This is a genomic window from Delftia tsuruhatensis, from assembly GCF_903815225.1.
GTDB classification, from domain to species: domain Bacteria; phylum Pseudomonadota; class Gammaproteobacteria; order Burkholderiales; family Burkholderiaceae_C; genus Comamonas; species Comamonas tsuruhatensis_A.
Genome location: NZ_LR813084.1, coordinates 4,964,785 through 5,019,304, shown reverse-complemented (window position 1 = coordinate 5,019,304; position 54,520 = coordinate 4,964,785). Strand labels below are relative to the sequence as shown.

The window sequence follows — 54,520 nt, the reverse complement described above, 5'->3', positions numbered from 1 at the left end:
GCGGCCAGGACTACCGTGACTTCTGGGCGCGACTGGCGCGTGGCGAGGCCTTCGTGGGCCGTTGCCGGCGGCTGACCCGCGAGGGCCGGGAAGTCTGGCTTCAGGCCAACTACAGTCCCGTGCTCGACAGCCGGGGGCAGGTGGTGCGGGTCGTCAAGTACGCCATGGACATCTCGGCCGAGGTGCTGCGTGACGCGGAGGCCAGCAGCCAGCTTGCCGCCGTCGGGCGGGCGCAGGCGGTGATCGAGTTCGGCCTCGATGGCAGCATCCTGCGTTGCAACCGCAACTTCCTCGATGCCATGGGCTACGCGTCCGAAGGTGAACTGGTGGGGCGCCACCACAGCATGTTCGTGGCACCCGAAGAGCGCAACGCGCCGGAATATGCGGCCTTCTGGGCGCATCTGGCCCAGGGCAAGCATTACCGGGGCCAGTTCAGGCGCCTGGGGCGCCGGGGCAACGATGTCTGGATCGAAGCGAACTACAGCCCGGTGCTCGACCAGTCGGGACGGCCCTTCAAGGTGGTCAAGTACGCCACCGACATCACCGAGCGCTTCGAGGCCACGCGCCTCGTGCAGGCGGCTTTCGAGCAACTGCAGCAAGTGGTGCGCGACAGCGCCGCCCAGGCCCTGGATGCGCACGCCCAGACCCGGGATGTGACCAGCATCGCCCAGCGTGGCGATGCGGCGCTGGACAGCGCGGTCGACGCCATGTCCAGCATCTCCAGCAACTCGCGGCGCATCGGCGAGATGGTGGGCCTCATCGACGGCATCGCCTTCCAGACCAATCTGCTGGCACTCAACGCCGCCGTCGAGGCTGCCCGCGCGGGCGAGCAGGGGCGCGGATTCGCAGTCGTCGCCGGCGAGGTGCGCACCCTGGCGCACCGCTGCGCCGACGCGGCCAAGGAAGTCAAGTCCGTCATCGGTGCCTCTTCGCAAAGCGTGCAGCAGGGCTTCGAGCGCGTCAACGAATCGGGCGACATGATGAAGCAGATGCGCGCGGCGGCCGCCAACGCCAGCGGCATCATGGACCGCATCATCCAGGCATCCCATGCACAGGACACCCGCCTGGGCGAAGTGCGCGAGGCCGTGCTGCGTCTGGAGAACGTGGTCGTGCAGGGCTGAGCCGCGCCCCGATCACCCCAGGCGGCCCATGCCGCCTTCAAACACATCGCGCAGCTCGCGCAGGGCTGGCGAATCCCAGCCATCACGGTGCTCGCCATGCAGGGCGGCGGCCACGAAAACGATCTCCGTCAGCTGCGCAATGCGCGCCGCCATGCCGTGCGCCACGATATGGCTTTCCGTCTCCTGGTGCTCGCCCATGTGCATCAGTGCCTGCGCCAGCTGCTGGGCCTCGTAGTTGGCCTGGCGGGCCAGCTCGCGCCACTGCGAGGGCGCGGGATCGGCAGCGCTCTCTGCCTGCAGCCGCGCCAGCGTGGCGCGCGGAAAGACGATGTGGTCCACCGGCGTATCGGAGATCCGGGACAGCGTCTGTGCCGCCTGGGCCAGCAGGGCGGAACGCGGACCGGATTCCGCATCGCCAGGCACGCACCGGGCCGCGTTGATGCAGGCCGCCACGTCAAAGGCCATGTTCGACAGCTCTCGCGATGCGCCGGCCTGGGCCGCGCGGCGTGCCACACTGCTGGCGATGCGCAGCAGGCGATCGGATTCGCCGCTGTGCCGGTGGTTTTCGTCGGTCATCGCGGCCTGCTGCAATGCTTGCGCCGCCTGCAGGAACAGCGCGCGGTCTGCCGCAGCGACTTTCTTGTGCGATGGGTTGGGGGCGGCGTGCTTCATGGACCTCCTTTGGGCACCGAACAGGCGCGGCAAGGGAGCCGCCTGAGGGGTCAGGTAGTATTTGGCGCTTGTAGTGACAACGCATTCATAGGCTATCAAACAAAAATTTGATCTTCAACAATTTGTATAAAAAATGTTTGACTTCTCTGCGCGCCTGACGGAGGAAAGAAATAGGCTCAGCCTTAGCCAGGAGGCGTTTGGCGCCATCGCGGGGGTGTCAAAGATGTCTCAGCTCAACTACGAGAAGGGTGTCAGAAAACCGGATGTGAGCTACCTCATGGCTGTTGCCGAGCATGGGGTTGACGTTGCCTACCTGCTAACAGGTCAACGTTTGTTTGACCCCAACGCCGTCCAGCACGAACGCGCCGAACCGACCCTCGCCGCCCGTCTGCAGCAGGAACGTCGGCGCCTGAACCTCAGCGAAGCCGAACTCGCCCACAAAGCTGGCCAGGACCTGCGGACCCTGAAGCAATTCGAGTCCGGCACCCTCGTCCCCGACGCCACGGCGCTGCAGCAACTGCACCTTGCCGGCGTCGATACCGGCTACGTGCTGCTCTCCCTGCGCGCTACCCCGCCCGATGCCGATGTGCAGGCGCTGCTGGCGCATTACGGCAAGGCCAGCGAGGCGGGACGCGCGCTGGTGCGCGGGGTGGCGGAGCTGGCTGGGCGGGGGTGAGGTTGTTGAGATGGCCGCGCGCTGGTCACGAAGCCATGGCTGCTGGTGCCTGACGCGGTCCCGGTACCGGGACCGGATTACGCACAACCCGCCATCGAGGCGGTTTTTTCATTCCGAGTTATGTCCGTGGCGCGATCCGATGCAGCGCAAGGCAGCGTCTGTCAACAAGGACCGCTTCTCACAAGCCGCAGCAGTAGCCGCTGATTGATCGCAAACTGGCAAATGCGAAGCCCCTGATTCTGGCCGCCTTCGGGCGGTTTTGCTTTGTGCGTCGTGGGCTCGCAGCATGCCCGCTGAGACCCTGGCCAGGATCAGTCGGCATTCATTTGCGCGCTGCGTGCGATCTTGCCCAGGCGTTCGTACTCACGCTTGGTCTGGGCGTCGAAGTCGGCCACGCTGGCGCTGCGCGGGGTGAAGCCGGCGGCCAGCAGGCCGACGGAGGTGAAATCCTTGCGGGGGTCGAAAGGCATCTTCTTGTAGATATGCGGGTTCAGTGCATTCGTGGAGATGGCGCCCATGCCCACGGTGTAGCCGTCGGGCGCTGCCTTGGCCACCGCATCCATGCCGATGTTGCCGCCTGCGCCCGCGCGATTGTCGATGATGACCGGCTGGCCCAGACTCTGCGCCATGTGAGCGCCCACCGTGCGCGCCACCAGATCAGTGGTGCCTCCGGGCGCATAGGGAACGATGAAGCGGATGGGCTTGGCCGGATAGGCTGCGTCCTGCGCGGCCACCGGGCCAACAGCCAAGGCGAGCACAGCATACGCGGTGGCGCTGAGCAGGGCGCGGCGGGTTGACAGGGGCGGGGTGAAGCAGCCATGGGCAGTGTCTCCAGAGATCGTTGCAGGAATGAACGACCGGCATTCTTGGCCGGCCTGCGGTTTCCTGCAATCGTTCTTTCCACTGCATGGACAGTCAGACCCTGGCCACCCAGGTGCTTGATCGTGTTCTGCGCATCCTCGACCAGCTCTCGCACTACGACGCGCGTGGGCTGTCGTTGTCGGACATCGCGTGCCAATCCGGCATACCTCACCCTGGCGTTCACTGGCTGTTGCAGGACATGGCGGCTGCGCGCCTGGCGGCCTTGCTGAGTGCCGGGATCGCGGGCATTCAGCCGCGCGTGCAATTGCACTGGAGTGATCACGCCCCCTTGCGTTGAGCGGTGGGCTCGGCGTTGCTCGCGGGGCGCCAGGGTCCAGTTCAGTATCTGCGTTCATGGCCTAGCAGATTGCGCGGCTTGCGGTGCAGCAGCCGTCGCAGCACATAGGGCGGCCGCCAGGCGGGCCGCAGCGGCGGGCCGGTGCGCTCCACGAAGAGCAGCAGGGCGGCAGCCGCCATGACCGGCAGATGCCATGCTGCGGGGAAGGCGAAGGGCGCCAGCATCCATGGCCAGCAGGCCGCGGCGCAGGCCGTGCCGGTGCGCAGCCCGTGGACCAGGCTGTCCCGGTTCGCCGTGGGGCCGCTGGCGGCCACGGGATACAGCCTGTGGCAGGCGTTGTGGGCACGGCCGCCGGCAGGCGATGAGCTCCACAGCAACGCCACCGCGATGCAGGGCAGGATCAGCGCGGGATGGGCGGCGGCGTGCAGGAAGGCGGCCAGCGGCACCATGGCCAGCCCGACCACCATCCAGACCAGCGCGTAGCCCGTCAGCAGCAGCAGCGCTGCCAGACGCCGCCGGCGGGCCACGCTGGAGCGCATGGCGTGGCGCACCTGCTGCAGCGCCAGCAGCGGCATCATGGCCAGCACCATGGCCAGCCAGGCCACGGCCAGGATGCCCAGCGTGCGTCCATCCATCACCAGGGGCGACAGGTCGGCCAGCGTGACCGAGGACAGCGAGCCGCACAGCGACAGGCCGGGCGTGGCGGGCGGGCTGGCGGCCAGGCTGATGAAGCCTGCGCCCGACACGGCCATCAAGGCCGGTGCGGGAGCCGTCCGCAGGTCTCTCAGCAGGGCATCCATGCCTGGCCCTTACCCGGCGTTCTGCGCCACCACGCTCACGCGGTCCACCGTGATCTCGTTGCCGACATCGGCTTCGGGCTGCTCGATGGCCACGTGCAACTGCTCCAGGCTGGCGCCTGCATCCAGGAGGCCCTGCGCCACCTCGGTGATGTCGATGGTCGCGCCCAGGCCGTTGCCTCCATGCGGCCCGTCGCCGGCCGAGGCGTTGGCCAGTCCGAACAGGGCCACGGTGTCGGCGTGCCGCGCCGCTGCGCCTGTCGCGCCGATGGACACCTTGAGCACCCCGCTGGGGGCATTGCCACGAATGCCTTCCAGGTGCAGGAAGTAGCGCTGCGGCCCGGCTTGGGCCACGCCCGCCTGCAGCAGCGCGGGCCCGGTGGCGCCGGGGTCGGCGATGGATACCGTGGTCAGCCGGGCCGTCCGGCCCACGGTGAGCTTTTCCGCGTTGGAGCCCAGCACGCGCGGCGTGGGAGGCTGGGCGGTCGAGAATTTGGCGGGCATGGCGATCTCCGTGGCGAGGTTGGCGGCGCTGGCCACGGGCAGGGCGGCGCCCGTGCCGCTGGTCAGGTTGTCATATTCCGGCGCCAGCGCGCCGCCCGGCAAGGTCTGCCCCGGATCGAAGGCGGCCAGGTTCCCCTGGATGTCCGGCATGACGAAGCCGCGTCCGGAGGGACCGTTGCGCCAGGCTTCGCTGTTGTCCTGGATATTGTCCGACTGCGTCAGCCAGGCCGCCCAAAGCCGGTCCACATTGCAATGGTGGATCCAGAAGATGGGGTCCAGGGCCGCATAGTCGGGGTCGGACATGAATCCATAGGGCTGCTTGAGCCCGCCGACCATGACGTGCACCAGATTGTGCGGATTGGATTCGACGGCTCCGGCGACTCTTCCCCCATGGGAGAAGGCGGTAACGCCGCCGCCATATTCAACCGTGCCCGGAGCGCTGGTGAAGCGGTGGTAGTCCTGGCATTTCAGCGTGATGTCGGGAATGCTGCCGGTCGGCCCCAGGCGCTTTTCGCCATTGCGCCAGGCCCTGGCCAGGAAATTGGGGGAGCCGTCGGGCAGGGCCTCCTCCAGGAAGGCCTGGGGAATGTTGCGCGCGGACTTGTCGTCGGCATTCAGATAGTTCCAGTAGGGCAGTGCCCAGTCCGGGGGGCCGCCCAGATCCTTCACGGTCTTGGCCACGATGGCCTCGAATGCCGCCAGATAGCCGCGATGCCAGGGAAGAAAGTACCAGGTGCCATGCTGGCACTGGTCCCACATCTGCTCTGTTTCGGAAGTGGGGGGTAGGGGATCCTTGGGCGAGAGGACATGGGCCGCTATCCAGCCCTTCTGGTTGATGCCATGGATGGCGGCGAGATATTTCCAGCTGGTCCTGTCCTTGATGGGAAGGGCGTGGAGATGCTGGACTGCCTTGGCATACCAGATCAGTGTTTCATTCCAGGTAGCGCCACCTTGATTGACGTCGCGACGAATTGCGGCCATTGCAGTCTCCTCCGTGAGAATTGGAAATTGGAGTCTAGGAACGCAATCCAATGTTGGCAAGTATTTATGGGTTTTTTGAAATGCGGTGTAATTTCTGGTGTTGATATTTCAATCGCATTCTCAATTGCTTTTGCTGGAGTTGAATGAAATAACAAGTTTCAGGGATTGCCCCCTGGATGGCGATGAATTAGATGGATATTTGAAAGGAAATGGTGGAAATCCGCCAAATTCCATCGAGAAAGATCAGTGGCAATCGAAGGGAGTGCGATAGCCGCGATACCGGGGTGCGTGCGGACATCCCGCTCGGTCCGGGATGCGCGCAGGGCGGGGGAGCGCCGTTCCGGCCGCCGTCATCCCCTGGGCCGGGCCTTGCCGCGCGGCACCCGGCCGGCACGCATGGCCTGCGTGATGCTGTCCACCGTGCCGCGCACGTGCGATCGGATGTCCCGCTCCAGCCGCTCGGCATCGCCTGCCTGCAGGCAGGCCAGCAATTGTTCGTGGTGCTTTTGCAGCAGCGGCGACGGCGCATTGTTCTCCAGCCATATCCGCATCAGCGGCTCGACCACCGAATGCAGGGCCGAAATCTGCTCCATCAGGCGAGGTGCTGCGCTGATCCGGCAAAGCCGCTCATGAAAGCGCCGGTGCACCGTGATCCATTCGGACCGATCGCCTTCGCAACGCTTCATGGTCGACAGCAGGTCCGTCAGATCGTCCACATCGGCGCGTGTACAGCGGCTGGCCGCCATGGATGCGGCCAGCCCTTCGAGGACGGCGCGCATCTCGAAGACCTCGATGACCTCGCTCTCCGAAAGCTCCCGCACCACGGCGCCACGGTTCGGCGGCATGACCAGCAGTCCTTCCGCCGTCAGTCGGCGCAAGGCTTCGCGGACGGGCATCCGGCTCATGCCTATCGATTGGGCGATGTCGTCGGCCACCAGCCTGTCGCCCGGTTTCAGGAGCCCCATGCGGATGCCGTGGGAGAGATGGCGGTAGGCCTCTTCGTGGGCACTGGTCTGTGCCGCGTCGGGCAGTGGTGAGGCAAATGGCAGCATGTTCCGATTCTAGGTTTGGCCGGCCGCAGCCGGTGGTGGCTGGAAAGCCGGCGACCCGGCCCGGGGGAGCTGCGACGGCGTGTCGTACATGGCGGACAAAGGCATTCCTTGCCACGATAGTCAAAAAATTGGATACAAAGATACAGAGATACGATAATCTTGCATGTGCCAGCGAGCCATGTGCCCGGTGGTGATCCGCTGCGCGAGGTATCGGGCAGCCCCAGCATTCAAGGAAAAAGACCCGTCATGCGCGATTTTCAGAACCCCGGCCGCTCCGTCGTCATGTCCACCCACGGCATGGCCGCTACCTCCCATCCCGCGGCCACCCAGGCCGCCGTCCGCATCCTGGAGGCCGGTGGAACGGCCATGGATGCCGCTGTGGCGGCCTGCGCAGTCCAGTGCGTCGTGGAGCCGGGCTCCACCGGCGTCGGCGGAGACTGCTTTGCGCTGTACAGCGAAAAGGGCTCCGACCAGATCAGTGCCTACAACGGCGCCGGCTGGGCACCCCAGGCCACGTCCCTGCAAGCGGTGCTGGCTGCGGGCGAGACAAAGCAGTTGCGCCGACAGTCGCCCTATGTGGTCACGGTGCCGGGCGCCGTGGATGCCTGGGTGGCCTTGACGGAAAGATTCGGCCGTCTGCCCATGGGCCGCATCCTGGAGGATGCCATCCGCTTTGCCGAGCAGGGGTATGCCGTGGCACCGCGCGCAGGCACGGACTGGGCCATGCATGTCCCGCTGCTCGCCGCCACCGCCGCCCGCGACATCATGCTGGTCGATGGCCGGGCTCCGGCCATCGGCTCGGTTCACCGCCAGCCGCAACTGGGCGCCACCTTGCGGAAAATCGCCGAGCGGGGCCGTGCGGGCTTCTATGAGGGAGAGGTCGCCCAGGACATCGTGTCCTACCTGCGCAGCCTCGGCGGCGTGCACACCCTGGAAGATTTCGCAGCCTACCGGGGCGAGTTCGTGCAGCCGGTCAAGAGCCCGTTCCGGGACCATGTGATCCACGAATGCCCGCCCCCGGGGCAGGGCATCATCGCCTTGCTGCTGCTGAACATCCTGCAGGGCCTGGAGCCCGGCTCGGATCCGCTGTCGCCCGAGCGCCTGAAGGCCGAGATCGATGCCACGCGCATGGCCTACAGGGTGCGCGACGCGCTGCTGGCCGATCCGCGCTTCGCCGAGGTCGACATCGAGTATCTGCTGTCGCAGGATCTGGCCAGCCAGTTGCGTCGCGGCGAGTTCCCGGCGCGGCTGCCGACCCCGGCCACCAGCGCGGCGGCCGAGCACAAGGACACGGTCTACATCTCGGTGGTGGACAGGGATCGCAACTGCGCCAGCTTCATCAACTCTATCTTCCATCCCTTCGGCTCCGGGCTGATGGCACCGAAGTCGGGCGTGCTGTTGCACAACCGTGGCCAGAGCTTCGAGCTGGCCGAGGGCCACCCCAACTGCATAGGCCCCGGCAAGCGGCCCTTGCACACCATCATTCCGGGCATGGCCACGAAAAATGGCAGGGTGGAACTGGTGTTCGGCGTGATGGGAGGGCACTACCAGGCCATGGGCCATGCCCACTTCCTGTCCAAGGTGATCGACTACGGCTGCGATATCCAGGCCGCGAGCGACCTGCCGCGCCTGTTCCCCATTCCCGGAACCGACAAGGTGGAGGTCGAGAGCACCCTGCCGCAGCACGTCAGGATGGCGCTGGAGCAGCAGGGCTATGCATTCGTGGCACCCGGCTACCCTGCCATCGGTGGAGCCCAGGCCATACGCGTGGATTGGGACAATGGGGTGCTGCACGGCGCATCGGACCATCGCAAGGATGGCTGCGCCATGGGGGCCAACCTCTCCTGAGGGCTCTGCGTGCTGGCGCCTGCCCATGCCGCAGGCGCCGGCGCGGCATTCAGGCGGCCTGGTTCGCCTGGATGATTCCGGGCAGGGTGCGCAGGATGTGCGCGCGCATCAGGGCTTCCACCTTTTCCCCATCCCGCGCCTTCAGTGCGGCGATGAGTTCGTCGTGTCTGTCGTGCACGTAGTCCGGGGAGGGGCTGCCCTGCAGCCATACCCGCATCAACGGTTCGGAGACCGAGTGCAGTGACGCAATCTGCCGCATGAGTTGTGGGGCATCCGCAATGATGCACAGGCGCTCATGGAACTGGCGGTGTGCCGTGATCCACTCCGATGCGTTCAGGCCGCTGCGCTGCATGCGCTGCAGCAACTGTTCCAGGTCATGGATGTCATTGGCTGTCACGTTCTCGGCCGCCAGGGTGGCGGCCAGGCCTTCCAGCACCGAGCGCATCGCGAACACCTCGCGCACTTCCTTTTCGGTCAAAACGCGCACCACCGAGCCACGGTTGGGGCGATTGACGACCAGGCCCTCCATGGCAAGCCGGTTCAGGGCCTCGCGTACCGGCATGCGGCTGGTTCCGATTTCGGCCGCGATGTCATCGGGGGTCAGCCGCATGCCCGGGCGCAGCTCGCCCATGCGGATGCCACGCTTGATGTGCTGGTACGCCTCCTCCTGCGCAGTGGCGTGGACAGTGTCAAACGAAGCGCGTCGGTCGGTCAGCATGGAGTTCTCTGGTGTCTTTCGCCCCGGGAGGGGGCTCGCCGATTTTACGGGGGCAGGCCTCATGGCCCCAGGCCCTGTCCGGTCCGGGCCACGCGCGCACATTCCTGTCCGGTGATCGCAAGCTGCGGTTTTCCCTAGACCTGGTTCGATTATTGCTTGGTAGTCTCGCGCTGGATTGGATACAAATATCTAGATATCCATGCATTTCATCGTCGCGGCGGAACACCTGCTCCCCCGCGATGCCTGCACTCCAACTTGATGACGACCATGAACCTCCGAACCCTCCGCGCTCCCCTGACCACGGCCCTGCTGTCCACCCTGGCCCTGGTGGCGTCCACCGCAGCCTGTGCCCAGGCAGCTTCTCCCTGGCCGAGCAAGCCCATACGGATCGTCGTGCCCTTCCAGGCCGGGTCGGCCACGGATCTTTTGAGCCGCCAGGTAGGGGCTGGGCTGAGCAAGTCGCTGGGACAGCCCGTCCTGGTGGAGAACAAGCCGGGCGCCGCGGCCATGATCGGCAGCGACACGGCCGCCCGCGCGCCGGGTGATGGCTACACCTTGCTGATGAGCGGGCCGGCGTCCATGGTGACGAACCGCTTCCTGTACAAGAGCCTGAGCTACGATCCGGACGCCTTCGAGAAGGTGGCCATGGTGGCCATCACGCCCAATGTGCTGCTGGCCCATCCGGCGCTGCCGTTCAGGACGCTGCCGGAGATGGTGGCCTATGCCAAGGCCAATCCCGGCAAGCTGACCTACGCTTCCTTCGGCGCAGGCACGACATCGCACATGGCGGGCGAGTTCCTGCGCCAGGCGGCGGGCATCGACATCGTGCATGTGCCCTACAAGGGGGCGGCAGAAGCCATCCCTGCACTGTTGTCGGGCCAGGTGTCCCTGTACTTCGACACCATCATGACGGCCCTGCCCCAGGTAAAGGCCGGCAAACTGCGCGCCCTGGGCGTGTCGACGGCGGGCCGGGCCGCCATGGCCCCGGAGATCCCGACGATCGCCGAACAGGGCTACCCGGGGTTTGACATCGCGCCGTGGTATGGCGTCGTTGCCAGCCATGGCACACCGGCCGCCGTGGTGACCAGGCTGAACACCGAGATCAACAGGCTGCTGAACACGCCTGAGTTCCGCGAGCGCCTGCTGGCCACGGGCGCCGAGGCGCGTGGAGGCAGCGTGGCCGACTTCGAGGCCTTCGTCCGCACGGAGATTCCCCGCACGGAAAAGCTGGTGCGGCAATCGGGTATCGCTCTGCAGTGACCCGATCGGTGCGGCCGGCCGGGGGGATGGCGCGTCGGTGGACGGTCAAGGGCGCATGCGCCTGCATGGGGCACGTTGTTCCATGCTCGGCCACAGCGGTGCCATCCGCGCCTGGCGGGCCCCATTCTGGCCAGAGGGACGTGACGGACTGGCAAATCGAGGGTTGTGCACCATCCCGACCTACTTCATGGGGCAAGGTCGTGACCAGAAGACTGGCGATAGCGATTTGGTGGTTTGGCGTCGTGGTGGGTGTGGGCGGTGCCGTGACCGGCCTTGGCCTGTGGGCCGTCGAGGTGCTGGTGCATCACGAGGAACCCTGGGTTTTTTTGGGATACCTGGTCGGAGCCCTCTGGTCGCTCGTGACGGCTGTGGTCTTCATGGGCATCAGCTTTGTGCTGGGGGGCTCGTTCTGGAAGCCTCCCCGGATGGAGTGAGGCCTCTCTATGCCGTTGCCTGGTCCGTGGGCAGCACTGGCTGCAGGACGGCGACGTCCCTGTGATGGGACTCGAAGCAAGTCCAGACCATGTCTGCCACGCAGTGGGCCATTTCATGGCCCGTGCTCAGATTGTCGGCATGGATGGCCAGGATGTTCTCGTTGTTCCACCCGCTCAGATGCCTCGTGGGACCCTCGGCGGGGATTCTGCGTGCGCTGAGCCACCACGCGTCAAGCCAGCGATGCGGTCCACGCATCCTGTCTTCCAGTGCTGCAGAGGGCCGCGCGCCGGGGGCCTTCATATCCTCACATGCGGGGCGTCGCCACCCGACATGGCCTGGCTTCGTGAAAAAGATCTCGGCCACGCAGCGGTAGCCCCAGCCGGCGACCGGGCGCCTGGGAAGCAGGCCCAGCAGGTCGAAGTTGCCGGGCACCTCCGGGCTGGCACCGACGCTCCAGTGCGCGGCCATCTCGGGGCGTTGCTCCAGTCGGGCCTGCAGTGCCTTCAGCACATTCTTCCTGAACTGTTGCCTGATGCGTTCCTGCACCGGGCCCAAGTGGTCCAGCAGGTCCAGCGCAACGACCAGCCGGGCGGGCTCCAGCAGCAGTTCGGTGATGACGGGGTTCAATGCCTGCATTTCCTGCTCTCCTTGCTCCATGGCCTTGCACAGCGCGATGTACTGCCGGGTCGTGGCGATCAAAGACACCGCCGTGTCTGGTACCTGCGCCAAGCCTTCGCTGAAGATGGTGGCCAGCGCTCCATAGCTCATGCGCACCACGCAATCCCCCTGTGCGGCCGACAGACTTTCCCGGCCATCGGGGGTCAGAAAGACCAGCATCAGCTTGTCCTGCGGTTTGCCCAGGCTCCTCAGCCAGTGCCAGTAGCGCTCCAGTTGCCGGTCCTGCTCGCCGGCCTGCACCTTGTTTTCGATGGCGATGGTGGTGCCATCGCCCAACGCGATGACGAGGTCGATGCGGCCGTGGCCTGCCGTGTCCAGCTCGACGGAGATGCGCGCGGCCGACAGGTCGTCCGCGACACCGCTGTTCAGGCCGAGACAGGCCAGGAAAGGGCGCAGAAAGCGTTCGCCCTGGTCGTGGTGTCCCTGGGGATCGAGCAGGTAGCCGATGAAGCGGGAGTGGTAGATCTCCTTGCGGGCAAGGCCCAGTGCCTCGAAGACGTTGTGGCGTTCGGCGGTCAGTGCCCGGTGGTGCTGCCGCCTGTGCCGGTCGCCCCGGATGTCCGGGTGGTCCAGCAGTTGGAGGATTTGCGTCCATCGGGCATCCGACGCGGGGTCGGTGGCTTCCTGTGTCATGGATGGCTCGTCGGTCCTTGTCATGCCCGCATCACTTGGGCGGGGGTACTCCGGGGACCCGGATGGATTCCACAATCCTGTCTGCATGTCATGGTGTGGACTGGTGCCGTGCGAGGCAACAAAAAACCCGCCATGCCATGGGCACGCGGGTTTGCAGGGTTTCCGGATCGTTGTCGATGCGTCCGGATGGTCCCTCCGACAGGAATCGAACCTGTATCTGACGCTTAGGAGGCGTCCGTTCTATCCATTGAACTACGGAGAGAGGCAAACCGCGATTGTAAACCCATGGCGGGCCTGCCCCGCGCTCCGCCGCAAAGGCGGTCTGCGGGGCGACGGGGCTCAGTCCTTGCGCACGGTGTAGATCAGGTCCACTGCGCTGGTCTCTCCGGTCTGGCCGCGCAGCGTGAGGCGGCGCGAGAGGTCGTAGAAGATGTACAGCGTGCCCATGGCGCCCGAGAGGCTTTGCTCGTAGGTGACATAGAGGTCGCTGGACAGGCGCTTGCCCAGGGTGAGTGCGGCACCGGTGGAGCCGTCGCCGCCCGGACCCTTGAAGCCGATCTCGTCCAGGCCCAGGTTGCTGGCGATCTTGCCGCTGTTGTTGCGCCCGCCGCTGAGCAGCGACAGCGCGGCCTGCTGGAGCAGGGCGCTCTCGGCGCCGCCCGTGGCCGGGTCGCGGCCCATGACCACCCAGGAGAGCTTTTCGGCGTCGGGCAGCTCGGGGTCGGAGTACAGGCGCACGCGCGGGGCGTTGGCCGTGCCCTGGACCTGCACGCCGGCGCGTACGGCAATGTTGGGGCGCAGGGCCAGGATGTCCAGCGAGGGGTTGGCGTAGGGGCCGTTGAAGCGGATGAGGCCTGTCTCCACATCCAGCGACTGGCCCCAGGCGCGGTAGCGGCCCTGCACGGTGCGGATTTCGCCCGTGATGCGCGGCGGCCCGCCCGCCACGGTGGGGCCCTGGACCTGCAGCGCACCTTCCAGGCGGGTGGTGATGCCGTAGCCCTGCAGCGCGAAGTCGCGGCCCAGGTCGAGCTTGACGAGGATATCGGGCAGCTTGCGCGTCTCGGCACGTGCCTGGGCCTTGCGGTCGGCCTGCTGCTGCTTGCGCGCGGCTTCCTCCTCGGCCTTGCGCGAGGCGGCCGAGTGCACGACCACGTCGGAGTCCAGCGAGGGTGCCGATTCCTCGGGCAGGATGATGGTGGCGCGGTCGGTGGTGAGGTCGCCGCGCAGCGTGAACTGGCCTTGCTCCAGCCTGGCCTGCAGGCCGCCGGAGATGCTGACCTGGCGGTCCGCGCGCACCAGCACCTGCAGCCTGGTGGCCTGGGCGCGCAGGTCCATGCTCAGGCCGGAGTTGCTGCCATCGGCGTTGGGCGGGTCCCAGCGCACGAAGCCCGAACCCGTGAGTTCGCCGCCTTCGCGCGGGGCCGTGGTGAGGTTGCCGCTGTAGCCCAGGATGCGCGCATTGCTGCCGCGCCCGCCCTGCATGCGCAGTTCGGTCAGGTCCAGCCGGTTGCCTTGCAGGCGGGCGCGCAGCACGCCGTCTTGCAGGTCGATGCCGTCCAGCGCGGACAGGATGCTGAGTCCGTCCGCAGAGAGGTTGCCTTGCCACTGCGGGTTCTGGCGGTCGCCGCTGATCTCGGCCTTGGCCTGCAGCGAGCCAGTGACGCGCCAGCCCGGCGGGGCGAACAGCGCCCAGATGCCGATGTCGGGCATGCGGGCGTCGATCTGGCCGGACAGCGGGGCTTTCTCGGGCCAGGTCCAGGTGCCGTTCTGCTGGGCCAGGCGCGTGCCCAGCTGGGCCGTCAGGGTGCCGGCGCGTTCGCTGTCCCAATCGAGCTTGGCCTGCACGTCGTCGCCCTGGGCGCGCACGCTCAGGCGGGCCTGTCTGATGTGGGCGCGCATGCCGGCGCCGCGCACGGTATGCGTGCGCACTTCGCCGGGCTTGCCGGAGCGCGGGCCGGTGGTGTGGATGACGGTGGTGCCCGAGCCGTCTTCCACGGCCAGGCGCAGGTCGCCGGCTGCACGCTCGACCAGCAGTTCGGCCTTGAGCGCAGGGCCGGTGGAGTCCAGGTCCCAGCGGGCATTGAAGCTCAGGTCGCCACTCAGGCCCATGGCGGCCAGCGGAGGCTCCTCGGCCATGGACAGGGCATCGACCCAGGCCAGCGGCAGGGCCTGCGCGCGGCCGGTGCTGCGCAGGGCCCAGCGGCCGTCGCCGCCCTGGGTGGCGCGGGTGTCGTCCCAGGCCAGCAGCACGGGCTGGGGCGCCTCGGCATTGGCGCGGCGCTGGGCCAGCGTGGGCGGCGTGACCTGCAGGCTGCCGGCCGATGCCGTGAATGTGGTGGACAGCACGGTGCGGCCCGTGGTGCGCTGGGCGATCCGTACGGGCTGGTTGCCCGCCAGTTGCAGCTGCCATGGGCCGGGCAGGTCCTGGCCCGGGTTCAGCCGGGCCTGCAGTTTGTCGATGCTGGCCTGCCAGTCCAGGGGCGCGGCACCGCGCGCGGTGACCAGGCCGGCCTGCAGGGCCGTATCGATCTGCGCGGTCTGCGTGGCGCGCTTCGCCTGGCCGGTGAGGGTCAGGCTGGCCTGCTCGGGCGAACCCTTGAGGGCCAGGCGCAATTCGGGCAGTTCCAGCGCCTGTTCGGGCGGCGTGTTGGCGGGCAGGTAGCGCAGCTTGGCGGCCTGCAGGTCGGCCTGCAGTTGCAGGCCGCTGGCGGGCAGCGGGTCGCCCACGGCGGCCTTCATGCGCTTTTGCAGGGCGCCCCAGCCGCCGCGCCAGCTGGCGTCCAGCCGGGCCTGGCCTTCGAGCAGGGCGCCGGCCAGCGGGTCTTTCATGCCGGGTAGCTTGCGCAGCCACTGCGTGAGGGCGGTCAGCGAGGACAGCTTGAGCTGGCTGCTGCCCTGGCCTGCGGCGGGACTGATGTGGCCGTCCAGCGAGAGCTCGGCGCCGGGCAGCTCGGCCTTCAGCACGGTCTGCAGCTTTTGCTGTTCGGTGTCGAACTGCAGGCTGCGGCTGCGCACCGAGGCCTGCAGCGCATCGAGCTGCAGGTTCTCCAGCGACAGCACGGGCTGGGCCCAGCGGCCCTTGGTGGCGAGCTTCTCGATGCGCAGGGGCTGGCGCTTGCCGCCTGCGGGCGTGGCAGCCTGGATGTCCACGCTGAATTCCACCTGCTGCTCTGCCGTGGCGCTGGCGCGCAGCTCGCCCTGCAGCGGTGCGGCCTCCAGGATGCTGTAGAGCGCGGCGGGGTCCAGGCGCTGGACCTTGGCCTGGCCTTCGAAGACCTTGGTGGCGGGCTCGAAGCGGCCCTGGGCGTCGATGCTGCCCGGGCCTATGGCGATCTGCACCTGCTCCAGCAGCCACTGCTGGCCGTCGTAGCGCACCGAGGCCTCGATCTGGTCCAGCGGCAGGCGCTGGCGGTCCCAGGGTCCGGGCATGGCGTTGTTCAGGCGTGTCGTCAGCTGCCAGGCGGTGGTGGCGATGGCCGAGCCTGGTGCCTGGTCCGATGACTGTTCAGTGGCGGGTGCCGTGACTGGTGCCTGGGCTGTATCAGCGGCCTTGCCATCCGGCCCGGCCTGCAATTCGCCGCTGATGCGGGTGCGCGGGCCCTGGGGCCAGAAGGCGGCGATGTCGAGCTGGCTGAGCTGCGCACGCGCGGTCTGCAGCGGCTGGGGCCGCCAGGGCTGGATGCTGGCCTCGATGTCCGCATGCATGGGTTCGGATGCGGGGGCGGCTTCCTTGTGCTCCCTGGCCTTGCCGTTCTTGCCATGGGCCTTGGCGGATTTCTGCACGGCGGGAGGGGCAGGCGTTTCCTCGGACACCGTCCCGGGCTTGGCATCTGCCTGGAGCTTGATGCCCAGTTGCGCAGCGGCGGTGGCCAGGGTGCCGTCGATCCGTGCCTTGGCCTGCACCGCCAGCGGTGCGGGTTTGGGGGCCTTGGCTGCGGAGGACTCGTCGTCCGAAGCCAGGGCGGGCGCCTGCAGGTCGCCCTGCAGCTCGGCCTGGATGGCCATGGGCGCGCGGGCCTGCAGGCGCAGCCTGGCCTGGTAGTTGCCATCGGCCCATTGCAGGTCGCGCACGTCGAGCTGGTGCTCGCTGCCGTCATAGACGTAGTGGCCTTGCAGGCCCAGTACCTCGGCCTGGGGCGGACCTTGCCAGACGATGCGCTCCACATGGAAGGGCACGTCGATCTTCACGGGCAGCACGAGCTGCTGCAGCGGCTCGACGGGTTTCTTGTCCTCGGGATCTGGCGTGCTGGCAATGCTCAGCTCGGCGATGCGGACTTCGCCCAGGCGCACGGTGCGCGACAGCAGGGGGCGCAATTGCCAGCCGATGGTGGCGTCCTGCAGCTCCACCTTCATGGTGGGGCTTTGCCATTGCAGCCAGCCGATGCGGCCACCCTGGCGCAGCGTGCCGGTCACCTCCTTGGCCTGCAGGCTCTGGCCTGCGGGTAGCCAGCCGGCCACGCGCTGCAAGGTGTAGGCCAGCGAGTCGGCGCGGCCGCTCCACCACCAGGCGGAGCCCAGCAAGGCAGCCAGCAGCACGGCGAGGACCAGAAAGAACCAGAGCAGGCCGCGCAGCCAGCGCCGCCGCCGGGGTGCCGGCGAAGGAGTGGACGCCGGGGGATTGTGGTCTGGCGCTGCGGAGGAGGCAGGGGTATTCAAACGGGAATCCACCATGGTCAGAAGTTGAAGCCCAGGCGCAGGTGCAGGCGCAATTGCTTTTCCTGGGCACCCCAGGCGATGTCGGCCTGCACGGGGCCCACGGGGCTGCGCCAGCGCAGGCCGGTGCCCACGCCCACGCGCATGTACATGGAGTCGGGCGCATCGCCGACGGTGCCTGCGTCCAGGAAGATGGCGTGCTCCCAGTCCTGGGTGTTGCCCTTGATGACGATGGGCCGCTGCCATTCGATGCTGCCCACGGCCATGTAGCGCCCGCCGATGACCTTGCCGCTGTCGGTACGCGCGCCGATGCTCTGGTAGCCGTAGCCGCGCACGGTGTTGTCGCCGCCGGTGATGAACAGTTGCGTGACGGGCAGGTCGGCATCCTTGCGTGCCAGCAAGGCGCCGCCCGATGCGCGCAGCGCCAGGCGGCTGCGGCGCTTGGTTTCGGGATCGACCTCGCCGATGGGAATCAGGCTGAGCCAGCGGCCCGAGACGCGACCGAACGGCGTGCGCTGGGGCGTGAGCGTGGTGCCCGCGCCCACCTCCCAGGCAAAGCCGAAGCCCGAGGAGGGCGCCAGCGTGCTGTCGAAGTAGCGCCCGGTCCAGCCGTAGTTGGCCGTGACCGACGAGCTGGAGGGGGGCGCGCCCTCGCCCTGGGTCTTGGCGTAGTCGTACTGCAGGTAGTAGTTGCGGTCGATGTGGTCCTCGGACTTGGTGCGGCCGGCGCGCAGCTGCAGGCTGTTGACATCGAAGTCGCCCGAGGGTGCGCGCTCGGCCTTGGCCGTGGTGAACCAGCGCCACAGGGTTTCATCGGGCAGGGCGGTCCACTGCGTGGAGATCAGCGGGTTCTTGCGGTCGAAGCGCATGCGCGTGACGGCGCGCCAGCCCAGCCAGGGCAGGCGGTTGTGGATGTGGTCCACGCTCAGGCGCGGGCCGGTGTCCGTGCTCATGCCCACGCCGAAGACCCATTTTTGCAACTGGGCCTCGCGCACCTGGGCGATGACGGGGGTGGTCACCTGGGCACCCTTGCGCTTGATGGCCTCCTCGTCCTCGGTGGCGCTTTCGCCCTGCTGCGGCACATCTGCCAGCGTGAGGAAGACCGAGTCGTAGTAGCCGCTGCTGGCCAGGCGCAACTGGGCATCGACCAGGGCGGTCTGGTCGTATTCCTCGCCTTCGGGCAGGCGGGCGATGCGCGCCGTGCCCACGGGGTCGTAGCGCTGGGCGCCTTCGATGCGCAGCGGGCCGAAGGTGTAGGCCGGGCCGGGCGCGTAGGCCACGCTGACGTCGGCCTCGTGCGTGTCGGCGTCGATGTCGGCCAGGCTGGAGTCGATGCGCGCCAGCGGGTAGCGCCTCGATTGCAGGGTGCGCAGGCCCTGGCTCTTGGCCTGGCCCCAGGCGGACTGGCTGAAGCGCTGGCCGGGCTGCAGCGGCCACTGGCTTTCGATGGTGGCGCGCTGCGAGGCACCGTCGGGGTCGTCGGCGTTGACGCCGGCAAAACGCAGCTGGCTGCGTGCGATGGTGGCCGCCTCGCCGGGGTCCACCTTGACGGTGACCTCCAGCGGCGCCTCCCCGGAGTCGGGCGTCTCCTTGATCTCTACCGTGACCGTGGGGCTGAAGTAGCCCAGCGTGCCGATCAGATCGCGCACGTTGGCATCGGTGGCGCCCAGCAGGCGCGTGAGTTCGCGCCGCTGCAGATCGCTCTGGTAGCGGTAGCGGCGCAGTTCGAGGTGCTTTTCCAGCAGCTCGCGTACTTCCTTGGGGGCATCGACGACCAGGGAAAAGGCCGGGTCTCCGGTGGCTTCGGTCACCAGCGACGGGTCTGTTTCCTCGTCCTTGGAGGGCAGGAGGCTGCAGCCACCGAGCATCAGGGCTGCACTCAGCAGGAACAAAAACGCCGGCCCTCGGGCCGGCGCAGTTGCGGGGGGGAGCTTGGGCATCGGCCTATTTTGACAGCAGGCGCATCGCGTCTTCCAGACCTTTGAGTGTCAAAGGGTACATGCGGTTGCCCATGAGCTGCTGCACGATGCTGATGCTCTGGCGGTACTGCCAGACGCCGGGGGGCTCGGGGTTGATCCAGGCAAAGCGCGGGAAGGCATGGGTCAGGCGCTGCAGCCATTCGGCGCCGGGCTCCTCGTTCATGTATTCCACGCTGCCGCCGGGCTGCAGGATCTCGTAGGGGCTCATGGTGGCATCGCCCACGAAGATCAGCTTGTAGTCCTTGTTGTACTTGCGGATGATGTCCCAGGTCGGGAACTTCTCGGCGAAGCGGCGGCGGTTGTTCTTCCACATGAAGTCGTAGACGCAGTTGTGGAAGTAGTAGAACTCCAGGTGCTTGAACTCGCTCTTGACGGCCGAGAACAGCTCCTCCACGCGTTGCACATGCTCGTCCATGGTGCCGCCCACATCCATGAGCAGCAGCACCTTCACGTTGTTGTGGCGCTCCGGGATCATCTTGATGTCCAGGTAGCCCGCGTTGGCGGCCGTGCTGCGGATGGTGTCGGGCAGGTCCAGCTCCAGCTCGCCGCCCTCGCGCGCGAACTTGCGCAGCCGGCGCAGCGCGACCTTGATGTTGCGCGTGCCCAGCTCCTGCGTGTCGTCGTAGTCGCGGTAGGCGCGCTGCTCCCAGACCTTGACGGCGCTCTTGTTGCGGCCCGGCCCGCCGATGCGCACGCCGGCCGGGTTGTAGCCACCGTGGCCGAAAGGGCTGGTGCCGCCCGTGCCTATCCACTTGTTGCCACCCTCGTGGCGTTCCTTTTGCTCCTCCAGGCGCTTCTTGAGCGTGTCCATCAGTTCGTCCCAGCCCATGGCCTCGATGGCAGCCTTCTGCTCGGGCGTGAGTTCGCGCTCCAGCAGCTTCCTGAGCCAGTCCTGGGGAATGTCGCGCGTGAGGTCGGCCACCATCTCCACGCCCTTGAAGTAGGCGGCGAAGGCGCGGTCGTACTTGTCGTAGTGCTTTTCGTCCTTGACCAGCACGGTGCGGCCCAGGTGGTAGAAGTCGTCCAGGCTCCAGGCATCCTCGCTCGCGGGGCCGACCACGCCGGCCTCCAGGGCCTCCAGCAGGGTCAGGAACTCCTTGACCGAGACGGGCAGCTTGGCCGCGCGCATGGTGTAGAAGAAGTCGATCAGCATGGCATCTCCCCAAGGCCGGCGGTGCGCGCCTTCATGTGCGTGCCACGGCGCTGCCGCCGTCCGCATGGCGCTGCAACTGGTCCAGCAGCTGGGCGCGCGACTCGGGCCACTCGCCGCTGCGCAGGCTGTACATGACGGTGTCGCGGATGCTGCCGTCGCGGCGCAGCGCATGGCCTCGGATCACACCGTCCTTCTTCGCGCCCAGGCGCTCGATGGCGCGCTGGCTGGCGAAGTTGAAGCAGTCCGTGCGCCAGCCCACGACATGGCAGGCCAGCGTGTCGAAGGCATGGCCCATGAGCATGAGCTTGGCCGAGGTGTTGACATGCGTGCGCTGCACGCTGCGCGCATACCAGGTGTAGCCGATCTCCACGCGGCGCACCTCGGGCAGGATGTCGTGGTAGCTGCTGGTGCCCAGCACGCGGCCGCTGTCGTCGTCGAGCACGGCAAACGCGAAGCGCTTGCCCTGGCTGCGCTGCTCCAGCGCAGCCTCGATGTAGGCGCGCACGTCACCCGGCTCGGGGGCGGAGGTCACGCGGATGCGCCACAGTTGCCCGTCCTGCACGGCCTCGCGCAGACCCGCTTCGTGGCTCAGGGCCAGGGGCTCCAGTCGCACGCCGTTGAAGCGCATGACCACGGGCTGCACGAAGCCCGGGTGGGCGACGGCACCGGCCACGGGGATGGTGGTCACCTGGCCGGTGATGGCCGGCACCCGAGCGCCGGTGTTGTCGGGGCGTTCGTTGTCGGACATGGCCCGGCCTCAGCGGTTGCGCTGGTTCATGAAGACCAGCTTCTCGAACAGGCTCACGTCCTGCTCGTTCTTGAGCAGGGCACCCACCAGCGGCGGCACGGAGACCTTGCCCTCGGCCGTCTGCAGCGACTCCACGGGAATCTCCTCGGCCACGAGCAGCTTGAGCCAGTCGATCAGCTCGCTGGTCGAGGGCTTTTTCTTGAGGCCCGGCAGGTTGCGCACGTCGTAGAAGACCTTCATCGCCGCGGCCAGCAGCTCGCCCTGGAGCTTGGGGAAATGCACGGCCACGATCTGGCGCATGGTGTCCGCGTCGGGGAACTTGATGTAGTGGAAGAAGCAGCGGCGCAGGAAGGCGTCGGGCAGTTCCTTCTCGTTGTTCGAGGTGATGAACACCAGCGGACGGTGCTTGGCGCGGATCATCTCGCGCGTCTCGTAGCAGTAGAACTCCATGCGGTCGATCTCGCGCAGCAGGTCGTTCGGGAATTCGATGTCGGCCTTGTCGATCTCGTCGATCAGCAGCGCCACGGGACGGTCCGCCGTGAAGGCCTGCCACAGCACGCCCTTGACGATGTAGTTGTGGATGTCCTTGACCCTTTCGTCGCCCAGCTGCGAGTCGCGCAAGCGGCTGACGGCGTCGTATTCGTACAGGCCTTGCTGGGCCTTGGTGGTGGACTTGATGTGCCACTGCAGCAGCGGCATGTCCAGCGCTGAGGCCACTTCCTCGGCCAGCATGGTCTTGCCCGTGCCGGGCTCTCCCTTGACCAGCAGCGGGCGCTGCAAGGTCGCCGCGGCATTCACCGCGAGCATCAAATCCTGGGTGGCGACGTAGTTCTCGGAACCTTGAAATTTCATGGGCGGTATCAGCGTAAGTATTGATGGGGAGGCTGGACGTCGACTGCCATAATCGTTCGCGCTACCCGCAAAGCATTAGGCATCCGTCAGAACTCTTGAAGGATTGTGCGCGCAAAATGATAAAAACTTTGACCACGGTATTGGCGCTGGCTGTCGCATCTGTGACCCCCCTGGCGCAGGCTCAGCAAGGCAAGGGAGATGCGAAGGCAGGGGAGGGCAAGATCGCCATGTGCATAGGCTGCCATGGCATCCAGGGCTACCAGGCCAGCTTCCCCGAGGTGTACAAGGTTCCCAAGATATCAGGCCAGGGCGCGCCCTACATCGTGGCCGCCCTGCAGGCCTACCAGAAGGGCGAGCGCAAGCACCCCACCATGCGCGGCATCGCCGATCCCCTGACCGAGCAGGACATGGCCGATGTGGCGGCCTACTACGCCGAGCACGGCAACGTCAGGGCCGCTGATGCCAAGGTCCGTGAACCCAGCACCCAGGTCGCGGCACTGCTGCAAAAGGGCGCCTGCGTGTCCTGCCATGGCCAGGGTTTTTCCAAGCCCATCGACCCCAGCTACCCCAAGGTGGCAGGCCAGTATGCGGACTATCTGTACTCCGCCCTGAAGTCCTACAAGACCGAAGGCAACCCCCACATCGGCCGCAGCAACGGCGTGATGGCCGGCATTGCCAAGCAGTTCACCAACAGCGAACTCAAGGCGCTGGCCAACTACATCGGCAGCCTCGATGGCGAGCTGCAGACCCTGCCCCAGCCCCACTTCCGCCTCGGCCAGAAATCGCAGTAGGTCGCGCCTTTCCTCCAAAGCAAAAGCCCGCAATTGCGGGCTTTGTTTCGGGCTTTGCCTTGGGGCGCTGAACGGCCGGGACTATGCGCCGCCCGTGGCCTTAGCGCCGTCGCTGGTGGCGCGGCGCTGCACGGCGGCGATGTAGGCCTCGCCATCCGGCGGGCGGCCCGAACGCTGGCTCTCCCAGAGCATCTGGCCCAGGCATTCCATGGTGGCGTGGTGAGCGTCGTGCAACGAGTCCAGGCGGCGGCTGAGCAACTCCACGGCCTGGCGTATGCCGCGCGGCTGGTCGATGCTGCACTGCTCGCTGATGGACAGGTGCATGGACAGGTGCAGGAAGGGGTTGGTGACGCCGGGCGTGGCATCGTAGTCGCGCAGCAGGGCGGCGTCCACGTCGGCGAGGTCGTCGAAATACTCGGGGTGCTCGGCGATCCAGAGACTGGCCAGCGTCTCTATGGCCTCCATCGGCGCGCCGTTCAGCATCTTGGTGCGCACGCCGCAGAAAAAGCGCCGCACATCGGCTTGGGTGGGGTTGAACATGGTGGCGCGCAGCGTAGCACGCAGCCCATGTTCATGGGCCTGCAAGGACTTTGGCGGGCCCGGCGCGAGCACCGTCAAAGCACCTCGTACACCCTGCCGGTCTGGGCGCCTTCGACACTGCGCTGGTAGGCCAGGGCCACGCGGGCGGCGGGCACGGTCTCGAAGCCCGGGAAGATCGCTCCGTACGCCTCGGCCGACTCGGTCAGCAGCGTGGGACTGACGGCATTGATGCGCAGGCCGCGTGACAGGTCCACGGCGGCCCCCGCGACGAAGCCGTTGATGGCGGCGTTTACCGCCGATGCATTGGCGCCGTGGCGGATGGGCTCTTTGGCGATGACACCGCTGGTCAGCGTGATGGAGCCGCCGTCGCGCAGAAACCGCTGGCCCAGCAACGCCAGCCGAACCTGGCCCAGCAGCTTGTCCTGCAGGCCGCTGTCGAACTGTTCGGCCGTCATCTCGGACAGCGGCCCGAAGTGCAGGCCACCGGCCGTGCTCACGATGGCGTCCACGGGACCTGCCGCCTCGAACATGGCCTGCAGCGTCTCGGGCCGCGTGAAGTCGGCGCGCAGGTCGCCGCTGCTGCGGCCCACGGTGACGATGTCATGGCGCGGGGCCAGCAGGGCGTGGACGGCGCGGCCGATGGTGCCGGAGGCACCCAGGAGCAGGATCTTCATGCAGTCTTCTTTCTGAAGGAGTGAACAGGCCTCCAGTGTTTTGCAAATCACTAATGCCATAAAGTAGCGAATTATTTTTGTACTGTTAATCATTGGTTTGTAATCCATGGACAGACTGCGCAATATGGAGGTCTTCAGGGCCGTGGTCGAGGCAGGCAGTTTCGCGGCGGCCGCGCGCCAGCTGGACATCTCGGCCGTGATGGTGGGCAAGCATGTGCAGCAACTGGAGGCGCACCTGGGCGCGCGCCTGCTCCAGCGCACCACGCGGCGCCAGAGCCTGACCGAGGTGGGCCGCAACTTCTATGAGGACAGCCGGCAGGTCCTGGAGCAATTGCGCTGGGCCGAATCGGCCGTGGAGCGCAGCCGCAGCGCGCCGCAGGGCCTGTTGCGCATCAGCGCGCCTGTCACGCTGGGCAACCATGTGGTCGCGCCGCTGGTGGCCGACTACCAACTGGCCCATCCGCAGGTGCGCGTGGACCTGTTGCTGAGCGACGGCATGGCCGACCTGGTGGGCGAGAACATCGACGCGGCCGTGCGCATCGGCCCGGTGGGCGGGGACGGCCTCGTGGCGCGGCCACTGGCGCCTTACCGCATGGTGATCGCGGCGGCGCCAGCCTATCTGCGCCGGCGCGGCCAGCCCCGCAGCGTTGCCGACCTGGCGCGGCATGACTGCCTCAGCTATGCGGTCTGGCAGCGCCGCTCCGAGTGGATACTGCGTGACGGCGATGCCTCTGCCCCCTGGCCCGATGAAGCCAGGCTGCGCTGCAACAGCGGTGAAAGCTTGCGCCATGCCGCCGTGCGTGGCCTGGGCCTGATCCTGCAGCCGCAGGTGCTGCTGGCCGATGACATGGCGGCGGGCCGGCTCGTGGCTGTGCTGCAGGATTGCGTGCCGCTGCCGCGCCCGGTGCATCTGGTCTATCTGCCCGATCGGCGCCAACTGCCCAAGCTCGCGCATTTCGTGGAACACATGCTGCGCGCGCTGGGCGCGGCCTGAGTTTCAGGCCTGTCCGTCGTCCTTGGTGGCGTGGCGTTCCTGCTCCTGTGCCTCCTGCCGTTCCTTGGCCATCTGTTCGACCAGCTGCTGGCGCCCCTGCCGGGCCACGGCGATGAGCTGGGCCTGGTCCTTGTGGTGGGGGTACATGCGCGCTATCAGTTCGAGGTTGTGCTCGCGAAAGCGCGTCGTGGTGCGCAGGGCCTCGGCGGGACTGTGGCCCGCCAGCTCAAGCACTGTGCGCGCCGAGACCAGGCTGGACTCGAACACTTCGCGTTCGACGTGGCGCACGCCCAGGTCGCGCAGCTGGTACCAGTGGGCCATGTCGCGCGCACGCGCGACGATCTCCAGATGGGGGAAACGCTTGCGCACGCGGCTGGCGATCTTCAGCGACTGCTCGGAAGAGTCCACGGCGATGACCAGAACGCGTGCCTTGTCGGCGCCCGCGATGCGCAGCAGGTCCATGCGCGTGGCATCGCCGAAGAACACGCGGTAGCCGAAGGTGTGTGCCACCTCCAGCATCTCCACGCTGTGGTCGAGGATGGTGGCCGGAATGCCCTGGGCCAGCAACACGCGCGCCACGATTTGACCGTAGCGGCCGAAGCCCGCGATGATGATCTGCGCCTCCTGGGGCTCGGAGATCTCATGCGCCCTGGCGGCCTGGGCCGCAGGGTCGGCCTGGCAGTCCTTCATGTCGGCGAAGCGCTTGAGCAGCAGCCTGTCCAGCAGCACCAGCACCAGCGGGCCGATCAGCATGGACAGGGCCACGGCCGCCACCAGCATGGACGAGATGCTGTGGTGAAAGACCTTGTACTGGGCCGCGGTCTGGAACACCACGAAGGCGAACTCCCCGCCCTGGGCCAGCAGCAGCGTGAACACCGGGCGCTCGCGCCAGGGCAGCTTCATCACGCGGGCCAGCGTGTAGAGCATGGCGGCCTTGAGCGTCAGGAAGCCCAGCACCATGGCCGCCATGGCCCAGGGCGCGCGCAGCAGCACGCCGAAGTCGATGCTCATGCCCACGGCCATGAAGAACAGGCCCAGCAGCAGGCCCTTGAAAGGCTCGATATTGGTCTCCAGCTCGCTGCGGTATTCGCTGTCGGCCAGCAGCACGCCGGCCAGGAAGGCGCCCAGCGCCATGGACAGGCCCACCTGCACCATCAGCATGGCGATTCCCACCACCAGCAGCAGCGAGGTCGCCGTGAAGATCTCGGGCGTGCGGCTGCGTGCGATCCAGCGCAGCAGCGGGCGCAGCAGCAGCCGGCCGCCCACGACCACGGCCGCGATGGTGCCCACGGTCTTGAGCACCTGCAGCCACAGGTGGCTGTCGCTGTGCGTGGCATGGGCGGCCTTGACGGCGCCCAGGATGGGAATCAGGGCGAGGATGGGGATGGCAGCCACGTCCTGAAACAGCAGGATGGAAAAGCCGGCCTGCCCGCTGGGCGTGCGCATCAGGTTGCGCTCGGCCATGACCTGCAGGCAGATGGCCGTGGACGACAGCGCCAGCCCCATGCCCGCGATCAGGCTCACGCGCCATGAGAAGCCGAAGGCCCAGCCGGCCAGGAACAGCACGCCCGTGCAGGCCAGCATCTGCGCCAGCCCCCAGCCCAGGATGGGGCGGCGCATCTCCCACAGACGGCTGGGCTGCAGCTCTAGCCCGATGACGAACAGCATCAGCACCACGCCGAATTCGGCGAAATGCAGAATGTCATCAACATTGCTTACCAGTGACAGTCCCCAGGGACCCATGGCAATCCCCGCACCGAGGTAGCCGATGATGGCGCCCAATCCGAGAGCGCGTGCGATGGGAACGGCCAGCACGGCGGCCGTCAGGTAGATGAAGCCGTAGGTCAGCCAGATGGGGGCGCTGTGTTCCATGGGGGTGTTTGGATTGGTGTTTTCCCTGGGATCATTGATTGTGTCACTCTCACAGCCGGGTCAGCTTTCCGACAGGATCAAAAATTGCCACCGAATGCATCACCGCCTGCTCCGGCTTTGTGCGGCCCGCCCACCGGAACCACGTCGCGGTCTTAAGATGGCGGGCTGCTTTCTATTCTTGAGGTGTTTGGCATGGATTGGCATACTTGGATCGCCTACTTTGTGGCCTGCTGGATCATTGCGGTCTCCCCGGGCTCGGGCGCCGTGCTGTCCATGAGCCACGGCCTGTCCTACGGTGTGCGCAAGAGCAGCGCCACCATCTTCGGCCTGCAGCTGGGCCTGCTGACCATCCTGCTGATCGCGGGCGCGGGCGTGGGCTCGCTGCTGCTGGCGTCCGAGTGGGCATTCAACGCGGTCAAGATCGTCGGCGCCTGCTACCTGATCTACCTGGGCATCACCCAGTGGCGCTCGGGTGCCGCGCCGATGGCGGCCCAGGACGCCATGCCCGAGCTCAGCGTGCGCCGCCGCGTGCTCACGGGCTTCCTGACCAATGCCACCAATCCCAAGGGCATCATTTTCATGGTGGCCGTGCTGCCCCAGTTCATGACCACCACCCGCCCGTTGTGGCTGCAGTTGCTGATCCTGGCGGCCACCATGCTGGCCGTGGACACCATGGTCATGCACGGCTATGCGGCCAGCGCCAGCGCGCTGCGTGGCTTCATGCGAAGCGCTCGCGCGGTGCGCAGCCAGAACAAGGTCTTCGGTGCGTTGCTGATGGCGGTGGGCACGGGCCTGTTCTTCGTGCAGCGCGCCTCGCGTTGAGGTCCTCCCGGGGCTAACCCTGGGTTGTCGCGTGGCCGACATGGTCCGTGCGGCGCAGGCCCCTACATTGGGGCCATGAAAACCTTCCATTCCTATTCCGAAGTGCGCTCCTGCATTGGGCAGGAGGTTGCCGTCAGCGACTGGATCACCATCACCCAGCAGCAGGTGCAGCTGTTCGCCGATGCCACGGGCGACCAGCAATGGATCCATGTGGATCCCGAGCGCGCCTCCAAGGGGCCCTTCGGCGCGCCCATCGCCCACGGCTTCCTGACGCTGTCCCTGATCCCCCAGTTCTTCCAGAGCTGCTTTCGCATCGAAGGCGCCCAGATGGGGGTGAACTACGGCCTCAACCGCGTGCGCTTCACATCGCCCGTGCCTGTTGGCAGCCGGCTGCGCGCGCGACTGACCTTGCAGCAGGCCGAGCCCATCGAGCCCGGCGGCCTGCAGATGACCTGGCTGGTGACCGTGGAGCGCGAGGGCGCCGACAAGCCGGTCTGCGTGGCCGAGTCCGTGGCCCGCAACTATGGCGCGGCGGCTTGAGCGCGCCTGAATGAAAAAAAGCCCGCAGACGGGATCTGCGGGCTGGCTGCGTGGTGGCAGCGTTTGCGGGGAGGGGCCGGGCTCAGGCGCCGAAGTCGAGCTGGCCGGCGCGCTCTGCGGCAGCGGCTTCGCGTCGCACTTCATCGCGGCTCACGCTGGAGGCTGCGGTGTTCTCGATCGGCAGATAGCCTTCGGCCACCGAGGGCATGGTGCCGTTGGCCTGAGCGGCCTTCAGGTCGGCGATGACCTGGGCACGGGTCAGCGTGCTCTGCGTCTTGACTTCGGGTGGGTAGCTGCTGTTGTCGGCATAGTCGAAGCCTGCGGCCTGGGCAGCCACGGCGGAGACGGCGAGCGCGGCCAGGATGGCAAAACGGCGGGTGTTCTTCATGATGCAAGTCCTTTGTTTTGTTTCTGGGACAGGGCGTTCCTTGCGGAAATCGCTTGGTAACGGAGAGCCCATGGATCAAATGTAGGACGGTCTGGAATCAGGAAAAACCCTCGGATTGGCAATGCGCTTTTTCAATCGTCGAAACAATCGCCGGGGAACTTTCCCTGGCCCGCTGGCCATCTGCTCACGGCGTGCCGGGGGCGGTTTCCGCCAGGGCTGCGCCAGCGAACTGGTGCTGGCGCCAGGCCTCGAACACCGTGACGGCCACGGCATTGGACAGGTTCAGGCTGCGTTGCTGCGGCAGCATGGGCAGGCGCAGGCGCTGCCGCGGCGGAAATTGCTCGCGCACCTCGGGGGGCAGCCCCTTGCTTTCCGAGCCGAAGACCAGCCAGTCCCCGGCCTCGAACCGGATCGCATGCGCGGGGCTGCTGCTGTGCGTGGTCATGGCGAACATGCGGCCGCGTTCGGGCTGGCAGTCCTGGAGGAAGGCCTGCCAGCCGGCATGGCGGCGCACGGATGCGTACTCGTGGTAGTCGAGTCCCGCGCGGCGCATCAGGCGGTCTTCCATGGAAAAGCCCAGTGGCTCGATGAGGTGCAGGCTGCAGCCGGTATTGGCGGCCAGGCGGATCACATTGCCGGTGTTGGGCGGGATCTCCGGCGCGACGAGGACGATATGGAACATGGTGCGTATTGTCTCGCGCCCGTGCTCGTACACGCTCGCGCCGGGGGAGCGTCTGGCGGTCAGGGCGTGCGTGCCAGCACCAGGGCGCCGATGTCGGCCGCGCCCGCACCCCGCAGGCAGGTGGCCAGCGCATGCAGGCTGGCACCCGTGGTCATCACGTCATCGATCAGCAGGATTCTGCGGCCCCGCACATGGCGCAGCTCGGACGGCGGTACCCTGAACACCTTGCGCAGCTGGCGCAGGCGCGCACTGCGGGGAAGATCATGCTGGGCATGCTCCGTATGGCTGCGCTGCACCGCATGGGGGCGCAGCTTGCCGGCCATGGGCCCGCTGCGGGCGGCCAGGGCGCGGGCCAGCAGCAGGGCCTGGTGAAAGCCGCGCTCGCGCAGGCGCTGGGGCGACAACGGCATGGGCAGCAGCATGTCGCAGCCGTCGAGTTGCTCGCGCACCGCGGACTGCTCCAGCAGCAAGGCGGCCAGGCTGTGCGCCAGCCCCGTGTCACCGCGGAACTTGAAGTCGCCTATCACGGCCTGCCAGGGGTAGGCGTAGTCCAGCACGGCCAGGCACTGCGACAGAGGCGGTGGCCGGACCAGGCAGCGACCGCAGATGCGGGGACTGGCATCCCTGCCTTGCGAGACCCCCAGGCGGGCGGGCAAAGGCATGGCGCAGCGGTGGCATCGGGGCAGGGGGCGGGCCCACCGTGCGCAGCAGTCCGGGCACAGGCGCTGCGCGGGCCAGCGGCGGCAGACGGCGCATTGGCTGGGCAGGCGGGCGCACCACCGCGAAAGCCATGACGCAGGCAGGTTGGGCATGGAGTCAATATACTCGCGCCGCGTCCGACACCCCTGCGCTCCGGGGCGGGCACCTGTCGTTTGCGGAGCCGGATTTCCTGCCAAGCCATGTCCCACGAATTGCCACCCACCATCGACCCGGCTGCCGCCATGCGCTGGCAGCGGGCAGCCCCCGCAGCCTCGCCGTGGCTGCACGAGGAGGTGGCGCGGCGCATGCAGGAGCGGCTGGACTGGATCGTCAAGCCGCCGCAGCGCTGGTGCCATTGGCAGCCCGTGCGCGGCGGGCTGCAGGCCCATGCGCTGCTGCGCCAGCGCTATCCGCAGTCGGAATGCCTGGTGTACGAGGCTTCGCCCATCCATGAGGCCGCGGCCCGCGAGGGGCTGGAAAAGCGCTGGTGGCAGCCTGCGCGCTGGTCCTCCGCGGCCACGCGCTTCGGTGGGCCGCAGCCGGGCGGCGTGGACATGCTGTGGGCCAACATGGCCCTGCACCAGCAGGCCGATCCGCAGGCGCTGATCACGCATTGGCACCAGGCGCTGGCCGTGGATGGCTATGTGATGTTCTCCTGCCTGGGGCCGGATTCGCTGCGCGAGCTGCACGCGCTCTACGCCCAGCTGGGCTGGCCGCCCGCTGGCCAGGCCTTTACCGACATGCACGACTGGGGCGACATGCTGGTACACGCAGGCTTCAGCGAGCCGGTGATGGACATGGAGCACATCACGCTGACCTTCGCCACGCCGGAGCGGCTGCTGCAGGAACTGCGCGAGCTGGGCCGCAACTTTCACCCGCAGCGCTTTTCCGCCTTGCGCGGGCGCCGCTGGCAGCAGCGCCTGCACGATGTCTTGCGCGAGCGCCTGGCCGGGCCGGACGGGCAGTTGGCGCTGACCTTCGAGATCGTCTACGGCCATGCCTACAAGCCGCAGCCGCGCGTGCGGCTGGAATCCAGCAGCGCCGTGTCGCTGGAGGACATGCGCAGCATGCTGCGACAGCCGCGCAACACGGGTTTGCGATAGCCCGAATGTCGCTTTCCGGTCATTGATCGAAAACAAAAACGTCTACACTTTTCCCGAGCTGACAGAGACAACAGCTTTTCCCGAGGCCCCCTCTCCTGGGCCGGGAAAAGACCCGCGGCCCGCAGGCCGCAAGGGGAGACGATTTGGTGTTTCGCTTTGCCACGGGAACGGGCCGGCACATTCACGAGTGGCCTGCCTGCAAGTTTGATCATCACCGGTTGCCACAGTGCCTGGCCCTCTGGGGACGGGCACTGGTGCTTTTGTCCCTGCTGTCCCCGCTGCTGGACGGTGCGCGTCTTCTGTCCGCCGGCCCGCGTCTGCAGGGGCACGGCGCGCGCATCCTCCCCTCCATCCTGCTGCTGTCCCCCGATTTCATGCGCCTGCACATGTGCCTGAACCGGCATGCGCGCCAGGGCAGCCACCCGAATCCTGGTCCCGCATCCGAGTTGCCGGTGATGCCTGTGAGCACGCTATTGGTGATTGCGCGCAGGCGCATCCGCAGCGCTTTCATGCATGCTCGTGTTGATGAGGCCGGGAGTTGCCCTTTGGGCAGGCGTTGAACGGTCTGGCTGCGCGGCCCCCACGCCGGCGCGGCGGAGCGAGTGGATAACCCGAGGCTTAGATGTAAGTGAAAACTATGAAAAGCATTTCCACCAAGCTGGTTCACTGGGGCTTGATGAGCGTGGCGGCAGGAGGCTCCATCGCGCATGCAGCGGCAGACCTGCCGGGCGGCCCGGCCGTCAATCAGCTCAATCTGCATCCTGCGGTCACGCGCATCGCGCACGAGCAGCACTTCCTGCACTGGATGATGCTGATCATCTGCACGGTGATCTTCATCGGCGTGTTCAGCGTGATGTTCTATTCGATCTGGAAGCACCGCAAGTCGCGCGGCGCCAAGGCCGCGAACTTCCACGAATCGGTCACGGTCGAAGTGGTCTGGACCATCGTGCCCTTCATCATCGTGGTGCTCATGGCACTGCCTGCCACCAAGGTGCTGGTGGCGCAGAAGGACACCACCAACGCCGATGTCACCGTCAAGGTCACGGGCTACCAGTGGAAATGGGGCTATGACTACATCAATGGCGAAGGCGAGGGCCTGAGCTTCATCTCCACGCTGGACAGCAGCCACCGCGCACTGTCCGACAGCGGCGACGTCTCCAAGGCACCCAACGACTACCTGCTGAAGGTGGACAACCCGCTGGTGGTGCCCGTGGACCGCAAGGTGCGCATCATCACCACGGCCAACGACGTGATCCACTCGTTCATGGTGCCTTCCTTCGGCATCAAGCAGGACGCGATTCCGGGCTTCGTGCGCGACACCTGGTTCCGTGCCGAGAAGACCGGCGACTACTACGGCCAGTGCGCCGAGCTGTGCGGCAAGGAGCATGCCTACATGCCCATCCACGTGAAGGTGCTGTCGAACGACGGCTACAAGGCCTGGGTGGACGAGCAAAAGAAGATCGCCGCCGCCAAGAAGGACGATCCCAGCAAGGTCTGGACCCTGCCCGACCTGATCGCACGCGGCGAGAAGGTCTATGCCGCCAACTGCGCGGCCTGCCACCAGGCCAACGGCAAGGGTGCCGGTCCCATCAAGCCGCTGGACGGCAGCCCCATCGTCCTGGGCCCCACGGCCGAGATGATGCATGTGGTGCTGGAAGGCCGTGCCAACGGCGCCATGCCCGCCTGGAAACAGCTGAGCGATACCGAGCTGGCCGCCGTGGTCACCTTCGCCAAGAACCACTGGTCCAACAAGACCGGCCAGCTGGTGCAGCCGGCCGAGTTCGTGGCCGCCCGCACCGGCAAGTTCCCCGGCCAGTGAGTCCGCAAGACAGATCAGCGATTGGAGATAAGCGATGAGCGCCGTACTTCCCCCCATCCACGGTCCTGCGGGCGAGGGCCACGACCATGCGCACGAGCACGGCCATGGCCATGGCCATGACGATCACCACCACGCCACGCCCACGGGCTGGCGCCGCTGGATGTTCGCCACCAACCACAAGGACATCGGCACGCTGTACCTGCTGTTCTCGTTCACCATGCTGATGGTGGGCGGCGTGCTGGCGCTGCTGATCCGCGCCGAGCTGTTCCAGCCGGGGCTGCAGATCGTCAACCCCGAGCTGTTCAACCAGCTGACCACCATGCACGGCCTGATCATGGTGTTCGGCGCCATCATGCCGGCCTTCGTGGGCTTCGCGAACTGGATGCTGCCGCTGCAGATCGGCGCCTCGGACATGGCCTTCGCGCGCATGAACAACTTCAGCTTCTGGCTGCTGATCCCGGCCGGCCTGATGCTCGTGGGCTCGTTCTTCATGCCGGGCGGCGCGCCTGCGGCAGGCTGGACGCTGTATGCGCCACTGACGCTGCAGATGGGGCCGTCCATGGACACCTCCATCCTGGCCATGCACATCATGGGCGCCAGCTCCATCATGGGCGCCATCAACATCATCGTCACCGTACTGAACATGCGCGCGCCCGGCATGACGCTGATGAAGATGCCCATGTTCGCCTGGACCTGGCTGATCACGGCCTACCTGCTGATCGCCGTCATGCCCGTGCTGGCCGGCGCCATCACCATGACGCTGACCGACCGCCACTTCGGCACCAGCTTCTTCAACCCCGCCGGCGGCGGCGACCCGGTGATGTACCAGCACATCTTCTGGTTCTTCGGCCACCCCGAGGTCTACATCATGATCCTGCCGGCCTTCGGCATCGTCAGCCAGATCGTGCCGGCCTTCAGCCGCAAGAAGCTGTTCGGCTATGCGTCCATGGTGTACGCCACCTCGTCCATCGCCATCCTGTCCTTCATCGTCTGGGCGCACCACATGTTCACGACGGGCATGCCCGTGACCGGCCAGCTGTTCTTCATGTACGCCACCATGCTGATCTCGGTGCCCACGGCCGTGAAGATCTTCAACTGGGTGGCCACCATGTGGCGCGGCTCCATGACCTTCGAGACGCCCATGCTGTTCTCGGTGGGCTTCATCTTCGTGTTCACCATGGGCGGCTTCACGGGCCTGATCCTGTCCATGGCGCCCATCGACATCCAGCTGCAGGACACCTACTACGTGGTGGCGCATTTCCATTACGTGCTGGTGGCCGGCTCGCTGTTTTCCATGTTCGCGGCCTACTACTACTGGGCACCCAAGTGGACGGGCGTGATGTATTCGGAGCGGCGCGGCCAGATCCATTTCTGGGGCTCGCTGATCTTCTTCAACGTCACGTTCTTCCCCATGCACTTCCTGGGCCTGGCCGGCATGCCGCGCCGCTATGCCGACTACCCCATGCAGTTCGCCGACTTCAACATGGTGGCCTCGCTGGGGGCGCTGGGCTTCGGCCTGATGCAGGTGTACTTCTTCCTCTTCGTCGTCGTGCCCGCCATGCGCGGCAAGGGCGAGAAGGCGCCGCAAAAGCCCTGGGAGGCTGCCGAGGGCCTGGAGTGGGAAGTGCCGTCACCCGCGCCTTTCCACACCTTCGAAACCCCTCCCAAGCTCGATGCCACCGCCACGCGTGTCATCGGTTGAGATGGGAAAGGAAATCCGCATGGGCATGGATCCGCAGCAGCGCAAGGCCAACCTCAGGCTGGCCCTGATTCTGGTATCGGTGGCGCTGGCCTTTCTGGCCGGCTTCGTGGTCAAGATCACCATGCTCCATTGAGGGGCGGGAAAGCAGCAGGAGGCGCGGTCGTGAGCGTTCGCAGGGAAAACGCAAAGATGGTGGGCAAGCTGGCCGTGGTGGCGCTGGGCATGTTCGCCTTCGGCTATGTGCTGATCCCCATCTACAAGCACATCTGCGAGCTCACGGGCATCAACATCCTCTCGTTGTCCGAGCGCCAGGTGCCGGGCAACGGCACGGCCGGACGTGACGTCAAGGTGCCCGCCAACTCGCAGGTGGACAAGAGCCGCACCATCACCGTGGAGTTCGACGCCAATGCGCGCGGTCCCTGGGACTTCAAGCCGGCGCAGCGCTCCATGCAGGTGCACCCGGGCGAACTGGCAACCGTCATGTACGAGTTCCAGAACGTGCAGGACCGCCGCATGGCGGCGCAGGCGATTCCCAGCTATGCGCCGCGCCAGGCGGCGGCGCATTTCAACAAGCTCGAGTGTTTCTGCTTCTCGCAGTACACGCTGGATCCCGGAGAGAAGCGTGAGTGGCCGGTGGCCTTCGTCATCGATCCGCGCATCTCCAGGGATGTGACGACGATCACGCTGTCCTACACCTTCTTCGAAGTGGGCGGCAGGACGCCGGCCGCGCCCTCGGGCGAGGCACCGGTGGCGGCAGGGCCGAAGCAGGAGCCCGCGTCATGAATGCGCCGCAGCCACCCCACGAGCCCGGGCGCGGGCCCAGCCTGTGGCGCACGGTGCGCGCCGTGGCCTGGTCCCTGTTCGGCGTGCGCAGGGGGCGCGAGTACCAGCAGGACATAGAGCGCATCACGCCGCTGCATGTGATCGCCGTGGGGCTGGTGGCCATCTTCCTGCTGGTGCTGGGATTGATCGCGCTGGTGAAACTGGTGGTCTGAGCGCAACGGCCACGGATGGACAGAGAGTGATTGACGGGAACTGCAGAACCAAGAATTTCAGGAGCTGAGCAATGAGTGCAACCACCCACGGCAAAACGCCTTACTACTACGTCCCGGCCGAGTCCAGCCACCCCGTCATGGCGGCGGCGGGGCTGTTCTTCGTGATCCTGGGCGCGGGCAACTGGATCAACGGGCATGAATGGGGCATGTACAGCCTGGGCCTGGGCCTGGTCTGGTGGCTGGCCGTGCTGTTCTTCTGGTTCCGGGAGGCGGCCCACGAGAGCGAGGCGGGCAAGTACGGGCGCAAGATCGACCTGTCCTTCCGCTGGAGCATGAGCTGGTTCATCTTCTCCGAAGTGATGTTCTTCGGCGCCTTTTTCACGGCCCTGTGGTGGGCGCGCGCGCACTCGGTGCCCGCCCTGGGCAGCCTGGACAACGCGCTGCTGTGGCCGGACTTCAAGGCTGTCTGGCCCAGCATGGCGGCGGGGGCCACCGCCTCTCCGGCCAACAGCGTGGAGCCGTTCCAGACCGTGGGCCCGTTCTGGCTGCCCACCATCAACACGGCGCTGCTGCTGACCTCGGGCGTGACGCTGACCATCGCCCACCATGCACTGCAGGCCGGCCAGCGGGCGCGCACCATCGCCTTCATGTGGATGACGGTGATCCTGGGCTTCGTCTTCCTGTGCGTGCAGGGCTACGAGTACTACCACCTCTACACGGAGCTGAACCTCAAGCTGTCCTCGGGCGTGTTCGGCTCGACCTTCTTCCTGCTCACGGGCTTTCACGGCTTTCACGTCTTCGTGGGCATGCTGATGCTGTTCTTCATCACGCTGCGCCTGCATGCCGGGCACTTCACGGCCGAGCGCCATTTCGGCTTCGAGGGCGCCGCCTGGTACTGGCACTTCGTGGACGTGGTCTGGCTGTTCCTGTACGTGCTCGTCTACTGGATGTGAGAGGGCAGGTGCCCACGTGAAAAGGAAGCGCCGGGGCGCTTCCTTTTTGCTTTCAGGGGCAGGCGGCCTACTGGCCGGCGGTCCAGCCCGTGGGGTGGATGTAGCCCAGCTTGGCCGCCAGCAGCACGCACAGGAACAATGTGATGGACAGGCCCACGCGCAGCGCCAGCGCACGGAACATGGCGCGGCTGCGGCGCCTGTCGTCCCCGCCGCCCTCCTGGTCTTCGGGACTGCGGCGCATCATGAAGAACAGGGCGCTGCCCAGACTGGCGACAATGGCCAGCAGGGCGAGAACGATCACGAATTTCATGGATGGATTATCCGGTGCGTGTTTCCAGAATGCCAGACCGCTGGCGGTTTGTACTGATCACCATGGCCGCGCTGATCGGCGTGGCCGTCACGCTGTCCCTGGGCCGCTGGCAGTTGCAGCGCGCGACCTACAAACAGGAACTGTTCGATGCCGTGCAGCGCCAGCAGGGGTTGCCGCCCTGGGGCAATGCCGATGTGGCGGCCGTGCGGCCGCAGGCGGCTCCCATTGCCGAAGCCACCCCATGGCTGCACCGCCCCGTGCAACTGAAGGGCCACTGGATCCAGGGGCAGACGCTGTACCTGGACAACCGCCAGATGCAGGGCCAGCCGGGCTTTTTCGTGCTCACGCCGCTGCGGCTGGCCGCACCGCATGATGACGTGGTGATTGCCGTGCAGCGCGGCTGGGTGCCGCGCAATTTCCTGGACCGCACGGCCCTGCCAGCGGTGCAGACACCCGAAGGCCTGGTGACCGTTGAGGGGCGCATGGAGGCCGCGCCGTCCCGGCTCTACGAATTCGGCCGGGCAGGGGCAGACCCTGATGGGCAACAGTCGCGCATCCGACAGAATGTGGACATTGCCGAATGGGCCCTGGCCTCGGGCCTGCCACTGCGCGCATGGAGCCTGCTGCAGACCGGCGAGGCCGGCGAAGGCCTGCGGCGGGACTGGCCAGTGGCCACGGCCGGGGTCGAGAAACACCATGGCTATGCGTTCCAATGGTTTGGACTCGCGGCCCTGATCACGCTTTTGTATGTCTGGTTCCAAATCGTCCGACGCTTTGTCCGCCCGCGCCATGTCCGTTCCTGAAACGCCGCTGGAGATGACCATCCATGGCCTGCCACCGCTGCAGTCCGGTGCGGCCGAACCCCAACGCAGGCGCAGCGGTCGCTGGAAGATGCTGGCGGTGTTCGCGGTCTGTGCGGCGCCCGTGGTGGCCTCCTACTTCACCTACTACGTGCTGCGGCCCGGCCAGCAGCGCAGCTTCGGCGAGCTGATCGCGGCCCAGCCGGAGCTGCCATCGGCCATGGCCACCGCGCTCGACGGCACACCGCTGCCGCTGCAGTCGCTCAAGGGCCAGTGGCTGCTGCTCAGCGTCGCAGGCGGCGCCTGCGGCGACCGCTGCGAAAGCAATCTCTATCTGCAGCGCCAGCTGCGCGAGACCCTGGGCCGGGAAAAGGACCGTCTGGACCGGGTCTGGCTGATTCCGGACGATGCGCCCGTTGCCGAGCACCTGCGCCCCGCGCTGGCCCAGGCCACGGTGCTGCGCGTGCCCGAGGCCGTGGTGCGGGGCTGGCTGCAGCCCGCGCCGGGACGCAAGCTGGAGGACCATCTCTACGTGGTCGACCCGCAGGGCCGCTGGATGATGCGCATGCCCGCAGGCCTGGACAAGGCCGATGCCGGAAAGGCCAAGCGCGACCTGGACCGGCTGCTGCGCGCGTCGGCCTCCTGGGATGCGCCCGGACGTCCTGGCGACGGCGGCTGACGCAGGGCGGCATGCAGGCACGGCGGTGCTGGGGTCTTGCGGTTATGGGTTATGGTCGGCGGCTGTGCGAAAGCGGCCCGGTCGGGGCGCCTTCGCGTTTCCCTTTCCTGCCCGCGCCGGCGTGCCTCCATGCCGGCCGTGGCCATCATCTTGTTGAGGAAGCATGAACAAACGGACAGCGCTGCGCGTTCTGGGCGTGACCGCCATGGCATGGGGCGCCCTGGCCCTGGGTGGATGCTCGCGCGAGGCCAAGACCAGTTTCCAGGGCGTCGATGTCACGGGCGCCGAATACGCCAAGGACATTCCCCTGCGCGATGTGGACGGCAGACAGCGCAGCCTCCAGGACTTCGCAGGCAAGGTCGTCGTGGTCTTCTTCGGTTACACGCAGTGCCCCGATGTCTGCCCTACCACCATGCAGGAGCTGGTGGAGGTCAAGCAGCAGTTGGGCGCCGACGGCGACAGGCTGCAGGGCGTCTTCGTCACCCTGGACCCCGAGCGCGATACGCCCGAGGTGCTCAAGGCCTACCTGGGCAACTTCGACCCCGGCTTCGTCGGCCTTCACGGCACGCCCGAGGAAACGGCGGCCGTCGCCAAGGACTTCAAGCTCTTCTACAAGAAGGTGCCCGGCAAGACCGAGGGCAGCTACACGCTGGACCACTCGGCCGGCAGCTATGTCTATGACACGGCCGGCCGCCTGCGCGTCTACGAGCGCTACGGCGGCGGGCCGCAGGTGCTGGGCGCCGACGTCAAGGCGCTGTTGCAGGAAAAGCGCTCCTGATCCGGCGTGCGGGGCCTGCAGTGTGACCCCGGTCACATTGGCTGCGTTTAGCCCCGCCGCGGCACACCATCCCTGATGTGCATCGCCGCAGGACTGCTTAGAGTGGGCCCCGCCTGGGGCGTCATGCCGACGCCCGGCCCATCTCCGAGAGACCTGATCCATGCGGCGAAACGTGTACGTCACCCAGCGTGAGTACCCACTGAGCGAAGGAGAGACGCTTCTTTCCGTCACCGACCTGAAGGGGCGCATCGTCTATGCCAACGACGCCTTCATCCGTGTCAGCGGCTTCGAGGCGTCCGAGCTATACGGCAAGGCGCACAGCATCGTGCGCCATCCGGACATGCCGGCCGCCGCCTTCGCCGACATGTGGGCCACCATCCAGCACGGGCTGCCCTGGAGCGCACTGGTCAAGAACCGGCGCAAGAACGGCGATCACTACTGGGTGCGCGCCAATGCCAGCCCCATACGCCATGCCGGCTCCGTGGTCGGCTACCTGTCCGTGCGCACGCGGCCCGAGCTGGGCGAGGTGCAGCAGCATGAGGCTCTTTATGAGCAGATCAATGCCGGCATACGTGCACCGGGCCTGCATCGGGGCTTTCCGGTGGGCCGCGGCACCCTGGGCACCGTGCTGCGCTGGTGGCGCTTCAGGCCGCTGGCCTGGCGCGTACAGGCCCTGGTCGCCGGGCTGTGGCTGCTGGGCAGCGCCGGCCTGTGGTCGCCAGCGCTCCAGGGACCGGTCGTGCCGCTGACGGAGATCTGGCCGGCCTGGCTGATCTGGAGCCTGGCCTGCGCGGCGTCCGGGCAATGGCTGCGCAGCCGGTTGCTCGCCCCGCTGGCGGCCTTGCGTGGCCAGTCGCAGGCCGTGGCCAGCGGCCAGCAGGCCGCATCCCTGTTCGCGCAGCGCGCCGACGAGATCGGTGCCATCGGCGCTGCCGTGCGGCAGACGGGGCTCAACCTGGTCTCGCTGGTCGGCGACATCCAGGGCAAGAGCGACCAGGTGCGCCGATGCGCGCTGGCCGTGCAGCAAGGCAGCACCGAACTGAGCGAGCGCACCGAAGCGGCGGCGGCCAGCCTGGAACAGTCGGCGCAGGCCATGCAGGCCCTGGCCGCCGCCATAGAGCGCAGCAGTGCCCAGGCGGGGCAGGCGGCCGGCCGCGCGCGGCATGGCGTGGATGCTGCGGGGCACAGCAGCCAGGCGGTGGCGCAGCTGGATCTGGGCATGCGACGGGTGGCCCGGGCCAGCGACCAGGTGGGGCGGATCAGCGCCCTCATCGACGGCATCGCCTTCCAGACCAACCTGCTGGCCCTCAATGCTGCCGTGGAGGCTGCACGCGCCGGCGAACACGGCAAGGGTTTTGCCGTGGTGGCGGACGAGGTGCGGGGCCTGTCCCAGCGCAGCGCGCAGGCTGCACGCGAAATCAAGGCCCTGATCGAGTCGTCGCAGCAACAGGTCGCGCAAAGCTGTGCCATGGCGCGCGAGGTGGGTGAAGCCATGCAGGCCATGCAGGCCGACATGCGCGAGCAGCTGGTGCTGGCCGAAGCCATGCAGGCCGCCAGCCAGGCCCAGGCAGGCGGCGTGCAGCAGGTGCAGGCCGCCGTGCAGCAGCTCGAACAGATGACCCAGCACAATGCCGCGCTGGCGCGCGACACCATCGCACAGGCCAGACTGCTGTCCGCGCAGGCGCAGGCGCTGGAAGCCGCGGCGTCGGTCTTCCACGGCAAGGGGATGCCCGCATGACGGCGCAAGGCCCGCAGATGGCCTGTGGCAGCGGGCCGGCCGCCCTGGTGCCTGGCCAGACACTGGACGAAGACCTCCAGAGCGTGGCCATGGAGGCCGCGCCCGACGGCATCCTGCTGGTGGACCGCAGTGGCCGCATCCTGCTGGCCAACCCTGCCATGCAGGCCATGAGCGGCTATGACGCGCAGGAACTGCTGGGCCAGCCGCTGCAGGTGCTGCTGCCGGCCGAGGCGCATGCCGCCCACGGTCCGCAGCTGCAAAGCTACTTCGCCCAGCCCGCGCGCCGGCCCATGGGCCAGGGACGCGACCTGTGGCTGCTGCGCAAGGATGGAAAGCGCCTTTCGGTGGACATCGCGCTGGGCCACTCCACCCATGGCGGCGGCGTGGCCGTGGCCTTTGTGCGCGATCTGTCGCAGCTGCGCCAGATGGAAGCCTGCATGCACTATCACGCCACGCACGACACGCTGACCGGCCTGCTCAACCGATGGCAGTTCGGACTGCAGATGGAGCAGGCCATCTCCCAGGCGCGCAGCCGTGCGCCGGGCGGTCCGGGATCCTTTGCGCTGCTGCTGCTGGACCTCGACGACTTCAAGGCCATCAATGACGGCTATGGGCATGATGTCGGAGACCAGGTGCTCCAGGAAGTGGCGCGGCGCCTGCAGGCCGCGCTGGGGAGTTCGGCCACGCTGGCGCGCATGGGGGGCGATGAGTTCACCGCGCTGCTTCAGCCCTGTGGCGACGAGGCCTTCGTGCGCTCGCGCATCGATGCGCTGATGCGCGAGCTGTGCCGACCCTGCGCCATCGGGCATTTCTCGCTCAACTTCGGGGCCAGCGTGGGCGCTGCCTTCTATCCTCAGGACGCGGGCGATGCGGCCACGCTCATGCGCTATGCCGACATGGCCATGTACGAGGCCAAGCATCGCGGCCGAGCCTCCTATGCGCGCTATGCCCGTGCCATGGGCGAGGCCATGGCCGAGAAGGTGCTGCTGCACGAGCGCCTCAAGCAGGCCCTGGACAGAGGCCTGCTGAGCCTGCATTTCCAGCCCCAGGTGCAGGTCGCGGGCGGCCAGGTCCAGGGCGTGGAGGCGCTGCTGCGCTGGAACGACGAGCAGATGGGCTGGGTCTCTCCGGAGCGCTTCGTGCCCGTGGCCGAATCCACGGGCCTGATCCTGGCCCTGGGCGAATGGGTGATCGATGCCGCCTGCCGCCAGGCCGGAGACTGGCTGCGCGCCGGGATGCCGCTGCGCGTGGCGGTCAATCTGTCGGCCCAGCAACTGCGCCAGGCCGATCTGCAGCAGCGCCTCATGGGCAGCCTGGCGCGCCATGGCGTGCCGCCGCACCTGCTGGAGCTGGAGGTCACGGAGTCGGCTGCCATGACCGATCCGCTCCAGGCCCGCGAACTGCTGGGCAGCCTGCTGGCCTCGGGCGTGTGCGTGGTGCTGGATGACTTCGGCACGGGCTACTCCTCCCTGGCACATCTGCGCGACCTGCCGATCTCGCGCGTGAAGATCGACCGCACCTTCATCGGCCCCATGCTCGACAGCCCCGCCGATGCCAAGATCGTCAAGGCCGTGATCGCGCTGGCGCGCACGCTGGGTCTGCAGGTCGTGGCCGAAGGCGTGGAAACCTCGGAGCAACTGCGCCTGCTGCGCATCCTGGACTGCGATGCCTACCAGGGCTGGCTGTTCGCGCGCGCCATGCCGGCCGAGCAGATTCCGGCGCTGGTGCGCAAGCCTGTGGCGGCCATCCTGGCGCAGGATGGATTGGGCTAGGGCCGGGGCTGGACCTGATCGCCGGCATTCTCCAGCGCCACGCATCCACTGCTGATCCCTTGCAGCACTTCGGGGCTGAGCGTGCAATGCCAGCGATCGGTCCTGTCCAGTGCACCGAGGAGGGCCAGGCGGTGCAGGCTGCGGGCGATGGTTTCGCGGCTGGTGGCCAGCAGGGCGGCCAGCGCGCCCTGGCTGGGCAGGCGCACGAGGCGGCTCGATTGCAGGTGCGACAACTGCACCAGCGTGGCGGCCAGCTGGCGCAGCACGCCGGGAATGTGCACGATGCGCGCCCACTCGGCCAGCAGGGCGTTGTTGTGGGTGTAGTGGGTTGCCAGGGCCAGCACGAAGGGGGCGTCTACCAGGCCCTGGCGCACGATGGTGGCGATGTCCACGCAGCAGATGCGGCCCGGCCCCAGGGCCTCGAAATGCATGGCCGATGGCTGCTGCAGCCATCCCGGGCTGCCCAGCGCGTGGCCGTTGCCGAACAGGGCCACGGGCCTTGCCACGCGGTCCTCGCCGCTGCGCATGGCCAGCACGTAGCCCAGCTTGATGACCTGGAACTCATGGGCGATGCGGCCCTGCCTTTGCAGGATCTGGCCCTTGACCAGGTTGCGCTCGCGGATGTGGGGCCGCCATCTCGGGCTGGCGGAAGGCGGCAGCTGGCCCAGCAGGCAATGGGGCGAACGCATGCATTCGCTGCAGCGTACGGCTGAAGGCGCAAGGGACGACGATGGCATGGCACGGACGGTTCGGAGGCACCGCAAGCCAGGACAGGGATGCCCGGGCGGCGGCAGGGGCCCGGGCGTGCGGCCAGGGCGAAGCCGTGCAGGCTAGCGGGCTATGCCGTTGGGTGCAACATGATGTAACCGGTTTGCGCCCCGTTTCGCGCAGGATGGCGGCAATCCTGCGCCCTTTGTTGACCTGGGTCAGACGGTCTGCGTGCCGTCGGCGCGGGATGCCTCGCGCATGCGGGCCAGTTCGCGCGCCGGCAGCGGCATCTCGCCGCTGGCCACCTTCATCAGCAGGCAGTGCAGCATCTCGGTGGACAGGCCGTGCAGCACCAGGCGGTGGCCCGCGCGCAGCGTGGACAGCGGCACCAGCGGGTGCTTGTTGTTGAGCATGACCAGGTGCTCGGGCGAGGCCAGGATCCTGGCCGCGTAGATGGCCACGGTCTCGTCCAGCTGCAGCGAGTTGCTGGCGCGCCAGAAGTCATTGTCGGTCAGCAGCAGCTGGTAGACGGGGGTGTAGACCTCGATGGCGCTTTGCAGGTCCAGCAGGTTCAGCCGCCCGCGCGGCATGTCCTCCAGGCGCAGCGGCGGCTCGCGCAGCATGGAGAAGTCGGGTTCGGCCACGGGCTGCAGTTCCTGGCCTGCCGCGCGCAATGCATTGTTCAGGCGGATGACGAAGTTGAACAGGTTCAGGTCGTGCTTGAGGAACAGCTCGTCCTGGATGGCGTCTATGCCATCGGGCTCCAGCGGCGAGGTCGATACGGGTGTGGGTGCATTGGCCGCGACGAAGGCGAGGATCTGCGAGCCCAGGTGGAAGTGGCGCAGGATCAGCCAGTTGGCTTCGGGTGAGACGAAGCGGTTCATGCTGAAGGCCAGCAGCCGGTGCAGCAGCCTGGAGTGCGCCCAGTTGCGCGGTAGCAGCACCTTGAGGATCTGGATCAGCACGATGCTGGTGCGCGCCAGCGGCCGCAGAAAGGGCAGCAGGTATTGGCGCGAGCCGCTGCTGCAGTCCCGCAGCCAGGCGGCCTTGACGTCGTCGGGCAGGGGCGTGCTCTGGTCGAGGTACAGGGCGCGCCAGGGACTGGGGTCGCGTTCGTCGTGGGGCTGGTCCAGGAAGTCGGGCGGGGGCATCAGGTCTCCTCGGGCATGACGTGCTCGAACTGCATCAGGTACAGCGCCGCCGTGTGGCGCGCGGTGCGCGCGATGGCCTGTGCGGCCGTGCCCTGGCTGTCCAGCTCCATCACCATCTGCACGGCCATGAGCCAGCGCTCCAGATGGTGCTCGTCGTTGGCGCCATGGTATTCGAGGAAGCGAAAGGCCTCGGGCGGCAGCGGCAGGCTGGCGCGCAGCAGCGGCAGCAGGCTGGGGACGATGCGCTGGCCCGTGCCCTCGATGATGTAGATGGCGCCCAGCAGCCCCACGGGGTTGGGCGTGGCGGCCAGGCCATGCAGGTAGGCGTTGAGGGCCTCGCCGCCCGGGTTGCGGCGCAGCCGCGTGATATCGGTCTCGGTGCCACCGGCCTTCAGGTAGTCCTGGTGAAGGATGCGGAAGTCGTTCTGCTCCTCGCCCGCATGCACGTCGATCAGCGCGGCCAGCGCCGCGTGCTCGCCGGTCAGCGAAGCCGCGCCCTCGCGCATCCACAGGCTGCCTTCTCGCACCTGGGGAACCCAGTGGCTCATCCAGCGTACGTAGTCCGTCGTCTGCAGCCTGCCGGTGCGGATGCGTTGCAGCAGCGGCGTGCGCCACACGCGCGAGCGGTAGTCCTGCCAGAGGCTGGCCAGCTCGGTCAGCAGAGGGGCCAGCGTGGCGGGTGCCTGCCCTGGATCATGGGGCGGGGCGATGGTGGATACGTCGGGCAGCAGGTCCACGGCGCCCGGAGCATCCGCCGCAGCCGCGCGCGGCGCCGTGGGGTCCGGGGTACGGGCAAGGGCCTCGTCCTCCACCTCCAGCAGCATGTAGCCTGCCGTGAAGCGGCCCGACTCGGGGATGAAGCACAGCACGGTGTCGCCGTGCTTCAGGCGTGCCGACTGCGTGCGCAGGAACTCGGACAGCATCACGAAGATGGAGGCCGCGCCCGTATTGCCGCGCCAGGCCAGGTTGCTCCACCAGCGTTCGCGCGGGATGGACAGCCGGGCCTTGCCCAGCAACTCCTCCACCACGGGAATGAAGCGCTCCGACGAGTAGTGGCACAGGAAATGGTCTATGCCGCGCGCGGGCACCCAGCCCGTATGCGCCAGGTGAGCGTACTCGTGGATGCAGACGTCGAACAGGTGCGGCAGCAGGCGGATGTCCTGACGCAGCGACAGTGCGCCCGCGGCCTCGGCATCGCCCCAGGCCGCGAAGTCCAGGTGGCTGGTGGAGCGGTCGGGCGTCAGGCCCAGCTGCATGCAGACCGGGTAGTCGCCGGCGAAGCTGCGCAGATGCGTCCAGCGCAGCTTCAGGCGCAGTCCAGCCGATCCGGGCAGTGCCCGGGGGCCGCCGAGCAGAACCGCCCCTGCGCCATCGGAGAGCATCCAGCGCAGGAAGTGGGCATCGAAATCCGTGTCGTAGCCCTGGGCCGCGAAGCGCGAGCGCTTGAACAGGCGCGAGGGCATCTCGCTGGCCACGGCCAGGGCCAGGCTGGCTGGCGCACGGTCCACGGCCTGGGCGGCGGCCTGCAGCGCGCCCACGCTGGCCGCGCAGACGCCGTGCACTGACAGCGTCTCCATGGGCGGCGCGGCCAGCTCGCCCTGGATCATGTTGGCGAAGCCGGGCATCAGCGCATCGCCGCCCGATGAGCCGCTGGCCAGAAAGCCGATGTCGCCCAGGGTGCTGCCGGCCTGCGACAGGCAGTCCTGGACGGCCTTCGCCGCCATGGCCGTATTGCTGTGGATCGTGCGCCCCTCGGCATCGATGGCGTAGTGGCGCTGGCGTATGCCGTTCTCGGCCAGGATGCGGCGCTTGATGCGTTCGGACAGGCGGTTCAACGGCGCCACATGGGCGTCCATGCCCGCGTTGTCGACGGGATCGCCGGGCAGGAACATGCCGGCGGAGTGCAGGTAGACGTTGGAATAGGCAATGGGCATGTGTTCTCAGTCCAGAGTGTCTGCGGGCATCTGCGCACGCGTGCGCGCCGGGGGCCAGATCGTACCGAGCACGAAGACGCGTGCCATGTAGGGCAGCAGCCCGCCTTCGTTGAGCTCCGCAGCCACGCGCCGCCGGTACTGCTCGCGGTGCAGCCGAGTGAGATCGGACCAGTGTGCCTGGGGCTGCTCATGGTGGGCCGTGTGCAGCCCGATGTTGAACAGCAGCGGATTGACCCAGCCCTCGAAATTGCGCGCGTAGTTCAGTGCGGTGGCGGGGTCCAGCCGCTGGCTGCGTGTCAGCGGGCGACCATCGGCATGGGCGTGTTGCAGGTAGTTGGTGGCCAGCAGCCAGTGCAGGCCGTGCAGTTGCGGAATGATCACCAGCAGCAAGGATTTTTGCCAGTCGATGGACAGCAGCAGGGCCCAGCTGCCCAGCCACAGCAGGTACTGGCCCATGCAGTAGCGGAACGCTCCGGGCCAGTGGCGTCGCAACTGCCCCAGCCAGCGCAGGAACAGCGGGTACAGCACCCAGGCGGCCTGCACCGGGTGCACCAGATAGCCGATCAGATGGTTGTGGTCGCCGCCGAAGCGGTAGGTGCGCGCGACATCGCGCGGCCCGTGGCGGAAGCGATGGTGGTTGGCCACATGGGCCGGCCAGAAGACAAAGGTCGGATGGCCTTGCAGCAGCGTGAGCCAATAGTCGGTGAGGCGGTTGGCCCGGCGCCCGCGCCACATGCGCAGGTGCGTGTGGTTGTGGTGTATGACGCCCACGCCCAGGGTCAGGAACAGTTCGATGCCGTAGAGCCAGGGATTCCAGCCATGGCGCCATTGCCACCAGACCAGCAGCGGCAGTGCCGCCATGTACACCAGCGACTGGAGATCGCGCCAGTGGCGCAGGCGGGGCAGGGCATGGCGTGCGTGTGGACGCATTCAGGGCCTGCTGCGTGCCGTGGCGGGCAGGGCGACGCGTGTCCCCATCAGCCGGTCCATGAAGGCCAGGGCGAAGCCGTAGTTGCCGTTGGGCCGTGCATGGTGCAGATGGTGGCGGCGGCTGGCCGCCAGCGCATGCGTGTCCGGCACCTGCGGGAAGAAGTCGTAGTTGGAGTGGCCGATGACGTTGAGCAGCAGGCTGAGCACGGGCACCGAGGCCAGCGACCAGAAGCTGAAGTCGTGCACCACCATGGGCAGCAGGATGACGTTGCCCAGCATCAGCGCCTCGATGGGATGGAAGCTGTAGGTGGACCATGGCGTGGTCACCACCGAGCGGTGGTGGTCGCCGTGAAAACGCCCCAGCAGCCGCGTGTGCAGCAGGCGGTGGTTGATCCAGAAATGCACGTCGTTCCAGATCAGCAGCACCACGATCTCGGCCGCGATGCGCCAGGGGCCTGCATCGGGTTCGAGGCGCGCCCAGCCCAGTTGCAGCAAGCCCCAGGGGACGACCATGCCGATGCCGAAGATCAGCACCGAATGCAGCGACTGCCGCCATTCACGGCGCAACTGGTCGGGCTTGAGCGGCCGCGTGTCCAGCACATGGCCCACGCCGTGGCGCTGCAGGCCGCGCGTGAGCGCCGACATGCCCCAGCCGCCTGCCAGGTACAACGTGCCGAAGAAGGCCAGTCCCCAGGCCATGACCTGCCAGGCGTCGAGTTCGGTGAAGGCTTGGGCAGCGGTCATGGGGGTGTCACCAGGCGCGTATGCCCTGCTCGCGGATGATGCGGCCCAGCGCCGTCACGTCCTGGCGTATGCGCAGGGCCAGGCCCTCGGGCGAGCTGCCCACGGCCTGCCAGCCCTGGGCCGCCAGGCGCGCGCGCATCTCCGGTGAGCGCACGATCTCGCCCACCGCTTCAGCCAGTTTCTGCACATGGGCCGCGGGCATGGCCCTGGGGGCGGCCACGGCGTTCCATATCTCCAGGTCGAAATCGCCCACGCCCAGTTCCTTGAGGCTGGGCAGGCCCGGTGCCAGAGGGCTGCGCGCGGCCGAGGTGACGGCCACGCCGCGCAGCTTGCCGGCCTGGACCTGGGCCATGGCCAGCGCGGGCGGCAGCATGGACAACTGAAGGTCGCCGCCCTGGAGGGCATTGAAGACCTGCGGATAGCCGGGGTAGGGAATGTGTTCGGGCCTGAGCGCGGAACGGCTCTTGAGCAGTTCCATGCCCAGGTGGCCCACGGTGCCGACGCCGGGGGAGCCGTAGCTCCAGCGATTGCCCGCCTGCGCGGCCGCCTCCAGGAAGGCCCGGCCCTCGGCGGCGCCGGCGGGCGCCACCAGCACCAGCGGTGCCACGCCGATCAGGCTGACCGGCTGCAGGTCCTTGACGGGGTCGTAGCGCACGGCGGGGTTGAGCAGCCGGGCAATCGTCATGTTGCCGTTGATCATGACGCTGAAGGTATGGCCGTCGCGCGCCCGCGCCACCTGCTCGCCCGCGATGTTGCCGCCCGCACCCACCTTGTTCTCGACGATGACAGGCTGGCCCAGGCGCTTTTCCAGCGGCTCGGCCAGCGCGCGCGCCGTGAGGTCGGGCGAGGAGCCGGCGGGAAAGCCCACGATCAGGTGCAGCGGCCGGCTGGGCCAGGCATCGCCTGCCATGGCGGCGCAGGGCAGCAGGGCCGAGGCCAGGGCGGCTGCGAAAAGACGGCGTACTGACGAGAAGGCGCTGGCGGGCATGGAGTGCGGTGAGGAGCGAAAGCGGCAGGCAATAAAAAACCCGGAGATTATCCGGGTTTCGTGGTCCCTGCCTTGTCGGTCGGCGCCGTCATGCGAATTCGGCCAGGGCCTTCTTCATCTTCTTCATGGCGGCCACCTCGATCTGGCGGATGCGTTCGGCGCTGACGCCGTACTCGGCCGCCAACTCATGCAGCGTCATGCCGCCCGAGCCGTCGTCGTTGACCTTGAGCCAGCGCTCCTCGACGATGCGGCGGCTGCGGTCGTCCAGCGCATCCAGGGCCATGGCGATGCCGTCCGTGGCCAGGTGGTCACGCTGACGCGATTCGATCATGGCCGTCGGCTCGTGCGCGCCGTCTGCCAGATAGGCGATGGGGCCGAAGGCCTGCTCGCCATCGTCGCCGGGCGAGGGGTCCAGCAGCACGTCGCCGCCGGCCAGGCGCGTTTCCATCTCCATGACCTCTTCGCGCTTGACGTTGAGCTTCTCGGCCACGGCGTCGATCTCGCCGGAGGTCAGCGTGTCGCGCAGCATGCCGTCCTCGGCCATCGCGGCGTCGGACTTCAGGCCCTGCTTCATGGAGCGCAGGTTGAAGAACAGCTTGCGCTGGGCCTTGGTCGTGGCGACCTTGACCATGCGCCAGTTCTTGAGGATGTATTCGTGGATCTCGGCCTTGATCCAGTGCATGGCGTAGCTCACCAGACGCACGTTCTGGTCGGGATCGAAGCGCTTGACGGCCTTCATCAGGCCGACATTGCCCTCCTGGATCAGGTCGCCGTGGGGCAGACCATAGCCCAGGTACTGGCGCGAGATGGACACCACCAGGCGCAGGTGGGACATCACCAGCCGCCCCGCGGCGTCCAGGTCGTTGTGTTCCTTGAGCTTGCGGGCGTAGTCCTGCTCTTCCTCGAGGGTGAGCATGGGCAGGCGGTTGACCGCGGAAATATAGGCATCCAGGTTGCCCAGAGGCGGCACCAGGGACCAGGGGTTAGCGGGCGCCAAGGTGGTCGCAATGGAGCCGGAGGCATTTGTCATTGCAGAGTTCCTTTCTTCCATACCTTCATGTTAGCACTCGTTGGGATCGAGTGCTAAAGCCGAAGTTCCGTCGTTGCTGAAGCGAAAATCGGGCCTGCACGTAGGACAGAGTGCGGTGCGCGCAGTTCCATCGCCATGGTTACCGATTGCTGCACTGCAATGATTGATTTTCTGCATCTCCGGGTTTGGCAAATTCTCATGCCCCCCGGGAAGGCAGGCGCAGGCGTCCAGGCCCTGCAACCGCCGCGCGTTCCGACACGCCGGTTGAGCCAGCGCGCCGTGGCATGGGCTGCGTTGCCGGGTGGCAGCGCATGTCGACGATGGGGAGGTTCACGCGGTTGTTCACGATGCGGATGCCTTTTGCCGGATGCTGCGGATGTCGAAGGCACCGCCGGTCTGCGCCTGGTCGCTGACGGTGACGGGAGGCTTGCCGAGCAGCGGGAACACCAGCTCGGCGAAGCGGATGGATTCCTCCAGGTGCGGGTAGCCGGACAGCACGAAGGTGTCGGCGCCCAGCTCCACGTACTCGCGCAGCCGCTCGGCCACGGTGGCGGCATCGCCGACCAGGGCCGTGCCGGCGCCACCGCGCACCAGGCCCACGCCGGCCCAGAGGTTGGGCGAGACTTCCAGCCGGTCGCGCCGCCCGCCGTGCAGCGCGGCCATGCGCGACTGGCCCACGGAGTCCATGCGCGCATAGCCGGCCTGGGCGCGGGCGATGTCCTCGTCGGTGAGCTTGCTGATCAGGCGCTCGGCGTCGGCCCAGGCCTCCGCGCCGGTTTCGCGCACGATGACGTGCAGGCGTACACCCAGCTTCACCTGGCGCCCCTGCGACGCGGCGCGCCGGCGGATGTCGGCGAACTTCTCGCCCACGGCGGCCGGCGGCTCGCCCCAGGTGAGGTAGGCATCGACCTGGCGCGCGGCCAGGTCGTGGGCGGCGTCCGACGAGCCGCCGAAGTACAGCGGCGGGTGCGGCTTTTGCACGGGCTCGAAGAAGTTGCGTCCGCCCCGCACCTTGAAGTACTTGCCGTCCAGGTCCACGGTCTCGCCCGACAGCAGCCGGCGCCAGATGGTGAGGAATTCATCGGCGTAGGCATAGCGTTCGTCGTGGTCCAGGAATACGCCGTCGGCGGCCAGCTCGGTGGCATCGCCGCCGGGCACCACGTTGAGCAGCAGCCGCCCGCCCAGCGCCTGGTCCAGCGTTGCGGCCTGGCGGGCGCTGGAGACGGGGGCGCCCAGCGAGGTGCGCAGGGCCACCAGCAGCTTGATGCGCTGGGTGACAGGCACCAGGCTGGAGGCCACCACCCAGGGGTCCAGGCAGGAGCTGCCGGTGGGGATCAGCAGGCCGTCGTAGCCCAGCTGCTCGGCCGTGACGGCGATCTGGCGCATGTAGGCATTGGTGGGCGCGCGGCCGAAATCCGAGGTGCCCAGGTAGCGCGTGTCGCCCGAGGTGGGCAGGAACCAGAAGATCTCGGGCGATGCGGAGGAAGCTGCGGTCATGGGGGCTCCGGAAAAGGGGAAAGGGATGAAATCGTGCCGTCGCCGCCGGGCAGCTCGCCCAGGCGCTGCAGCCGCGCCCGCACCACGCTGCGGCTGATGCCCAGCTGGCGCGCGGTCTGCACCTGGTTGCCCCGGTTGCGCTGCCAGGCCTTGAGCAGCAGGGCGTTGAGCACATGCTGCTCCAGGCCTTGCGCGTGGATGTCGCACAGGCTGTCCAGCGCATCGGCCAGGGCCAGCTCGGCGGCTGCGGCCTGGGCGTTGTGCGCGGCCTCGTCCGAGGCGGCCGGCTCGGGCTCCGCCTGGCTGCTGGCGATGTGCAGGTCGCCGGCGCCGATGTGCACGCCCTGGGTGAGCAGCAGGCTGCGGTGGATGACGTTCTCCAGCTCGCGGCTGTTGCCGGGCCAGTCGTGTTCCAGCAGCTTGCGCTGTGCGTCCGGGCTGAGCGCCATGGGCGCGTAGCGCATGCGCTGGCAGTAGCTGGCGATGAAGTGGCGGGCCAGCGGCAGGATGTCGGCCGGTCGCTGGCGCAGTGGCGGCATGGCCAGGGTGACCACGTCGAGCAGGTAGTACAGGTCCTCCCGAAAGCGCCGGGCCGCGACCTTGGTCAGCAGGGGGGCGTTGCTGGCGGCGAGCACGCGCACATCGGCGGGCGTGCGCTGGCTGGCCCCGATGCGCGTGACCGCCTTGTCCTGCAGCACGCGCACCAGCTTGCTCTGGATGTGCAGCGGCAGGTCGTCGATCTCGTCGAGCAGCAGCGTGCCGCCGTGGGCATCCTCGAAGCGGCCCGGCAGGCTGCCGAACGCACCCGTCAGCGCGCCGCTTTCATGGCCGAAGAGTTCGGCGTTGATGAGGGTCTCGGACAGGGCGCCGCAGTTGACGGCGACGAAGGGGCCGTCACGGCGCGGGCTGAGCCGGTGGATGTGGCGGGCCACCATCTCCTTGTCGGCGCCGCTGTCTCCGAGGATGAGCACGCCGGCCTCGCTGGCGGCCACCTGCTCCATGGTCCTGAGCAGGGCCTGCGACGCCGGGTCCTCCAGGATCCAGGCAGCGGGCGCGACTTCGGCAGTGCGTTGAGGGGAGGAGGCGCCGGTGGGCCATTGGGGCAATCGTGTGCTCATGGGGCGGGGTCACGAGTAGAAGCTGGGCTGCGGATGGGCTCCATTGAGCACCCAGTCCCCCAGCTCCTGCAGCTTGTAGTGCAGCGGGTCGTGCAGCGTCTGCGTGCGCAGGTTGCGCCAGAAGCGGTCGAAGCGCAGCGCCGCGTGCGTGGCGCGTGCACCCGTGGCCTCGAAGATGCGGCTGGACAGGTCCAGCCCGGTGCGCGTGGTGGCGATCTTGGCGGCGGTCACGGCCACGGCGACTTCGCCGCGCTCGTGCGCGTCCAGGGCCGTGCCGCGCTGCCAGGCCGCATCGAAGCGCCGTGCGGCCTGCTGCGTGAGCAGCCGCGCGCCTTCCAGGGCGGCCCACAGCTCGCCATACAGCGCCTGGATGTGGGGGTCCGCGCTGGCCGCCTCGACGCCGGACTTGAACCAGGGCCGGGCCTCGCGCAGGGTGTAGCCGCGCGCCTGCTCCAGCGCGCCCTGGGCGATGCCCAGGAACAGATGGGCGAAGATCAGCTGGGCCAGCAGCGGGCGCAGCGCGGCCCGGGGCGTGGACAGCGGGCCGGGGTCCAGCAGCAGCTCGGAAGCTTCCACGCGCACGCGCTCGAACAGGGCCGAGCCGCTGTCGGTCTGGCGCTGGCCCATGTTGTCCCAGTCGCGCAGCAAGGTGATGCCCGTGCGCTCCGTGGGCAGCACGCCGATCAGCAGCCGGCCGCTGTCGGCATCGATGGCGGAAGCCACCAGCATCTGCGAGTCCAGCGCGCCGGAGGTGAAGCTCTTCTTGCCCGAGAACTCCCAGTGGCCGGACAGGCGCGTTGCCGTGGTGCGGCGGTCCAGCGGGTTGAGCGTATTGCCCCAGAACCACCGGTGGCGCGCGGTCTGCAGCAGCCAGGGCCGCCACTGGGCGGGCTGGCCGAACAGCTGCACGGTGGCCAGATGCAGGTGCTGGAAGCCGAAGACATGGGCCAGGGAGCCGTCTGCCGTGGCCAGGATGCGCACCGCGTCCAGCGTCTGCACCCAGTCCGCGCCCAGGCCCTCCAGGTCCCGGGGAATGCTCAGTGCCAGCAGGCCGCTGGCGCGCAGCGCATCGCGCTCGGCCTTGGGCGTGCCACCGGCCACGTCGCGCTCGGCGGCGGTGGCGGCGAACCGGCGGGCCAGGTCCTCGGCGATGGCCGTGGGCGAGGAGGATGGCGGGGACTGGGCGGGCAGGTCCGCACTCATGCTGCCTGCTCGGCCAGGGCCGGTGCCAGGCGCACCGGCGCCAGCTGCTGCAGCGTGCCGCGCAGTACGGGAGCCGATAGCTGCACGGTCAGCTCGATGCGCTGGCGCAGCGACTCGCTGCGGACCTGGCCGTCCTGGATGTCCTCGGGCGTGGCATAGACGCCGATGGGCAGGGTCAGGGCCGAGAAGAAGCCGAACAGCGGCCGCAGCTGGTGGTCAAGGATGAGCGCGTGGCGCGGGCTGCCGCCCGTGGCGGCGAGCAGCACGGGCTTGCCCTGCAGGGCGTCGAGGTCGATCAGGTCGAACAAATGCTTGAGCAGGCCCGGCAGGCTGGCGCGAAAGACCGGGGCGCCGACGATGAGGAAGTCGGCCTGCTCGATGGCCTCGATGGCCTGGCGCGTGGGCACGGGCAGCTCATCCTTGGACAGGGCTGCACCCAGGTGGGGCTGGAGGTCCACCAGGTCGATGACCTGGGCCTGCAGAGGCAGTTCCTGCCCGAGGCGGGCATGCAGGGCGTCCAGCAGGACGCGGGTGCGGGAGGGGCGGCTCAGGCTGCCATTGACGATGACGGTCTTCAGCGATCGGCTCATGGGGGCTCCTTGAAGGGGGTTGCGGCGGCGGCGCCTGCCTGTCGGGGACCGCCCTGG

Annotated in this window: 52 protein-coding genes, 1 tRNA gene and 1 pseudogene (1 of these 54 cut by a window edge); 23 read left to right on the top strand and 31 right to left on the bottom strand. The window is 67.7% G+C overall.

From position 1 onward, the window contains the following. Nucleotides 1–1,121 carry the 3' portion of a methyl-accepting chemotaxis protein gene (locus L1Z78_RS28115; protein WP_275444440.1) on the top strand. 217 nt of this gene lie to the left of the window's left edge, so only the last 1,121 of its 1,338 coding nucleotides appear in the window; the start codon falls outside the window, past its left edge; it ends in the stop codon at nt 1,119–1,121. 12 nt (nt 1,122–1,133) lie between these two features. Here L1Z78_RS28115 and L1Z78_RS22865 read toward each other — a convergent pair whose 3' ends face one another. After that, on the bottom strand, nt 1,134–1,793 hold the full coding sequence (locus L1Z78_RS22865) for a hypothetical protein (RefSeq protein WP_234638626.1): 660 nt from the start codon (nt 1,791–1,793) through the stop codon (nt 1,134–1,136). 133 nt (nt 1,794–1,926) lie between these two features. Here L1Z78_RS22865 and L1Z78_RS22860 point away from each other — a divergent pair, with 133 nt between their 5' ends. Continuing rightward, nucleotides 1,927–2,469, top strand: a complete 543-nt coding sequence (locus tag L1Z78_RS22860; RefSeq protein ID WP_234638625.1) for a helix-turn-helix domain-containing protein — start codon at nt 1,927–1,929, stop codon at nt 2,467–2,469. A gap of 425 nt (nt 2,470–2,894) precedes the next feature. Here the strand turns inward: L1Z78_RS22860 and L1Z78_RS22855 are convergent. Continuing rightward, nucleotides 2,895–3,251 (bottom strand): annotated as a pseudogene (locus L1Z78_RS22855) (Bug family tripartite tricarboxylate transporter substrate binding protein); the annotation flags it as partial. Between the two features lie 125 nt (nt 3,252–3,376). Here L1Z78_RS22855 and L1Z78_RS22850 point away from each other — a divergent pair. Next, complete coding sequence (locus tag L1Z78_RS22850) at nt 3,377–3,628, top strand: helix-turn-helix domain-containing protein (RefSeq protein WP_234638624.1); 252 nt, start codon at nt 3,377–3,379, stop codon at nt 3,626–3,628. Nucleotides 3,629–3,669: 41 nt separating this feature from the next. Here the strand turns inward: L1Z78_RS22850 and L1Z78_RS22845 are convergent, their stop codons facing one another. From L1Z78_RS22845 to L1Z78_RS22835, 3 genes are all read right to left on the bottom strand, one after another. Beyond that, on the bottom strand, nt 3,670–4,428 hold the full coding sequence (locus L1Z78_RS22845) for a DUF2182 domain-containing protein (RefSeq protein ID WP_234638623.1): 759 nt from the start codon (nt 4,426–4,428) through the stop codon (nt 3,670–3,672). A 9-nt stretch (nt 4,429–4,437) separates the two neighbouring features. Further along, a complete protein-coding gene (locus L1Z78_RS22840) occupies nt 4,438–5,910 on the bottom strand; it encodes a tyrosinase family protein (protein ID WP_234638622.1) in 1,473 nt (490 codons plus the stop codon). Nucleotides 5,911–6,260: 350 nt separating this feature from the next. Then, the gene (locus L1Z78_RS22835) at nt 6,261–6,962 is read right to left on the bottom strand and encodes a GntR family transcriptional regulator (protein ID WP_234638621.1); all 702 of its coding nucleotides are present in this window, start codon (nt 6,960–6,962) and stop codon (nt 6,261–6,263) included. 246 nt (nt 6,963–7,208) lie between these two features. Here L1Z78_RS22835 and L1Z78_RS22830 point away from each other — a divergent pair, with 246 nt between their 5' ends. Further along, nucleotides 7,209–8,810, top strand: a complete 1,602-nt coding sequence (locus tag L1Z78_RS22830; RefSeq protein WP_234638620.1) for a gamma-glutamyltransferase family protein — start codon at nt 7,209–7,211, stop codon at nt 8,808–8,810. Between the two features lie 49 nt (nt 8,811–8,859). Here L1Z78_RS22830 and L1Z78_RS22825 read toward each other — a convergent pair whose 3' ends face one another. Further along, nucleotides 8,860–9,528, bottom strand: coding sequence for a GntR family transcriptional regulator (locus tag L1Z78_RS22825; RefSeq protein ID WP_234638619.1), 669 nt, complete (start codon nt 9,526–9,528; stop codon nt 8,860–8,862). A gap of 267 nt (nt 9,529–9,795) precedes the next feature. Here L1Z78_RS22825 and L1Z78_RS22820 point away from each other — a divergent pair, with 267 nt between their 5' ends. Together L1Z78_RS22820 and L1Z78_RS22815 are read left to right on the top strand one after the other, a co-directional pair. Beyond that, a complete protein-coding gene (locus tag L1Z78_RS22820) occupies nt 9,796–10,788 on the top strand; it encodes a Bug family tripartite tricarboxylate transporter substrate binding protein (protein ID WP_234638618.1) in 993 nt (330 codons plus the stop codon). Between the two features lie 200 nt (nt 10,789–10,988). Continuing rightward, on the top strand, nt 10,989–11,222 hold the full coding sequence (locus tag L1Z78_RS22815; protein WP_234638617.1) for a hypothetical protein: 234 nt from the start codon (nt 10,989–10,991) through the stop codon (nt 11,220–11,222). 7 nt (nt 11,223–11,229) lie between these two features. On the opposite strand, the gene L1Z78_RS22810 is transcribed toward L1Z78_RS22815, so the two are convergent. The 7 genes from L1Z78_RS22810 to L1Z78_RS22780 form a co-directional block, all read right to left on the bottom strand. Beyond that, nucleotides 11,230–12,534 carry a PD-(D/E)XK nuclease family protein gene (locus tag L1Z78_RS22810; RefSeq protein ID WP_234638616.1) on the bottom strand — a complete coding sequence of 435 codons (1,305 nt, stop codon included), beginning with the start codon at nt 12,532–12,534 and terminating at the stop codon, nt 11,230–11,232. Nucleotides 12,535–12,721: 187 nt separating this feature from the next. Beyond that, nucleotides 12,722–12,796, bottom strand: a tRNA-Arg gene (locus L1Z78_RS22805). Between the two features lie 77 nt (nt 12,797–12,873). Continuing rightward, on the bottom strand, nt 12,874–17,205 hold the full coding sequence (locus L1Z78_RS22800) for a translocation/assembly module TamB domain-containing protein (protein ID WP_234638615.1): 4,332 nt from the start codon (nt 17,203–17,205) through the stop codon (nt 12,874–12,876). Nucleotides 17,206–17,207: 2 nt separating this feature from the next. After that, nucleotides 17,208–19,127 (bottom strand): autotransporter assembly complex protein TamA, encoded by a 1,920-nt coding sequence (locus L1Z78_RS22795; protein ID WP_418921643.1) that lies wholly within the window; start codon nt 19,125–19,127, stop codon nt 17,208–17,210. 4 nt (nt 19,128–19,131) lie between these two features. Then, nucleotides 19,132–20,319: a vWA domain-containing protein gene (locus L1Z78_RS22790; RefSeq protein WP_234638614.1), complete on the bottom strand. Its 1,188-nt coding sequence runs from the start codon at nt 20,317–20,319 to the stop codon at nt 19,132–19,134. 31 nt (nt 20,320–20,350) lie between these two features. After that, nucleotides 20,351–20,947: a GNAT family N-acetyltransferase gene (locus tag L1Z78_RS22785; protein WP_234642244.1), complete on the bottom strand. Its 597-nt coding sequence runs from the start codon at nt 20,945–20,947 to the stop codon at nt 20,351–20,353. A gap of 129 nt (nt 20,948–21,076) precedes the next feature. Next, nucleotides 21,077–21,919, bottom strand: coding sequence for an AAA family ATPase (locus L1Z78_RS22780; RefSeq protein WP_234638613.1), 843 nt, complete (start codon nt 21,917–21,919; stop codon nt 21,077–21,079). A gap of 116 nt (nt 21,920–22,035) precedes the next feature. Between L1Z78_RS22780 and L1Z78_RS22775 the strand changes: the two genes are divergently transcribed. Continuing rightward, nucleotides 22,036–22,710: a c-type cytochrome gene (locus L1Z78_RS22775; protein WP_234638612.1), complete on the top strand. Its 675-nt coding sequence runs from the start codon at nt 22,036–22,038 to the stop codon at nt 22,708–22,710. 81 nt (nt 22,711–22,791) lie between these two features. Here L1Z78_RS22775 and L1Z78_RS22770 read toward each other — a convergent pair whose 3' ends face one another. After that, nucleotides 22,792–23,250, bottom strand: a complete 459-nt coding sequence (locus L1Z78_RS22770; protein ID WP_012203591.1) for a DUF1841 family protein — start codon at nt 23,248–23,250, stop codon at nt 22,792–22,794. A 74-nt stretch (nt 23,251–23,324) separates the two neighbouring features. After that, the gene (locus L1Z78_RS22765; protein WP_234638611.1) at nt 23,325–23,924 is read right to left on the bottom strand and encodes a short chain dehydrogenase; all 600 of its coding nucleotides are present in this window, start codon (nt 23,922–23,924) and stop codon (nt 23,325–23,327) included. 106 nt (nt 23,925–24,030) lie between these two features. Between L1Z78_RS22765 and L1Z78_RS22760 the strand changes: the two genes are divergently transcribed. Then, complete coding sequence (locus tag L1Z78_RS22760) at nt 24,031–24,918, top strand: LysR family transcriptional regulator (RefSeq protein ID WP_234638610.1); 888 nt, start codon at nt 24,031–24,033, stop codon at nt 24,916–24,918. A 3-nt stretch (nt 24,919–24,921) separates the two neighbouring features. Here L1Z78_RS22760 and kefC read toward each other — a convergent pair whose 3' ends face one another. Next, the gene (gene kefC / locus L1Z78_RS22755) at nt 24,922–26,790 is read right to left on the bottom strand and encodes a glutathione-regulated potassium-efflux system protein KefC (protein WP_234638609.1); all 1,869 of its coding nucleotides are present in this window, start codon (nt 26,788–26,790) and stop codon (nt 24,922–24,924) included. A gap of 192 nt (nt 26,791–26,982) precedes the next feature. Here kefC and L1Z78_RS22750 point away from each other — a divergent pair, with 192 nt between their 5' ends. Both L1Z78_RS22750 and L1Z78_RS22745 read left to right on the top strand, forming a co-directional pair. Then, nucleotides 26,983–27,612: a LysE family transporter gene (locus L1Z78_RS22750; protein WP_234638608.1), complete on the top strand. Its 630-nt coding sequence runs from the start codon at nt 26,983–26,985 to the stop codon at nt 27,610–27,612. Between the two features lie 75 nt (nt 27,613–27,687). Next, nucleotides 27,688–28,152, top strand: coding sequence for a MaoC family dehydratase (locus tag L1Z78_RS22745; protein ID WP_234638607.1), 465 nt, complete (start codon nt 27,688–27,690; stop codon nt 28,150–28,152). A gap of 82 nt (nt 28,153–28,234) precedes the next feature. On the opposite strand, the gene L1Z78_RS22740 is transcribed toward L1Z78_RS22745, so the two are convergent. From L1Z78_RS22740 to L1Z78_RS22730, 3 genes are all read right to left on the bottom strand, one after another. After that, nucleotides 28,235–28,540 carry a DUF4148 domain-containing protein gene (locus L1Z78_RS22740; protein ID WP_234638606.1) on the bottom strand — a complete coding sequence of 102 codons (306 nt, stop codon included), beginning with the start codon at nt 28,538–28,540 and terminating at the stop codon, nt 28,235–28,237. Nucleotides 28,541–28,724: 184 nt separating this feature from the next. Further along, nucleotides 28,725–29,222, bottom strand: coding sequence for a tRNA (cytidine(34)-2'-O)-methyltransferase (locus L1Z78_RS22735; RefSeq protein WP_234638605.1), 498 nt, complete (start codon nt 29,220–29,222; stop codon nt 28,725–28,727). Between the two features lie 59 nt (nt 29,223–29,281). Further along, nucleotides 29,282–29,884 carry a ComF family protein gene (locus tag L1Z78_RS22730; protein ID WP_234638604.1) on the bottom strand — a complete coding sequence of 201 codons (603 nt, stop codon included), beginning with the start codon at nt 29,882–29,884 and terminating at the stop codon, nt 29,282–29,284. Nucleotides 29,885–30,121: 237 nt separating this feature from the next. Between L1Z78_RS22730 and L1Z78_RS22725 the strand changes: the two genes are divergently transcribed. From L1Z78_RS22725 to L1Z78_RS22690, 8 genes are all read left to right on the top strand, one after another. Further along, the gene (locus tag L1Z78_RS22725; protein WP_234638603.1) at nt 30,122–31,024 is read left to right on the top strand and encodes a biotin synthase; all 903 of its coding nucleotides are present in this window, start codon (nt 30,122–30,124) and stop codon (nt 31,022–31,024) included. Nucleotides 31,025–31,167: 143 nt separating this feature from the next. Next, nucleotides 31,168–31,584 (top strand): hypothetical protein, encoded by a 417-nt coding sequence (locus L1Z78_RS22720; protein ID WP_234638602.1) that lies wholly within the window; start codon nt 31,168–31,170, stop codon nt 31,582–31,584. Nucleotides 31,585–31,661: 77 nt separating this feature from the next. Further along, entirely contained in the window at nt 31,662–32,843 is a 1,182-nt protein-coding gene (coxB, locus tag L1Z78_RS22715) for a cytochrome c oxidase subunit II (RefSeq protein WP_234638601.1), read from the top strand. Nucleotides 32,844–32,877: 34 nt separating this feature from the next. Then, nucleotides 32,878–34,545 carry a cytochrome c oxidase subunit I gene (ctaD, locus tag L1Z78_RS22710; RefSeq protein ID WP_234638600.1) on the top strand — a complete coding sequence of 556 codons (1,668 nt, stop codon included), beginning with the start codon at nt 32,878–32,880 and terminating at the stop codon, nt 34,543–34,545. A 25-nt stretch (nt 34,546–34,570) separates the two neighbouring features. Next, the gene (locus tag L1Z78_RS22705; protein WP_234642243.1) at nt 34,571–34,678 is read left to right on the top strand and encodes a cytochrome oxidase small assembly protein; all 108 of its coding nucleotides are present in this window, start codon (nt 34,571–34,573) and stop codon (nt 34,676–34,678) included. Between the two features lie 29 nt (nt 34,679–34,707). Next, nucleotides 34,708–35,328, top strand: a complete 621-nt coding sequence (locus tag L1Z78_RS22700) for a cytochrome c oxidase assembly protein (protein WP_234638599.1) — start codon at nt 34,708–34,710, stop codon at nt 35,326–35,328. Continuing rightward, a complete protein-coding gene (locus L1Z78_RS22695; protein ID WP_234638598.1) occupies nt 35,325–35,540 on the top strand; it encodes a DUF2970 domain-containing protein in 216 nt (71 codons plus the stop codon). The genes L1Z78_RS22700 and L1Z78_RS22695 overlap by 4 nt, the downstream gene beginning before the upstream one ends. Before the next feature lie 71 nt (nt 35,541–35,611). Beyond that, nucleotides 35,612–36,493 (top strand): cytochrome c oxidase subunit 3, encoded by an 882-nt coding sequence (locus L1Z78_RS22690; protein ID WP_234638597.1) that lies wholly within the window; start codon nt 35,612–35,614, stop codon nt 36,491–36,493. Between the two features lie 67 nt (nt 36,494–36,560). Here L1Z78_RS22690 and L1Z78_RS22685 read toward each other — a convergent pair whose 3' ends face one another. Beyond that, on the bottom strand, nt 36,561–36,803 hold the full coding sequence (locus L1Z78_RS22685; protein WP_234638596.1) for a twin transmembrane helix small protein: 243 nt from the start codon (nt 36,801–36,803) through the stop codon (nt 36,561–36,563). Nucleotides 36,804–36,832: 29 nt separating this feature from the next. Between L1Z78_RS22685 and L1Z78_RS22680 the strand changes: the two genes are divergently transcribed. From L1Z78_RS22680 to L1Z78_RS22660, 5 genes are all read left to right on the top strand, one after another. Continuing rightward, nucleotides 36,833–37,606, top strand: coding sequence for an SURF1 family protein (locus tag L1Z78_RS22680; RefSeq protein ID WP_234642242.1), 774 nt, complete (start codon nt 36,833–36,835; stop codon nt 37,604–37,606). Next, nucleotides 37,593–38,282: a hypothetical protein gene (locus L1Z78_RS22675; protein ID WP_234638595.1), complete on the top strand. Its 690-nt coding sequence runs from the start codon at nt 37,593–37,595 to the stop codon at nt 38,280–38,282. The genes L1Z78_RS22680 and L1Z78_RS22675 overlap by 14 nt, the downstream gene beginning before the upstream one ends. A gap of 163 nt (nt 38,283–38,445) precedes the next feature. Beyond that, the gene (locus tag L1Z78_RS22670) at nt 38,446–39,060 is read left to right on the top strand and encodes an SCO family protein (protein WP_234638594.1); all 615 of its coding nucleotides are present in this window, start codon (nt 38,446–38,448) and stop codon (nt 39,058–39,060) included. 160 nt (nt 39,061–39,220) lie between these two features. Further along, on the top strand, nt 39,221–40,798 hold the full coding sequence (locus L1Z78_RS22665; RefSeq protein WP_234638593.1) for a methyl-accepting chemotaxis protein: 1,578 nt from the start codon (nt 39,221–39,223) through the stop codon (nt 40,796–40,798). Further along, nucleotides 40,795–42,570 carry a putative bifunctional diguanylate cyclase/phosphodiesterase gene (locus tag L1Z78_RS22660; RefSeq protein WP_418921642.1) on the top strand — a complete coding sequence of 592 codons (1,776 nt, stop codon included), beginning with the start codon at nt 40,795–40,797 and terminating at the stop codon, nt 42,568–42,570. The genes L1Z78_RS22665 and L1Z78_RS22660 overlap by 4 nt, the downstream gene beginning before the upstream one ends. Here the strand turns inward: L1Z78_RS22660 and L1Z78_RS22655 are convergent. The 11 genes from L1Z78_RS22655 to msuE form a co-directional block, all read right to left on the bottom strand. Then, nucleotides 42,567–43,259 carry a Crp/Fnr family transcriptional regulator gene (locus L1Z78_RS22655; protein WP_234638592.1) on the bottom strand — a complete coding sequence of 231 codons (693 nt, stop codon included), beginning with the start codon at nt 43,257–43,259 and terminating at the stop codon, nt 42,567–42,569. The two genes, L1Z78_RS22660 and L1Z78_RS22655, sit on opposite strands and share 4 nt — an antisense overlap. A 237-nt stretch (nt 43,260–43,496) precedes the next feature. Further along, the gene (locus tag L1Z78_RS22650) at nt 43,497–44,429 is read right to left on the bottom strand and encodes a DUF6999 family protein (RefSeq protein ID WP_234638591.1); all 933 of its coding nucleotides are present in this window, start codon (nt 44,427–44,429) and stop codon (nt 43,497–43,499) included. Continuing rightward, a complete protein-coding gene (locus tag L1Z78_RS22645; RefSeq protein ID WP_234638590.1) occupies nt 44,429–46,363 on the bottom strand; it encodes an iron-containing redox enzyme family protein in 1,935 nt (644 codons plus the stop codon). The genes L1Z78_RS22650 and L1Z78_RS22645 overlap by 1 nt, the downstream gene beginning before the upstream one ends. A 6-nt stretch (nt 46,364–46,369) precedes the next feature. Continuing rightward, complete coding sequence (locus tag L1Z78_RS22640) at nt 46,370–47,293, bottom strand: fatty acid desaturase (protein WP_234638589.1); 924 nt, start codon at nt 47,291–47,293, stop codon at nt 46,370–46,372. Further along, nucleotides 47,294–48,037 carry a sterol desaturase family protein gene (locus tag L1Z78_RS22635; protein WP_234638588.1) on the bottom strand — a complete coding sequence of 248 codons (744 nt, stop codon included), beginning with the start codon at nt 48,035–48,037 and terminating at the stop codon, nt 47,294–47,296. A gap of 7 nt (nt 48,038–48,044) precedes the next feature. Further along, nucleotides 48,045–49,025: a Bug family tripartite tricarboxylate transporter substrate binding protein gene (locus L1Z78_RS22630; RefSeq protein WP_234638587.1), complete on the bottom strand. Its 981-nt coding sequence runs from the start codon at nt 49,023–49,025 to the stop codon at nt 48,045–48,047. Nucleotides 49,026–49,113: 88 nt separating this feature from the next. Then, the gene (gene rpoH / locus L1Z78_RS22625) at nt 49,114–50,055 is read right to left on the bottom strand and encodes an RNA polymerase sigma factor RpoH (protein WP_234638586.1); all 942 of its coding nucleotides are present in this window, start codon (nt 50,053–50,055) and stop codon (nt 49,114–49,116) included. A 342-nt stretch (nt 50,056–50,397) separates the two neighbouring features. Further along, the gene (ssuD, locus tag L1Z78_RS22620; protein ID WP_234638585.1) at nt 50,398–51,552 is read right to left on the bottom strand and encodes an FMNH2-dependent alkanesulfonate monooxygenase; all 1,155 of its coding nucleotides are present in this window, start codon (nt 51,550–51,552) and stop codon (nt 50,398–50,400) included. Then, nucleotides 51,549–52,670 carry a sigma-54 interaction domain-containing protein gene (locus L1Z78_RS22615; protein WP_234638584.1) on the bottom strand — a complete coding sequence of 374 codons (1,122 nt, stop codon included), beginning with the start codon at nt 52,668–52,670 and terminating at the stop codon, nt 51,549–51,551. The genes ssuD and L1Z78_RS22615 overlap by 4 nt, the downstream gene beginning before the upstream one ends. A 9-nt stretch (nt 52,671–52,679) precedes the next feature. Beyond that, complete coding sequence (locus L1Z78_RS22610) at nt 52,680–53,873, bottom strand: acyl-CoA dehydrogenase family protein (RefSeq protein ID WP_234638583.1); 1,194 nt, start codon at nt 53,871–53,873, stop codon at nt 52,680–52,682. Beyond that, a complete protein-coding gene (gene msuE / locus L1Z78_RS22605) occupies nt 53,870–54,463 on the bottom strand; it encodes an FMN reductase (RefSeq protein WP_234638582.1) in 594 nt (197 codons plus the stop codon). The genes L1Z78_RS22610 and msuE overlap by 4 nt, the downstream gene beginning before the upstream one ends. Nucleotides 54,464–54,520: the final 57 nt, after the last annotated feature.

Excerpts from the sequence above, each read along its gene's own strand:
- L1Z78_RS22610 (WP_234638583.1), bottom strand. The coding sequence starts at position 53,873 with ATGAGTGCGGACCTGCCCGCCCAGTCCCCGCCATCCTCCTCGCCCACG.
- msuE (WP_234638582.1), bottom strand. The coding sequence starts at position 54,463 with ATGAGCCGATCGCTGAAGACCGTCATCGTCAATGGCAGCCTGAGCCGC.
- L1Z78_RS22780 (WP_234638613.1), bottom strand. The coding sequence starts at position 21,919 with ATGAAATTTCAAGGTTCCGAGAACTACGTCGCCACCCAGGATTTGATG.
- rpoH (WP_234638586.1), bottom strand. The coding sequence starts at position 50,055 with ATGACAAATGCCTCCGGCTCCATTGCGACCACCTTGGCGCCCGCTAAC.
- L1Z78_RS22830 (WP_234638620.1), top strand. The coding sequence starts at position 7,209 with ATGCGCGATTTTCAGAACCCCGGCCGCTCCGTCGTCATGTCCACCCAC.
- L1Z78_RS22795 (WP_418921643.1), bottom strand. The coding sequence starts at position 19,127 with ATGCCCAAGCTCCCCCCCGCAACTGCGCCGGCCCGAGGGCCGGCGTTT.
- L1Z78_RS22675 (WP_234638595.1), top strand. The coding sequence starts at position 37,593 with ATGTCCGTTCCTGAAACGCCGCTGGAGATGACCATCCATGGCCTGCCA.
- L1Z78_RS22680 (WP_234642242.1), top strand. The coding sequence starts at position 36,833 with ATGCCAGACCGCTGGCGGTTTGTACTGATCACCATGGCCGCGCTGATC.
- L1Z78_RS22765 (WP_234638611.1), bottom strand. The coding sequence starts at position 23,924 with ATGAAGATCCTGCTCCTGGGTGCCTCCGGCACCATCGGCCGCGCCGTC.
- L1Z78_RS22650 (WP_234638591.1), bottom strand. The coding sequence starts at position 44,429 with ATGCCCCCGCCCGACTTCCTGGACCAGCCCCACGACGAACGCGACCCC.
- L1Z78_RS22630 (WP_234638587.1), bottom strand. The coding sequence starts at position 49,025 with ATGCCCGCCAGCGCCTTCTCGTCAGTACGCCGTCTTTTCGCAGCCGCC.
- L1Z78_RS22790 (WP_234638614.1), bottom strand. The coding sequence starts at position 20,319 with ATGCTGATCGACTTCTTCTACACCATGCGCGCGGCCAAGCTGCCCGTC.
- L1Z78_RS22685 (WP_234638596.1), bottom strand. The coding sequence starts at position 36,803 with ATGAAATTCGTGATCGTTCTCGCCCTGCTGGCCATTGTCGCCAGTCTG.
- ssuD (WP_234638585.1), bottom strand. The coding sequence starts at position 51,552 with ATGACCGCAGCTTCCTCCGCATCGCCCGAGATCTTCTGGTTCCTGCCC.
- kefC (WP_234638609.1), bottom strand. The coding sequence starts at position 26,790 with ATGGAACACAGCGCCCCCATCTGGCTGACCTACGGCTTCATCTACCTG.
- L1Z78_RS22670 (WP_234638594.1), top strand. The coding sequence starts at position 38,446 with ATGAACAAACGGACAGCGCTGCGCGTTCTGGGCGTGACCGCCATGGCA.
- L1Z78_RS22835 (WP_234638621.1), bottom strand. The coding sequence starts at position 6,962 with ATGCTGCCATTTGCCTCACCACTGCCCGACGCGGCACAGACCAGTGCC.
- L1Z78_RS22735 (WP_234638605.1), bottom strand. The coding sequence starts at position 29,222 with ATGTTCCATATCGTCCTCGTCGCGCCGGAGATCCCGCCCAACACCGGC.
- L1Z78_RS22820 (WP_234638618.1), top strand. The coding sequence starts at position 9,796 with ATGAACCTCCGAACCCTCCGCGCTCCCCTGACCACGGCCCTGCTGTCC.
- L1Z78_RS22695 (WP_234638598.1), top strand. The coding sequence starts at position 35,325 with ATGAATGCGCCGCAGCCACCCCACGAGCCCGGGCGCGGGCCCAGCCTG.
- L1Z78_RS22655 (WP_234638592.1), bottom strand. The coding sequence starts at position 43,259 with ATGCGTTCGCCCCATTGCCTGCTGGGCCAGCTGCCGCCTTCCGCCAGC.
- L1Z78_RS22660 (WP_418921642.1), top strand. The coding sequence starts at position 40,795 with ATGACGGCGCAAGGCCCGCAGATGGCCTGTGGCAGCGGGCCGGCCGCC.
- L1Z78_RS22845 (WP_234638623.1), bottom strand. The coding sequence starts at position 4,428 with ATGGATGCCCTGCTGAGAGACCTGCGGACGGCTCCCGCACCGGCCTTG.
- L1Z78_RS22865 (WP_234638626.1), bottom strand. The coding sequence starts at position 1,793 with ATGAAGCACGCCGCCCCCAACCCATCGCACAAGAAAGTCGCTGCGGCA.
- L1Z78_RS22775 (WP_234638612.1), top strand. The coding sequence starts at position 22,036 with ATGATAAAAACTTTGACCACGGTATTGGCGCTGGCTGTCGCATCTGTG.
- L1Z78_RS22690 (WP_234638597.1), top strand. The coding sequence starts at position 35,612 with ATGAGTGCAACCACCCACGGCAAAACGCCTTACTACTACGTCCCGGCC.
- L1Z78_RS22665 (WP_234638593.1), top strand. The coding sequence starts at position 39,221 with ATGCGGCGAAACGTGTACGTCACCCAGCGTGAGTACCCACTGAGCGAA.
- L1Z78_RS22860 (WP_234638625.1), top strand. The coding sequence starts at position 1,927 with ATGTTTGACTTCTCTGCGCGCCTGACGGAGGAAAGAAATAGGCTCAGC.
- L1Z78_RS22730 (WP_234638604.1), bottom strand. The coding sequence starts at position 29,884 with ATGCCTTTGCCCGCCCGCCTGGGGGTCTCGCAAGGCAGGGATGCCAGT.
- L1Z78_RS22640 (WP_234638589.1), bottom strand. The coding sequence starts at position 47,293 with ATGCGTCCACACGCACGCCATGCCCTGCCCCGCCTGCGCCACTGGCGC.
- L1Z78_RS22810 (WP_234638616.1), bottom strand. The coding sequence starts at position 12,534 with ATGACACAGGAAGCCACCGACCCCGCGTCGGATGCCCGATGGACGCAA.
- L1Z78_RS22750 (WP_234638608.1), top strand. The coding sequence starts at position 26,983 with ATGGATTGGCATACTTGGATCGCCTACTTTGTGGCCTGCTGGATCATT.
- L1Z78_RS22705 (WP_234642243.1), top strand. The coding sequence starts at position 34,571 with ATGGATCCGCAGCAGCGCAAGGCCAACCTCAGGCTGGCCCTGATTCTG.
- L1Z78_RS22725 (WP_234638603.1), top strand. The coding sequence starts at position 30,122 with ATGTCCCACGAATTGCCACCCACCATCGACCCGGCTGCCGCCATGCGC.
- L1Z78_RS22760 (WP_234638610.1), top strand. The coding sequence starts at position 24,031 with ATGGACAGACTGCGCAATATGGAGGTCTTCAGGGCCGTGGTCGAGGCA.
- L1Z78_RS22770 (WP_012203591.1), bottom strand. The coding sequence starts at position 23,250 with ATGTTCAACCCCACCCAAGCCGATGTGCGGCGCTTTTTCTGCGGCGTG.
- L1Z78_RS22800 (WP_234638615.1), bottom strand. The coding sequence starts at position 17,205 with ATGGTGGATTCCCGTTTGAATACCCCTGCCTCCTCCGCAGCGCCAGAC.
- ctaD (WP_234638600.1), top strand. The coding sequence starts at position 32,878 with ATGAGCGCCGTACTTCCCCCCATCCACGGTCCTGCGGGCGAGGGCCAC.
- L1Z78_RS22840 (WP_234638622.1), bottom strand. The coding sequence starts at position 5,910 with ATGGCCGCAATTCGTCGCGACGTCAATCAAGGTGGCGCTACCTGGAAT.
- L1Z78_RS22785 (WP_234642244.1), bottom strand. The coding sequence starts at position 20,947 with ATGCGCTTCAACGGCGTGCGACTGGAGCCCCTGGCCCTGAGCCACGAA.
- L1Z78_RS22645 (WP_234638590.1), bottom strand. The coding sequence starts at position 46,363 with ATGCCCATTGCCTATTCCAACGTCTACCTGCACTCCGCCGGCATGTTC.
- L1Z78_RS22825 (WP_234638619.1), bottom strand. The coding sequence starts at position 9,528 with ATGCTGACCGACCGACGCGCTTCGTTTGACACTGTCCACGCCACTGCG.
- coxB (WP_234638601.1), top strand. The coding sequence starts at position 31,662 with ATGAAAAGCATTTCCACCAAGCTGGTTCACTGGGGCTTGATGAGCGTG.
- L1Z78_RS22615 (WP_234638584.1), bottom strand. The coding sequence starts at position 52,670 with ATGAGCACACGATTGCCCCAATGGCCCACCGGCGCCTCCTCCCCTCAA.
- L1Z78_RS22635 (WP_234638588.1), bottom strand. The coding sequence starts at position 48,037 with ATGACCGCTGCCCAAGCCTTCACCGAACTCGACGCCTGGCAGGTCATG.
- L1Z78_RS22850 (WP_234638624.1), top strand. The coding sequence starts at position 3,377 with ATGGACAGTCAGACCCTGGCCACCCAGGTGCTTGATCGTGTTCTGCGC.
- L1Z78_RS22740 (WP_234638606.1), bottom strand. The coding sequence starts at position 28,540 with ATGAAGAACACCCGCCGTTTTGCCATCCTGGCCGCGCTCGCCGTCTCC.
- L1Z78_RS22745 (WP_234638607.1), top strand. The coding sequence starts at position 27,688 with ATGAAAACCTTCCATTCCTATTCCGAAGTGCGCTCCTGCATTGGGCAG.